We start from the raw sequence: 54,736 nt of genomic DNA, 5'->3' as shown, positions 1-54,736 counted from the left end.
ACGCCAGCTTTTTTGTTGGAATCGACATCAGGGTTCGATCACCCCGAACAGATCATGTTCGTCGGCGTCCTCGACGGTGACATCGACGATATCGCCGGCCTTCAGCGTCGCGGCGACGTCGCGGAGGTAGACATGGCCGTCGATTTCGGGGGCGTCGGCCTGGCTGCGGCCGGTGGCGCCGATGCTGCCATCCTCATCCGCCTCGCCGACCTCGTCGATGATGACGGGGAGGGTGCGGCCGATCTTGGCTTGCAGCTTGGCGGCGCTGATCGCGGCGGTCTTGTCCATGATCCGCTGATAGCGCTCTTCCTTGACCGCTTCGGGGACCGGATCGGGCAGGGCGTTCGCCTGCGCGCCCGCGACGGGTTCAAAGCGGAAGGCGCCGACGCGGTCGAGCTGCGCTTCGTCGAGCCAGTCGAGGAGATATTGGAAATCCGCTTCGGTCTCGCCGGGGAAGCCGACGACGAAGCTCGATCGGATCGCGATGTCGGGGGCGATGGCGCGCCAGCTCTTCAGCCGTTCGAGCACCTTGGCTTCGTTCGCGGGGCGCTTCATGCGCTTGAGGACGCTGGGGCTCGCGTGCTGGAAGGGGATGTCCAGATAAGGCGTCAGCAGCCCCTCGGCCATCAGCGGGATCACCGCATCGACGTGTGGATAGGGGTAGACATAGTGGAGGCGCACCCACGGCGCGCGGCCTTCGCTGGTCTTGAGCTGGCCGAGTTCGCGCGCGAGGTCGGTCATGTGCGCACGCACCTCGCGGTCTTTCCATGTCCGCGGGTCGTGGCGGATATCGACGCCATAAGCCGAGGTATCCTGGCTGATAACGAGCAGTTCCTTGGTCCCCGCCGCGACGAGCTTTTCGGCCTCGCGCAGCACCGCGTCGATGCGGCGGCTGACCAGTTTGCCGCGCAGGTCGGGGATGATGCAGAAGGAACAGCTATGGTTGCAGCCTTCGGAAATCTTCAGATAGCTGTAGTGGCGCGGGGTGAGCTTCAGTCCGCCTTCTGGCACGAGATCGACGAACGGCCCTTGGGTCGGCGGCGCGGCGTCGTGGACCGCATCGACGACCTGCTCATATTGATGCGCGCCGGTGACCGCGAGGACGCCGGGGAAGCGCGCGCGGATGACCTCGGCCTCATTGCCCATGCAGCCGGTGACGATGACGCGGCCGTTCTCGGCGATCGCTTCGCCGATCGCCTCGAGGCTCTCTTCCTTCGCCGAATCGAGGAAGCCGCAGGTGTTGACGAGGACGACGTCGGCGCCGGCATAGTCGGGCGACAGCCCATAGCCGTCGGCGCGCAGCTTGGTGAGAATCCGTTCGCTGTCGACGAGCGCCTTTGGGCAGCCGAGCGACACCATGCCGACTTTCGGCTGGGCGGGGAGGGTTTTAACTGTCATGATTGGCGGCGCCCATAGTCGATTTTGCAGGCCTTGTCACGCGCGGCGCGCTGGCCCATGCAGCGCGGCGATCGGGCAAGGAAGGAAGATATGATGATGATCGGGGTGCTGGCGGCGATTTCGGCGGCGATTGCGGTCGCGGCGGGGGCGTTCGGCGCGCATGGCGCGGCGGGGCCGCAGCAGGCCGACTGGCTGCGGACGGGCGGCCTCTACCAACTCATCCACGCGGTCGCGGCGCTTGCGATCATGGGGAGCGCGCGCGGGCCGGCGATCCTGTTGCTCGCGGGGTCGGCGCTGTTCGCGGTCACCCTCTATGCGATGGCGCTCGGCGCGCCGAAATGGCTCGGCGCGTTGACGCCGATCGGCGGCAGCCTGCTGATTATCGGCTGGTTGTGGGCCGGGTGGATTTACTGGCGGGGCTAGAGCACCGCGCGTTAAATCGGCAGCACCCCAATTCCGTTCGTGTCGAGCGAAGTCGAGACACCCAACGGTGTAGCACAAGGCCGATGGGTGTCTCGACTTCGCTCGACACGAACGGAACGATGGGTCAGATTAAGGGCTCGCGGGGCTAGGCTCCGCCTCATATGTCTCGCAACTGATGACTTCGACGATCATGTCGCCCGATTCGAGCCGCTGCGCCTCGGGCTCCCAGAAGCCATAGGGCTTGCCGTCGCGATAGACGCGCAGGCCGCGGCCGCCGCTCGCGAGCTGGTCGAGGCCGCGGCCGATTTCTTCGGCGCTGATCGGCCGTTCGCGAAGCTGTACCCGGCCGCCGACCGCCGCGAGGTCGGCCAGATAATCGGCGACATGCTCGCCCTGCGCCGAACCCGCCAGCAGCAGGCCGGTAAAGCTGACCGGGTTGATGACGTTGTTCGCGCCTGCCTGCCGCGCGAGCAGCTCGTTATCCTGGGTACGGATGACGACGCTGATCGGGACATCGGGCGCGAGGTGGCGCACGGTCAGGACGATCAGGATCGAGGTGTCGTCGCGCCCCGCCGACACCAGCACCGACTGCGCCGCGGCGATCCGCACGTCGAGCAAGGTCTCGTCGCTCGACGCATCGCCCTCCAGCACGTTGCAGCCCACCGCCTCGGCGGCATTCACGCGGCCGCGCGCCGCGTCGATCACGACGACGCACGCGGGGTCGGTGCCGCGCGCGATCAGTTCGCGCACCGCCTCGGCGCCGCTGACGCCATAGCCGAGCACGACGATATGATTGGTGAGCTTTGCCTGGATGCGGGCCATACGCCATTTATCCCATGTGCGCTTGATGACGAAACTGTAGGCGGTGCCGACGAAGATCAACAGCACCGCGATGCGGATCGGCGTGACGATCACCGCCTCGATCAGGCGCGAGCGGTCGGAGACCGGGGCAATGTCGCCAAAGCCCGTCGTCGTGACCGAGATCATCGTGAAATAGACGACGTCGAGAAAGCTGATTTTCCCATCGTGGCTGTCGTACAGCCCGGCGCGGTCGATCCAGTGGACGAGAATGACGATCGCGATGAGCAGGAAGGCCAGGCCGAGTCGCGCCGAGATGTCGGCCCAGATCGGCCATTTCGCGGCGCGGCGCAGCGTGTGCAAACCCTGTTGCAGTTTCAGCTTCGGATTGGGCCGCCGGCTCATCGCCGTCCTTTTGCCAAAGGCGAGAGGGGATGGCTAGCCCGCCATTCGTCATCCCGGCGAAGACCGGGATCTCGCCGGTGCGTCAGGACGAGAGGTCGAGATCCCGGCCTTCGCCGGGATGACGGCTTAGGATGAATAAGCTCCGCGCAGCGCCGCGAGCGAGGCGTCGTGGGTCAGGTCGAGCTGGAGCGGGGTGACCGAGATATGATGGTCGTCGATCGCTTCGAGGTCGCTGTCGTGACCCTGCGAATGCACGATGCCGTGGAGGCCGAACCAGTAATAGCGATAGCCGCGCGGGTCGGTGCCCTCGACGATCGAGCCGCGGCCATAGTCGTGGAACCCCTGCCGCGTGATGCGGATGCCCTTGACCTCGGCGGCGGGAATTGCCGGGAAATTGACGTTGATCAGCGTGCGCGGCGGCATCTCCCTGTCGATCAGCGGGCGCAGCACCTTGGCCCCCCACGCTTCGGCAGCCTCGAACGGCACGCCGTCGCCCATGCCTTCGCGGGCATAGACCTGGCTCAGCGCGATCGAGCGGATTCCCGCGAGCGCGCCCTCGATCGCCGCCGAAACCGTGCCCGAATAAGTGATATCGTCGCCCAGATTGGCGCCGCGGTTGACCCCCGACAGGATCAGATCGGGCTTTTCGGGCATCAGCTTGCCGATCGCCATCATCACCGAATCGGTCGGGGTGCCGCTGCACGACCAGCGGCGTGTCCCATGCCGGTGGACGCGGACCGGGCGCGAGAGGGTCAGCGAGTGGCCGGCGCCTGATTGCTCCTCGGCGGGCGCGCAGACCCAGATATCGTCCGAAAGCTGGCGCGCGATCGCTTCGAGGACCGCCATGCCGGGGGCATGATAGCCGTCGTCGTTGGTGAGGAGGATGCGCATAGCCTGTCTTTCTCAAACTCCGTTTGCCCTGAGCTTGTCGAAGGGCCGTTCTTCTCTTTGGCGCTGCAAGGAGAAGGACGGTGCTTCGACAAGCGCAGCACGAACGGATCAAGGGGTAAGTCTGGTAATCCCGCCCATATAGGGCAGCAGCGCCGCCGGAATGTCGACGCTGCCGTCGGCCTGCTGGTAATTTTCGAGGATCGCGACGAGCGTGCGCCCGACCGCGAGGCCCGAGCCGTTGAGCGTATGGACGAAGGCATGGCTCTTGACGCTCTCGCGGCGGAACCGCGTGTTCATGCGGCGCGCCTGGAAGTCGCCGCAGTTCGAGCAGCTCGAAATCTCGCGATAGGCGTTCTGGCCGGGCAACCAGACTTCGAGATCATAGGTCTTGCGCGCCGAAAAGCCCATGTCGCCGCTGCACAGCAGCATCTTGCGATAGGGAAGGTCGAGCGCTTCCAATATGTTTTCGGCCGCCCTTGTCTTGCGTTCGAGTTCGGCGTCGCTGTCCTCGGGCCGCACGATCGAGACGAGTTCGACCTTCCAGAACTGATGCTGGCGGATATAGCCGCGCGTATCGCGTCCCGCCGAACCCGCTTCGGAGCGGAAGCAGGGGGTGAGCGCGGTCATGCGGATCGGCAGCTCGGCCTCGGGCAAAATCTCCTCGCGCACCGCGTTGGTCAGACTCATCTCGGAGGTCGAGATCAGCCAGCGGCCGTCGGTGGTCTGGAACAGATCCTCGCGGAACTTGGGAAGCTGGGTCGTCCCGAACGCCGCTTCGTCGCGCACCATCAGCGGGGTCGCGCATTCGACATAGCCGGGCTCGCCGGTCTGCCTGTCGAGCATGAACTGGCCGATCGCGCGTTCGAGCCGCGCCATCTGGCCGCGCAGGAAGGCGAAGCGCGCGCCCGACATCTTCGCCGCGGTCTCGAAATCGAGCCCGAGCGCTGGAGCGAAATCGGCGTGCTCTTGAGGGGTGAAATCGAACGTCCGCGGCGTGCCCCAGCGCGCGATCTCGACATTGCCGTCTTCGTCTTCGCCATCGGGGACGTCGGCGGCGGGAAGGTTGGGCAGCGCGGCAAGCAGGTCGTGGAGCGCGGCCAGTCGTTCGCGCTCGGCCTCTTCCTTTGCGGGGAGCGTCGCCTTGAGGTCGGCGACCTCGGCCTTCAGCGCCTCGGCCTTGTCCTTGTCGCCCGTCGCCATCGCCTGGCCGATCGCCTTCGACGCTTCGTTGCGGCGCGCGAGCGCGGCCTGGATTTCGGTCTGCAAGGCGCGCAGCGAGGCGTCGAGGCCCAGGATTTCAGCGGACAGGGGCTCGAGGCCGCGGCGCGCGAGGCCGGCGTCGAAGGCTTGCGGGTTATCCCGGATCAGGCGGATATCGTGCATCGCCGCGCTATGGCGGCGCGGCGCTAGTGGTGCAAGTCCGGTTTAGCGTTCGATAAGCGCCGCAAGCTGGCCGATCGCGGTGCCCCAGCCTTCCTGGAAGCCCATCTCATCATGCTTGGCGCTGTCCTCGGGGTTCTTGTGGAGGACGCGGGCCGAGTAGAGCGTGCCGCCGTCGCGGGCCTCGAAGGTCAGGATCGCGGTCACCGCGAGCCAGGGGTCGGCGGGCTGCCAGCCTTCGGTGAGCACGGTGGTGAAGACGAGCCTCTGTTCGGGCACCGCTTCGAGGAAGCAGCCGTCGATGTGCGGTTGCCAGTCGCCGTCGCCTTCGCGCATCCGGGTGACGAAACCGCCGCCGGGGCGCAGGTCGAGCGTGTCGACGCGGCAGGCGATCGGCGCCGGGATCCACCATTTTTCGAGATTCGCGGGAATGCTCCACGCCTCCCACACCGCCGATGGCGGCGCGGCGATCAGGCGCGAGATGGTCAGTTCGGTGTCGGTCGTCACGGATTTTTCTCCTCGGCGGTTTGCGATTCGACGAAAGCGGCGAGCCGGTCGGTGCGGCTCTGCCAGATAGCGCGCTGCTCGCCGAGCCAGCCCTCGGCCGCGGCGAGCCGGTCGGCATCGATATGGCAGGTGCGGACGCGGCCCTGCTTCTCCGACCGGATCAGCCCCGATGTTTCGAGCACCGCAAGATGCTTGAGGAAGGCGGGAAGCCCCATGTCGAACGGCGCGGCGAGGCGCGTCACCGGCGCCGCGCCTTTCAGCAGTCGGCTGATCACCGCGCGCCGAGTCGGGTCGGCGAGCGCATGAAAGAGGGTGTTGAGGGCGGCCTGTTGGTTCACCATATGGTAAAGCATAGCTAATGGTTCGCCGATTGGCAAACCATATGGAGCCGCGCATGAAAAGAGGGCCACCCGGTGGGGCGGCCCTCAGTCAGGTGGCGCGGGTCAGGCCCGCAACCGCCAGTGGATGCTAGGCCGCGTCGGCCGTGTCGGTGCTTTCGTCGTTGCGGTTTGCGGCGCGGCGGCGCGCGACGAGCGCGGCGGCGGCGGCGCCGAACAACAGCATCATCGGCGGCGCCGGGACGGGGGTCGGCGTGCCCGACGAGCCGCTGCTGGTGCTGCCGCCCGAGCTGGACGAAGAAGACGAGGATGAACTGCTGCTCGATGAGGAGGAGGACGAGCTGCCGGTGCTGCCGAAGCTACTGCTGCCGCCGGTCGCGCCCGACGAGGTGGCGCCGCTCGACGAACTGCTCGACGAGGACGAACTGCTGCTCGACGACGAGGACGAACTGCCCCCCGAGCTGCCCGAACTGCCGCCGTGCGACGAGCTGCCCCAACCTGAACTGCCATGGCCGTGCGAGCTGCCGCCGCCCGACGACGAGGAACTCGACGACGAAGAGGAGGATGACGAACTCGACGACGAACTGCTGCTCGACGACGAGGTGCTGACGCCGCCGGTCGAGGTCGAAACATTACCCGATGAGGTGCTGACGTTGCCCGAGGAGGTCGAGACATTGCCCGACGACGTGCTGACGTTGCCCGAGGAGGTCGAGACATTACCCGACGAAGTGCTCACGCCGCCGGTCGAGGTCGAAACCCCGCCGGTCGAGGTGCTGACACCCCCCGTCGAGGTCGATACGCCGCCCGATGTTGAACTGGTCGAGGTCGATACGCCGCCGGTGGTCGTCGAGGTGACGACGATGCTGCCGCTGCTGCCGCCGCCCGAACTGCCGCCGAAGAAACCGCCGAAAAAGCCGCCGCCGAAGCCGCCGCCAAAACCGCCGCCGACCACCGTGACGCCGCCGCCGCCTCCGCCACCTTCCCAGCTCCGCTGCGGGAAGGGGGCATAGGGAATCGGGGGCAGGGGGATCGTCTGCGTCACCACCTGCTGCTGCGGGGTGACGGTGCGGATGATCCGCTTCGTCGTCACGACGCGGCGGATGCGCTTGACATGCTTCCGCGCGGCGTGCCGCTTGCGCACGACCTTGCGGGGGGTGCAGGGCGTGCACGACGCCTTGCGGACCGATGCCGCCGCCGGAACGTCGGCGATCTGCATCGCGCCGCCCCCGATGAGCGCGCCGCCGCAGGTGCAGGCACAAAGCTTGGCGAGGGCCATTCGGACAGACATAATCTCGTTCTCTCTTTTCCCGTTGCGGCGCGACAGGATGTCCTGTTGCACCTCCCGCTAAAGTCAAAAGGACAAAGCTTCGTGAATGCGTCCACGCTGTTAACTGCGTTTACCTGTCCGAGAGCGGGAAACCGACCCCGGAATCAAGGAAAATACGCATAACTGTCCCATATCAGAACGAAAATCCCTTCGATTCGGCCCAATCGGTTCATCCGGCGGGGGTGAGGAGGGGCCGAGAGAGGGGCCGACAGGGGCCTTGGTTCAGCCCGGCTTCACCGCTTCGCCGCTAGTTGCGGCTTCGGCGCTTGTGTCGTCCCTTGGGGGTGGTTATAGGCGCGGCGCATTCCCCTGGTCGTCCGTCCCGGGCGATTGAGGAGACAGGAAAGGACGCGAGAAGCCCTTTATGCCAACCCAGATCGCCGATGTTGGCGCCGGTGCGCTCCTGGCAGCCAAGTCCAATCTCGATTCGGACTATGTCCCCAGCGACGACGAAGAGTTTATGAACGAGCGGCAGCAGGATTATTTCCGCAATCTGTTGCTCGCATGGAAGAAATCGATCCTGACCGAAGCCGAATCGACACTGGCGCACCTGCAGGATGGTCCGCTCCGCGAGCCCGACCTTGCCGACCGCGCGTCGAGCGAGACCGACTGGGCGATCGAGCTTCGCACCCGCGACCGCCAGCGCAAGCTGATCGCGAAGATCGATGCGGCGATGCGCCGGATCGACGAGGGCGAATATGGCTATTGCGCGGTGACCGGCGAACCCATCTCGCTCGCCCGGCTCCAGGCCCGTCCGATCGCGACGATGACGCTGGAAGCGCAGGAGCGCCACGAGCGCAACGAGCGCATCTCGCGCGAAGATTGATCCGCCGCGGGACAAATCGCGCTTTCTTTACGTTTCCGCAATCGCTGCAATCTAGAGTCGCCGCCTGACATGCAGCGCGGGGAAACAGGTCGCAATGGAATCGCGGGAATCGCTATCGGTCGATGAAGAAGTGGCGGCGCTGTCGCGCAGCGCCGATCGGGACAGCCTGTTCATGCAGGCCAATCTCCTTTTGCCAGGTCAGCCGACACCGCTCGTCGTGCGCGTGCGCAATCTGTCGGCGGGTGGCATGCTGGCCGAGGCGGTGGTGCGCGGCGTCGTGGAAGGCGCCGCGGTCGAGGTCGAATTGCGCAATGTCGGCTTTGTGCCGGGGCGCGTCGTCTGGGTCGGCGAGGGCAAGTTCGGCATCGCCTTCGACCATGTCGTCGATCCGCAGGCGGTGCGCCGTCAGGTGGTTCAAAAGATGGAAGTGCCGCCGCATATCTCGGCGCTCGATCGACCTTCCTACCGCCGACGCTGAGGCGTTCCGTAAGGGAAGGCGTCAGCGGGGCGGTAGCGGTCAGGCGACGGTCAGGCGGTCGCGGCCATTTCTTCCTTCAGCCTCAGCTTCTGTTTCTTCATCTGCGCCAATAATGCCGTATCGGGGCTTGGTCGGCGCTCTTCATTCGCAATTTTCGCGTCGAGGTCCGCATGACGGGACTTCAGGGCGGAAAGGTGCGACAAGCTCATGGGCCATTCTCCTTTTCGACTCGTGTTGGCGGGGCCGAGTAGATCACGAATCGCCTCCCATGTCGTCGCGATTCGCCCAGTCGGTCCCCGTCCCGGACAGCCCGTTGCAGACCGCAGCCGATCGTGGCAGGAGGCGGGGCGTGAACCCCGAGGAAATCACCCAGCGCCTGGAACTGCTTCGCCTTGAGCATCGCGACCTCGACGCCGCGATCATCGCGCTTGGCGAAACGGCGGTCCCCGACCAGCTCCAGCTCGCGCGTCTGAAGAAGCGCAAGCTTCGCCTGCGCGACGAGATAAGCTGGTGCGAGGATCAACTCCTTCCCGATATCATCGCCTGATTCAAAACGGGACGGCTGCAAATTTCATGGTTACCGGCCATTGCGGGGATCGCGGGCGCCGTGCCATCCCTTCGGCCATGGTGATGGGACGGACAGATGCAGGCTGGGCCAGCCTCCCGGTGCAGCGCGCGCAGGTCGAAAATCTCTATGTCGATGCGATGCTGCTCGCCGATGAAGCGCACGCCGCCTTTGCCGCGCAGCGCGACCTCGGCGGCATCGCGGGCGACAGCCTGCTGCGAATCGGACTCGCCTGCGAATCGCTCAAGACGACGACGCGGCTGATGCACGTCATCGCCTGGCTGCTCCACCGCCGCGCGATGATCGCGGGCGATCCCTGCGCCGGGCCGAACGACAGCGCGGCGCGCATCGGCGCGCCGGTGATCGCCGACTGGGACGTCTGCGCGCGCTTCGACGATCCGCTCCGCCGCATCGTCACGGCGAGCGAGCGATTGTTCGAGCGTATCGCGGCGATCGAGGCCGGCTGGGACGCGCCCCGCGCGGCGACGCCGGTGCAGGCGATGCTGGCGGACCTGTCCGCGCGGCTGTGACTCGCCAAATTCGCTTGCCCTAAAAGGAGTATATGAAATACTCTTTTCTCGAAGGGAGAGCGGAAGATGGATCGTGCCGAAAAGCTCGCGCTGCTCGACGACAGCCTGACGCGCGCGGCGGAGGCGCTCGGCGACGTCACGCCGCATGCGATGGCGCTCTATTATGCGCGGCATCCCGGCGCTGCGGCGAGTTTCGAGCATCATGGCCTCGGCAAGACCGCGGCGCTCGAAGCCGAGATGGTCGAAAACAGCCTCTATTGCCTGATGCACTGCCTCGACCGCCCGGCCGAGATCGAGATATTGCTCGAAAATTCGGTGCCGCACCATCATTTCACGCTCGAGGTTCCGCTCGGCTGGTATCAGGGTCTGCTCGATGCGACGATCGACGTGATCGCGGACACGGTGCCCGCGGATGCGGCCGGCGAGCAACAAGTATGGGCGGAAATTCGCGAGCGGCTGGGCGCGATCTTCACCGGATGCCGGGATTTGTTGCCCCAGGATGCTGCGGTCGGGGTCGGGATATAGTCTGATTTCTTTCGTCATCCCGGCGAAGACCGGGATCTCGACGGTGCAATACAACGCGACGGCGAGACCCCGGCCTTCGCCGGGGTGACGATCAGGCGGTCATCCACTCCACCCACGCCCCATGCGGATGCGAGCGGGCGAGGGTCTGGCCCGCTTCGCCGCCCGGCCAGTGGCGCACGACCAGTTCGTGATGATGCGCAGTACGGTTCGCCTCGAGCGCGATCCAGGCGAGCGGCCGGTCGGGGGTGGCTTCGGCGCCGGCTTCCTCCATCGCGGTGGTGACGCGCATCTGCTGGTCCTCGGGGACATATTGCCAGACGATCGAGTGCATCAGGACGCGCGTCGTGCCCGCGGCCTGCGGCTTTTTCAGCTCGGCCTCGACGAAGTCGGCGGCGGTGGCGCGGACCAGATTCGGTTTTTCCTCGCGCGCCGCGGCGATCGCGGCCTCCATCCGCGCAAAGCGGATATGGTGTTCGGGCCAGATATAGGCCTTGAGGCGCAGCGCCTGCGCGGGATCGGTCAGGTCGACCGGCGCGACGTCGCAGCCCTTGAGCCCCGCGATCGCGATCGGATGCTGCGGCGGATGGACCCCGCGCCATTCGGGGGTGAAGGCGATGGCGCCCGGCTGCGGCCCGACCTGCACCCCGCCAAGGTCGTAGTGATAGCGATCGAGCATCAGGTTGATCCCGGCGCTCGACCCGATCTCGATACAGTCGAAGCGCGGCGGCAGCCCCCCACCTGCGTCGCTGTCGGCGAGCCACAGCATCGCCGCGACGAAATTCGACGAGCGCCCCGCTTCGTTGGTCTGCGGCGGGCCGTCGAGCCAGGGGAGCAGCGCCGCCTCCTGCCGGGTGACGACTCCGGCGACGATCGCGGCGTCGTTGATATCCTCGGCATCGGCATAGATGGGCGCAAGCTCGGGCGCGGCCCGCGCGAGGTGCAGCGCATGCAGCCCGCCCGCGGCGCGCAGCGGCAGCGCGTCGGCGAGCGGCGCGCCTTCCCATTCCGCCATGCGACGGGCAAATTCGGTCGTCGGCTTGTCGAGCAGCGTCGCCAGCGCGGCGACGATCCGCGCGGTGACCGGCGCGTCGGCTGCGCGGCAATAGGCGACCTGGTTGGCAAAGGCGGTGCGCACCGCACCGGCGCCGGTCGCCTTCATGTCGATATACTCGTAACGCTCGCTCATTGCCCTTTCTCCCGTCGCCGCTTAAAGGCACGGCGCTTATGCCCGAACCGATCATCTTTGCCATCCCCAAGGGACGCATCCTCGACGAGGCGCTGCCGCTGCTCGCGGCCGTCGGTATCGAGCCCGCGGCAGATTTCTTCGACAAGAAGAGCCGCGCGCTGGTGTTCGGGACGAACCATCCGCATATTTCGCTGATCCGCGTCCGCGCCTTCGACGTCGCGACCTTCGTCGCGCACGGCGCGGCGCAGCTCGGCATCGTCGGGTCGGACGTCGTCGATGAGTTCGACTATTCGGAGCTTTATGCCCCCGTCGACCTTGGCATCGGTCATTGCCGCCTGTCGCTCGCGGGGCCTGAAGGCAGCGCGCCGCCGGGAATCGGCTCCAGCCATATCCGCGTCGCGACCAAATATCCCGCGACGACGCGCCGCTGGTTCGCGGAGCAGGGAATCCAGGCCGAGTGCATCAAGCTGAATGGCGCGATGGAGATTGCGCCGAAGCTGGGGCTGGCCTCGCACATCGTCGATCTTGTCTCGACCGGGCGGACGCTGGTCGAAAATGCGCTCGCCGAGCAGACGGTGATCAGCGAGGTGTCGGCGCGGCTGATCGTCAACCGCGCCGCGTTCAAGCTGCGCTCGGCCGAAGTGCCGGCGCTGGTCGAGCGGTTCCGTCAGGCCGTAGGGCAGGGCGATGCGGCGGCTTGACGCCTCCGATCCCGGTTTTGCGGCGGCGTTCGACGCGCTGGTGAACGATCGGCGCGAGAGCGCGTCCGACGTCTCGGCCGATGTCGCCGCGATCATCGCGCGGGTGAAGGCGAAGGGCGACGCCGCGCTGGCCGACTATACCGCGAGGTTCGACCGCTTCGACCTCGACGCGCGCGGCTGGAGCATCTCGAAAGCGGAATGCGCCGCGGCCTATGACGGACTCGCGCCCGAGCTGCGCGATGCGCTGAACCTCGCGGCGGAGCGTATCCGGGCCTATCACGCCGCGCAGCGCCCCGAGGATCGCGACTATCGCGACGGCACCGGCGCGCGGCTCGGCGCGCGCTGGGGCGCGGTCGATGCGGCGGGGGTCTATGTTCCCGGCGGGCGCGCGGCCTACCCCTCGTCGGTTTTGATGAACATCATCCCCGCCAAGGTTGCCGGGGTCGAACGGATCGTGATGGTCACCCCGACCCCCGACGGCGCGACGAACCCGGTCGTGATGGCGGCGGCGCATATCGGCGGAGTCGATGAAATCTGGCGCGTCGGCGGCGCGCAGGCGGTCGCGGCGCTTGCCTTTGGCACCAAGCGCATTGCGCCGGTCGATGTCGTCACCGGCCCCGGCAACGCCTGGGTCGCCGAGGCCAAGCGCCAGCTTTACGGGGTCGTCGGGATCGACATGGTCGCGGGGCCGAGCGAGATCGTCGTCGTCGCGGACGGCAGGAATGAACCGCATGTCATCGCCGCCGATCTGCTCAGCCAGGCCGAGCATGACCCGACCAGCCAGTCGATCCTGTTCACCGACGATAGCGATTTCGCCGATGCGGTTGCCGTCGCGGTCGCTGCGGTGATCCCGACGCTCGCCACCGCCTCGACGATGCAGGAAAGCTGGGCTGCCAATGGCGCGGTGATCGTCGTTCCGACGCTGGCCGACGCGATTCCCCTGTGCGACCGGCTCGCGCCCGAACATCTCGAACTTGCTGTCGACGCGGCGGAGGCCGATGCGCTCTTCGCGAAGGTGCGCCACGCGGGGTCGGTCTTCCTCGGCCGCCACACGCCCGAGGCGATCGGCGACTATGTCGCGGGTCCCAACCATGTCCTGCCCACCGGACGCCGCGCGCGCTTTTCGAGCGGGCTGTCGGTCACCGACTTCATGAAGCGCACCAGCTTCCTCGCGCTCGACGAGGGTGCGCTCGCGGCGATCGGCCCCGCGGCGATTGCGCTCGCAAAGGCCGAAGGGCTGCCCGCCCATGCGCTCAGCGTCCAGAACAGATTGAAATAAAGCCATGAACAAACGCGCTCAATCCCGCTCCGCCGCCCGCCTCGCCGCCGTGCAGGCGCTCTATCAGCACGAGATGGAGGGCACTCCGGTCGCGCATCTCATCCATGAATTCCACCAGCATCGCATCGGCGCGACGATCGAGGATGCCGAATATGCCGACGCCGACGTCGCTTTTTTCGACGATATCGTGAAAGGCGCGCTGGCGCGTTCGGAGGAGATCGACGCCGCGATCATCGAACGCCTCGCGAGCGGCTGGACGATGGAACGGCTCGACCGCACGATGAAGGCGATATTGCGCGCCGGTGCCTATGAACTGATCGCGCGCGGCGACGTGCCGGTGGGCGCGGTGGTCAGCGAATATGTCGATGTCGCCAAGGCATTCTTCGACGGTCGCGAGGCAGGCTTCGCCAACGGCCTGCTCGACGCGATCGGCAAGGATGTGCGAGCGAAATAGGGCGTCCGCCAATGGGGGCGTCCCCGCGAAGGCGGGGACCCATCTCCGGCCGGTTCAAGATGGCGCCCGCAGGAGATGGACCCCCGCCTTCGCGGGGGAACAGTTCTTGCGGACATACAGTTCGGTCCATCGGGTGATGCGTGCAAGCTAGCAATTGTCCAATCGGGATGAATGCCGCTAAACCACTCCCTATGAACGAAGCCGATTTCATCGCCCGCCTGCGCGCGATCGCCACCGATCCCGCGGCGCGCGGGCTTGCCGACGATGCGGCAGTGTTCGAAGGTCTTGTGCTCACCCATGACATGATCGTCGAAGGGGTGCATTTCCTTCCCGACGAACGCCCGCAGGACGTTGCGTGGAAGCTCGTCGCGGTGAATCTCTCTGACCTTGCGGCAAAAGGCGCGGTGCCGGTCGGGGTGCTGCTCGGCTACAGCCTGGCCGGTGACGACGCATGGGACGCCGCCTTTGCCGACGGGCTCGACATCGTGCTGCGCCGCTATGGCCTGCCGCTGCTCGGCGGCGACACCGTCGGCGTGCCGGCGGGCGCGCCGCGCAGCCTTGGCCTTACCGCGATCGGCCGGGCGCCGCGCGAAGGCGCGCCGGCGCGCGGCGGGGTGCGCCCCGGCGACCAGCTTTGGGTCAGCGGGACGATCGGCAATGCCGGGGTCGGCCTGGCGATGCGGCTGGGTGAGGTCGAGGCGAACGAGACCTGCCTGGCCGCCTACAGCCGCCCGCAGCCGCAGCTTACGCTCGGCCAGGCGCTGGTGCCGCATGTCCATGCGATGATGGACGTTTCCGACGGGCTGTTGATCGACGCCGAGCGCATGGCGGCGGCAAGCGGCTGCGAGATCACGCTGATGATCGAGACCGTGCCGCTGTCGGCCGCCTTGCTCGCGGTGCGCCCCGATGTCCTCGACACCCGCCTCGCGGCGGCGAGCGCGGGCGACGATTACCAGCTCCTGTTCGCCGCCGATCCGGACCAGGCGGCGGCGATCCGCGAGATCGCGGCGGGGCTCGGCGTCGCGGTGGCGCCGGTCGGCCATGCCGGGGTGGGCGAGGGGATCGCGCTGGTCCACCGGGCGCAGCGGGTGGCGCGCCCCGAACGGCTGGGCTTCATGCACTGAAGCGAGTCCGCGCATTATTGCCGAAAGAGCGGGCTTGCCCTCGGCTTTCTTTCTTTCCATAACCCGCCCGTCCAAATTTGGGGCGGTCGCATCAGGGGAAAGAGCGAGCCGGCATCAACAAGTCGGACGTTCGATTGCTATCTTTGCGTTCGCCCTTCTCGATGGGGAAGGAATAGTCACGCATGAATCCGGTTTTGATCGCGATAGCGTGCGGCCTGTTGGCCGTGCTCTATGGGTTCATTACCTCGCGGCAGGTGCTCGGAGCATCCGCGGGGAATGAGAAGATGCAGGAAATCGCCGCCGCCATTCAGGAAGGCGCCAAGGCCTATCTCGGCCGCCAATATCGCACCATCGCCATGGTCGGCGTCGTCGTCGCCATCCTGGTCTGGTGGTTCCTGGGCGAGGTTTCGGCGACGGGCTTCCTGATCGGGGCCATCCTGTCGGGTGTCGCCGGCTTCGTCGGCATGAACATCTCGGTAAAGGCGAACGTCCGCACCGCGGCCGCGGCCCAAAAGGGGTTGCAGGCCGGTCTGACGATGGCGTTCCGCGCCGGCGCGATCACCGGCATGCTGGTGGCGGGCCTCGCGCTGCTCGCGATCTCGGTCTTCTTCTGGTATCTGACCGGCCCCGGCGGCTACACCGTCGGCGGCGATGACCGCACCGTCGTCGATGCGCTCGTCGCGCTGGCGTTCGGCGCTTCGCTGATCTCGATCTTCGCGCGTCTCGGTGGCGGCATCTTCACCAAGGCCGCCGACGTCGGCGCCGACCTCGTCGGCAAGGTCGAGGCCGGAATTCCCGAAGACGATCCGCGCAACCCCGCGGTGATCGCCGATAATGTCGGCGACAATGTCGGCGACTGCGCCGGCATGGCCGCCGATCTGTTCGAAACCTATGTCGTTACCGTCGGCGCCACCATGGTGCTGATCGCGCTGCTCCTGAAGGGCACGGGCGACATGCTGTTGCCGCTGATGACGCTGCCGCTCCTGATGGGCGGCGTCTGCATCATCACCTCGATCATCGGCACCTATTTCGTCCGTCTCGGCAGCGGGACGAACGTCATGGGCGCGATGTATAAGGGCTTCCTCGTCACCGCGGTCCTCTCGATCCCGGCGATCTGGTTCGCGACGCAATATGCGCTTGGCGACATGACCACGACCATTGCGGAATTGAGCGGCAAGGCTTTCAACGGCACCGATCTTTTCTATTGCTCGTTGCTCGGCCTCGTCATCACCGGGCTGATCATCTGGATCACCGAATATTACACCGGCACCAATTATCGCCCGGTGCGCTCGATCGCCAAGGCTTCGGAAACCGGCCACGGCACCAACGTCATCCAGGGCCTGGCGATCAGCCTGGAATCGACGGCGCTGCCGACGCTCGTCATCTGTGCGGGCATCATCATCGCCTATCAGTTGGCGGGTATCGTCGGGATCGCGTTCGGCGCCACCGCGATGCTGGCGCTCGCCGGCATGGTCGTTGCGCTCGATGCCTATGGTCCGGTCACCGACAACGCCGGCGGCATCGCCGAAATGGCGGGCCTCGATGACAGCGTTCGCGAAAAGACCGACCTGCTCGACGCCGTGGGCAACACGACCAAGGCGGTGACGAAGGGCTATGCGATCGGTTCGGCGGGCCTTGCGGCACTGGTGCTGTTCGGCACCTATACCGCCGACATCACCGAATATTCGGCCAAGCTCGGTCTGACCGAGCCGCTGACTTTCTCGCTGTCGTCGCCCTATGTCATCGTCGGGCTGCTGCTCGGCGCGCTCCTGCCCTACCTTTTCGGTGCGTTCGGCATGACCGCCGTGGGCCGCGCGGCGGGCGAGGTCGTCAAGGATGTTCGCGACCAGTTCAAGAATAACCCGGGCATCATGACCTACGAGAGCAAGCCCGACTATGCCCGCACGGTCGATCTCGTCACCAAGGCGGCGATCAAGGAAATGATCATCCCGTCGCTGCTCCCGGTGCTGGCGCCGATCGTCGTCTTCTTCGTGATCCGTGCGGTGGCGGGTCCGGCCGCGGCATTGGAAGCACTCGGCGCACTCCTGCTCGGCGTCATCGTCGGCGGGCTGTTCGTCGCCATCTCGATGACCTCGGGCGGCGGCGCATGGGACAATGCGAAGAAATATATCGAAGACGGCAACCACGGCGGCAAGGGCAGCGAGGCTCACAAGGCCGCGGTGACCGGCGACACCGTCGGCGATCCGTACAAGGATACCGCGGGTCCGGCGGTGAACCCGATGATCAAGATCACCAACATCGTGGCGATCCTGCTCCTCGCGGCACTGGCGCACGGCGCGGCCTAAGCTGCGCTGCCCGCGGGCAAAGATAAGGCCCCGCCGGAGCGATCCGGCGGGGCTTTTTTTTCTTTGTCTGCCTTGGAGTGGGAAGCTGCCCTCCAAAGCTCGTCATGCTGAACTTGTTTCAGCATCCACGGCCTGAGGTCTCGTCTACCGCTGCGCCGAAGGAAACGACAGGCCATGGACCCTGAAACAAGTTCAGGGTGACGAGAATGGAGATGTCGCTTTCCGGTCGCCAGCCGCTGCTCAGGCCGTGCCGGTAGCCCCCATCTGTGCCGCATAGCCCGCCTGGACCATCGCGCTCATCCGGTCGAACAGCGCGTCGGGGTCGCTGCGGCGGAGCGGGGGAATCGCGGCTTCGGCGCCTTCGGCGACGACCAGCTCGCGCGTTCCGGCTTCGACGGCGTCCAGTATCTGCGTGGCGGCAAGGTCGGGCGACAGGCCATTGTCGATCGCCTTGTCGCTCGTCCCGCGGACGCTGCCGTCGGCGTTGAGCGCGTTGCGGCTGACATTGGTCTGCACCGATCCCGGCGCGACGACGAGGACTTTCAATCCGAGATGCTCATTCTCGGCGCGCACGCTGTCGTGATAGCCGATCAGCCCGTGCTTCGCGGCGCAATAGGCGCTGCGCAGCGGTACGCCCGCGATCCCCGCGACGCTGGAAATCGCGACGATCTGCCCGCCGCCCGCCTCGACCATCCGCGGCAAAAGCTGCTGGGTCAGCGCGATCGGCGCGAGCAGGTCGACCGCGACGATCTGCTGATAGACCGAAAAATCGGTATCGATCGCCAGGCTGCGCTGCGAGATGCCGGCATTGTTGACGAGGCCGTCGATCCGCCCGCACCAGTCCCACGCCTTTTGCGCCAACGCCGGGAGTGCGGCATAGTCGGTCGCCTCGAAGGGCAGGATCATCGTCCCGGCGCCGCATTGCCCGGCGACCTGCTCAAGCGCCGCGACATTGCGTCCCGACAGGATCAACCGCGCGCCGCGGCCTGCGAGTCCCCGCGCCAGCGCGGCGCCGATGCCCGACGACGCGCCGGTGACCCACCAGATTTGATCCTTCATATCCGCATCCCCATCTTCGTTCCTCTCTTCGTCCTTGTGCCAGCCTGAAACGGGCGCCGAGCGGCGTCAAGCGTCCAACCCCACGGTTTTCCGTGCGGGGGGTGGCAATTTTGTTGCGACTCTGTTATAATAAATATCAACGCGTCGATGGTTCGCCTCCCGCCCGCCGGGCGCCAGGAGACCGACGGCGTCCTTATGGAGCCATATCCCTTGCCGCTCTGACTGGCTAGCGCCGCCCGAAATCGCCGATCCCCCTTTCGACAAGGGCAGGATGCAACCGGCTTTTTGCGCTTCCCAGCCCACCGGCAAGGCCAGGAAAGGAACTTGCATGTCCGTCAATACGCTTTTGTTCGAAGTCGGGGATTATGTCGTTTATCCGAAGCATGGCGTGGGGCGCGTCATCGAATTGCAGAAATCCGAAATCGCCGGGATGCAGCTTGAACTTTATGTGCTGCGTTTCGAAAAGGAAAAGATGACGCTTCGCGTGCCGACGAACAAGGCCGAAGGCGTCGGGATGCGCAAGCTGTCGTCGGACAAGACGCTGAAGGAAGCGCTTCAGGTTCTGACCACCAAGCCGAAGGTCAAGCGCACCATGTGGTCGCGCCGCGCGCAGGAATATGAAGCCAAGATCAATTCGGGCGACCTCGTATCGATCGCCGAAGTGACCCGCGATCTGTTCCGCGCCGACGACCAGCCCGAACAGAGCTATTCGGAGCGCCAGATCTTCGAAGCGGCGTCGAGCCGCCTCGCGCGCGAACTGGGCGCGATGGAAGAAAGCGACGAAAAGACCGCGCAGGCGAAGATCCTCCAGATCCTCAACGAACATGCGCCGCTATATTATGTCGAAAAAGTGTAAGCGCGCTGCATAACGACAAAGGGAAGGGGCGGTCCGAAAGGGCCGCCCTTTTTCATTCGCCGTCATGGCGAGCGGAGCTATGGGTATCGCGCGCTCACGAAATACAGCCCGTCGGGCGGCGCATTCAGGCCCAGCGCGCTGCGATCCGCGGCGGTAAGCGCGGCTTTTAAATCGCGCGCTGACCATTTGCCCGTCCCGACCAGACTGAGGCAGCCGACCATCGATCGCACCTGGTGGTGCAGGAAACTGCGCGCCGCGGTCTCGATGACGATCTCGTCGCCGTGGCGACTGACGCTGATCCGGTCGAGCGTCTTGACGGCGCTTTCGGCCTGGCAATGCACCGATCGAAAGGTGGTGAAGTCGTGGTGGCCGACGAGCGCCTGCGCCGCGCCGTGCATCGCCTCGGCATCGAGCGGCTTCGCTAACTGCCACGACAGGCCCTTGTCCCAGGTCAGCGGCGCACGGCGGTTGACGATGCGATATTCATAAGCGCGCCCGACGCACGAAAAGCGCGCGTGCCAGTCGCCCGCGACCTCTTCGCAGGCCAACACCGCGACGGGGGCGGGGCGAAGCTGCGCGTTGAGCGCTTCCATCAGGCGAAAGGGCGCGATCGCCTTGTCGATGTCGACATGCGCGCGCATCGCGATCGCATGGACCCCGGCGTCGGTGCGCCCCGCGCCATGCACCGCGGCCGCCCCGCCGGTGATGCGCGCGACCGCGTCCTCGATTGCCTGCTGGACGCTGGGGCCGTGCGATTGGCGCTGCCAGCCCATGAACGGGCGACCGTCGAACTCGATGGTAAGGGCAAAGCGGGTCATGACCGGCCTCGCTCTTCATTCCCGTCACCGCGGACCTGATCCGGGGTCCCACTTGCCGCCGTTGCTGAGCGGGACCCCGGATCAGGTCCGCGGTGACGAAGAGGGAGAGAAGAGAGCGTCATGCCAGCCGCGTCCCCTTCGGCACCGCCCGCCCGCGCAGCAATTCGGCGGCGTCCATCGCGGGCTTGCCCGCGCGCTGCACGCGCGTGGCGCGGATCGCGCCGGGGTTGCAGGCGATCGTCAGCGCATCGTCGAGCGTCACGCCGGGCGCGGCGCCCGCGACGGTCTCGGCAGGATGCACGACCTCGGCGGCGAGAATCTTGCAGCGCTCGCCATCGCGTTCGAAAAAGGCGCCGGGCATCGGATTGAAGGCGCGCACCTGTCGTTCGACCTGCACCGCGCTCACCAGGAAATCGAGCCGCGCTTCGCTCTTGTCGATCTTCGCGGCGTAGGTGACGCCCGCGTCGGGCTGCGCTGCGGGCGCGAAGGCGGCAAGGTCGCTCAGCACACTCCCCATCAGCGCCGCCCCCATTTCGGCAAGCTCGTCGGTGAGCATGCCCGCGGTCTTGCCCGCGACCGGGGTGCGCCCGACCAGCCGCATCGCGCCGGTGTCGAGCCCGGCGTCCATCTGCATGATCGTCACGCCGGTTTCGGCGTCGCCCGCCAGGATCGCGCGCTGCACCGGCGCCGCGCCGCGCCAGCGCGGCAGGATCGAGCCATGGACGTTGAGGCATCCCTCGCGCGGCGCATCGAGCACCGCCTGCGGCAGGATCAGCCCGTAGGCCGCGACGACCGCGACATCGAGGTCGATCGCGGCGAAGGCGGCCTGTTCCTCGGCGCCTTTCAGGCTTTTCGGCGTGCGGACGGGCAGGTCATGCGCCTCGGCCCAGTCGTGCACCGCGCTCTGCTGCAATTTCTTGCCGCGCTGCGCCGGGCGCGGCGGCTGGGTGTAGACCGCGACGATGTGATGCCCCGCGGCGTGCAGCGCGGCGAGCGTCGGCACCGCAAAGGGCGGCGTTCCCATGAAGGCGATGCGCATGAGGAGGCGCTTTGGCGGAGGTTGCGGGGTTGTGCAAGATCAACGCCCCCCACTTTCGTCACCCCGGATCAAGTCCGGGGTGACGAAGGGGAGGGAGGGAAGGGATATTGCACCCACCCCCGCGCGTCACTACCACCGCATCCATGGCCTCCACCGAAATCGAAGCCCTCGTCCAGCAACTCGCTCGCCTGCCGGGGCTCGGCCCGCGGTCGGCGCGGCGCGCGGTGCTGCACCTGATGAAGAAGCGCGAGAGCAGCTTTGCGCCGCTGCTCGCCGCACTCCAGACGGTGTCCGAACGGCTCGTCACCTGCACCATCTGCGGCAATGTCGACACGCGCGACCCCTGCGCGATCTGCACCGATCCGCGCCGCGATGCGCGGTCCTTGTGCGTCGTCGAGGAAGTATCCGATCTCTGGGCGCTCGACAAATCGCGGCTGTTCCCGGGCAAATATCATGTGCTGGGCGGGCGGCTGTCGGCGCTGGAAGGTGTGCGACCGCAGGACCTCAGCATCGACGCCCTCGTCGCCCGCGTCGCCGCGGGCGGGATCGACGAGGTCGTGCTGGCGATGAACGCGACCCTGGAAGGACAGACCACCGCCCATTATCTGGCCGAGCGGCTCGAGGGCCATCCGGTGCGGCTGACGCAGCTCGCGCATGGTCTGCCGGTCGGCGGCGAACTCGACTATCTGGATGAGGGCACGCTGGCGCAGGCTTTGCGGGCGCGGCGGCCGGTGGGTTGATGAGGGGAGAACCAATATGCTCTGGGCCATTTACCTTTTGGGCGCTTTGTCCGGCTTGATTGGCAGCAGGGCCTTGACAGTAATGGCGCGCGGAGGTGTCGAGCAGCGCAACCTAGTCGCCATCATTCTTGCGGGCTTCGGAATGCTATCGACGTTCGCCATTTTGATTGCCGGTTTTTGGGTGTTCTCTTGGTACATGCCCGTCGCGACATTCATTTTGCTGAGTGTCATAACGGCTTTCACAGTCACTCAACGGTCACTGGCGCCGCTGTTTGTGATGAAGCCGGTATTTGATATAATCGCGATCGGGTGTGCGACCGCGTTCATTTATCTGGCCATTCTTCAAGGATAGCCAGATCGAAATAGCACCCCCTTGACCCCAAGCCTTCGCGATCATACCTCGCACCCATGGCCCTGTTACCCATCATAGAGACCCCCGATCCGCGGCTGCGCGTCATTTCGAAGCCCGTCGAGACGTTCGACGCCGAATTGAAGACGCTGGTCGCCGACATGTTCGAGACGATGTACGACGCGCCCGGCATCGGGTTGGCGGCGATTCAGGTTGGCGTTGCCAAGCGTATTTTGGTGATCGACCTGCAGGAACCCGATCCCGAGGATGAGGAGGGGGAAAAGCTGATCCGCACCCCGCGCGTCTTCATCAACCCCGTCTTTTCCGACGAGAGCGAGGAGCATAGCGTCTATCAGGAGGGCTGCCTGTCGGTCCCTGAGCAATATGCCGAGGTGACGCGCCCCGCCGAGGTCACCGTCGACTGGCAGGACGCCGACGGCAAGCATCACCGGGAACGCATGACCGGGTTGATGGCGACGTGCATCCAGCACGAGCACGACCATCTGGAAGGCATTCTTTTCATCGACCATCTGTCGCGGCTCAAGCGCGAGATGGTGCTGAAGAAGCTCGCGAAGCTGCGCAAGGCGGCGTGACGCCTACACTGCCATAGCGTGTGTCCCCGCGAAGGCGGGGACCCATCTTCTGACGGCGCAAATCTGAAACGGCCGGTGATGGACCAGTATCGGGTTGACCATGCCCCGCATGGTCAAGGATCGTCCGGGGGACGATCCGACCCGATGCTCCTTCGCGGGGGAACACGCCACTATTAGGTGCGGGCTTACTCCGCCCTTTTTGCCACCCCGACCATCGCGGGGCGCAGCAGGCGGTCCTTCATCATATAGCCCGCCTGCATTTCCTGCACGATCGTGCCGGCTTCCTTGTCGCTCGGAATTTCGAGCATCGCCTGGTGCTGATTCGGGTCGAGCGGCAGGCCGATCGCGGCGATGCGGGTGATGCCGTGGCGCTCGAACACGCTCAGCAGCTCGCGTTCGGTCGCCTCGAGCCCGGTGAGCAGCGGCTTGATCGCCGCATCCTCGCGCTGTTCGTCGCTCAGCGACGCGAGCGCGCGGCCCAGATTGTCGGCGACCGACAAGATATCGCGCGCGAATTTGGTCGACGCATAGGCGTGCGCGTCGGCGATCTCCTTTTCCTTGCGGCGGCCGAGATTCTGCGTCTCGGCGCGCGCATAGAGCAGATCCTGCTGGAGCGTCGCAATCTGCTCGGCGAGCTTTGCCGTTTCGTCCTGCGTTTCGGTCGCCGGAGCTTCGGTTGCGGTATCGGGGGCCTGGCCGTCGTCGACGGGGGTGTCATTTTCGATGTTCGTCATAAACCTATCGTATCAGTCTGGAGAGAGATTGGGCGGTGAAATCCACCATGGGAACGATCCGCGCATAGTTCAAGCGCGTCGGGCCGATCACGCCCACCACGCCGACGACGCGCCCGTCGCTGCCGTGATAGGGGGCGGCGATAACCGACGATCCCGACAGCGAAAAGAGCTTGTTTTCGGACCCGATGAAAATGCGCGTCGCGCTGCCCTCGCGCGCGCTGTCGAGCAGCCCGGCGATTTCCTGCTTGGTTTCGAGTTCGTCGAGCAATTGCCGCACCCGGTCGAGATCGCCGAGCGCGCTTTCGTCGAGCAGATTCGCCTGGCCGCGCACGATCAGCACCGGGCGGTCGGTTCCGTCCGACGACCAGATGGCGAGCCCGCGCGATACAAGGTCGGTGGCGGCGCGGTCGATCGCGATGCGCTCGGCCTCGATCTCGTGCCGCACCCGCGCCATCGCCTCGGACAGCGTCAGCCCCGCGAGCATCGCGCTGATATAATTGCCCGCCTCGACCAGCGCCGAGGGATTGAGCCCCGCCGGAACCTCGATGACGCGATTTTCGACCGTGCCGTCGCCTGCGACGAGAACGACGAGCGCCTGCGTTCCAGACATCGGCACGAAGGCGATCTGTTTCAGCACTCGCTCATGCTTGGGAACGAGGACGAGGCCGGCGCAGGCCGACAGTCCCGACAAGGCGGCGGTCGCCTGCGCGAGCGCGCTTTCGATCGGCCCGCCGTCGGCGAGGCTCGCCTCGATCTGCGCGCGGTCCTCGGCCGAAGGTTCGGCGACCTGCATCATCCCGTCGACGAACAGGCGCAGCCCCTGTTCGGTCGGCAGCCGCCCGGCGCTGGTGTGCGGACTGGCAAGCAGGCCGAACTCCTCGAGATCCTGCATCACGTTGCGGATCGACGCCGGCGACAGGTTGAGCGCCGCAAGCTTCGACAAGGTGCGCGACCCAACCGGCTGGCCGGTTTCGAGATAGGCGTCGACGACCATCCGGAACACATCGCGCGCGCGCGTCGTCAGTTCGGTGATCGGCAGATTGGTCATAGGGGAGGATGTAGGGGTGGGGCGTTCGGCTTTCCACCCATTTCATCGCCCCCGCGAAGGCGGAGGCAACGGTCATGGCCCCCCGCGTCCACTCGGCGGCGGCGACCCGTGCGACGAAATCCCCGATTTCTTCGCTATGCGCTTGAGCGGGTGCGGGCGGCGGCCTAAGGGCGGCGGCAATCATCAATCGAAAGGATCACCCATGCGACCCTCCGGCCGCGCGCCCGACCAGATGCGCCCCATCGCCATCGAAACCGAATTCACCATCCATGCCGAGGGCAGCGTCCTCGTCAGCTTCGGCAACACCAAGGTGCTGGTGACCGCCAGCGTCGAGGAAAAAGTGCCGCCGTTCCTTCGCGGTAAGGGGCAGGGCTGGGTCACCGCCGAATATGGCATGCTGCCCCGCGCCACCCATACCCGCGGCAGCCGCGAAGCGGCGAAAGGCAAGCAGTCGGGACGGACGCAGGAAATTCAGCGGCTTATCGGGCGAAGCTTGCGCGCGGTCGTCGATATGAAAAAGCTCGGCGAGCGGCAGATCGTCATCGACTGCGACGTTATCCAGGCCGATGGCGGCACGCGCACCGCGTCGATTTCGGGCGCGTGGGTCGCGCTGCGCCTTGCGGTCGACAAGCTGATCGCGAGCAAGGCGCTGACCGCCGACCCGATCGAGGATCAGGTCGCGGCGATCTCGTGCGGCATCTTCAAGGGCACGCCGGTGCTCGACCTCGACTATGACGAGGATTCGAACGCCGAGGCCGACGGCAATTTCGTCCTCACCGGCCGCGGCCAGATCGTCGAGGTGCAGGCCAGCGCCGAGGGCGCGACCTATGACGAGGAAGGCCTGCTGCGCCTGCTGCGTCTCGCGCGCATCGGCTGCACCGACATCTTCGCCGCGCAGGCGAAGGCGGTGGGACGGTAATCTCTTTTCGTCATGCCGGACCCGATCCGGGGTGACGAAAATAGGGAGAGGGCACAGCATGACCCATCGCAAACTCACCCCCGGCAAGCTCGTCATCGCGAGCCATAATGCGGGCAAGGTGCGTGAAATCCGCGCGCTGCTGCTGCCCTTTGGGGTCGACCCGGTGTCGGCGGGCGACCTGGGCCTGCCCGAGCCTGCGGAGACCGGGACGACTTTCGTTGAAAATGCGCTGCTCAAGGCGCATGCCAGCGCATCGGCGGCGGGCCTCCCCGCGCTCGCCGACGACAGCGGGCTCGAAGTCGCGGCGCTCGGCGGGCGGCCCGGCGTCTACACCGCCGACTGGGCCGAACGGCAATGGTTCGAGGGCGAAGAAGGCCGCGACTGGTATATGGCGATGGGCAAGGTCGAAGGGCTGCTCGCCGAACAGGGGCCGGACGTCGACCGCAGCGCCGCCTTCATCTGCACCCTCGCGCTCGCCTGGCCCGACGGCCATGCCGAGGTGTTCGAGGGCCGCGCGCAGGGCAGCCTGACCTGGCCGCCACGCGGGTTGCTGGGTTTCGGTTATGATCCGGTGTTCGTTCCGGTTAGCAAGTCACTGACTTATGCGGAAATTGACCCGGCGGAGAAGCATGCGATCAGCCACCGCGCCGATGCTTTCGCGAAGCTGGTGGTGGGCGTGTTCTGACCTGATCGTCGCCCCCCGCGAAGGCGGGGGCCGCTGTCGATTTACGCCGCAACGATGGAGTCAGGTATTCAGCGGCACCCCGCCTGCGCGGGGGCGACGTGAACCTAAGTTGAGTCTATAGCGCCCGCAATGCCCGAACCGCTTGCCCTTTATGTCCATTGGCCGTTTTGCGTGTCGAAATGCCCCTATTGCGACTTCAACAGCCATGTGCGCGAGGCTGTCGATCAGGCGGCGTGGCGCGCGGCGCTGCTCACCGATCTACGGCACGAGGCGGCGCTGCTGCCCGACCGCCCGGTCTCGTCGATCTTTTTCGGCGGCGGCACGCCCAGCCTGATGCCGCCCGAAACCGTCGCGGCGGTGATCGCGGCGGCCGATGCGGCATGGGGGCTCGCGGATGATTGCGAGATCACGCTCGAGGCGAACCCCAATTCGGTCGAGGTCGCCAATTTCGCCGATCTTGCCGCCGCCGGGGTCAATCGCGTGTCGATCGGCGTTCAAAGCTTCGATCCGCAAGTGCTTGAATTTCTGGGGCGTGCACACAGCGGCGACGAGGCGCGGCGGGCGATCGCGGCGGCGCAGGCGCATTTTGCGCGGGTCAGCTTCGACCTCATCTATGCCCGCCCCGGACAGTCGCTTGCGGCGTGGGAGGCCGAACTTGGTGCCGCGCTGGCGTTCGGCACCGGCCATCTGTCGCTTTACCAACTCACCATCGAACCCGGCACGCGCTTCGCGACGCTCGCGGCGAAGGGCGATCTCGTCATTCCCGACGGCGATGCCGCCGCCGATCTGTTCGACGCGACGCAGGCGATCACGCGCGCCGCCGGGCTGCCGCGCTACGAAGTATCGAACCACGCACGGCCGGGCGAGGAGAGCCGCCACAATCTGACCTATTGGCGCTATGGCGACTATGCCGGCGTCGGTCCCGGCGCGCATGGCCGCCGTCTGGGCCAGGCGACCGAGCGGCACAGGAAGCCCGAGAATTTCATCGCGGCGGTGGGGCGTAACGGCCACGGGCTCAAGGTCGAGACCGACCTGCCAGGACGCGAACGCGCGACCGAGGCCATGTTGATGGGCCTGCGCCTGACCGAGGGTATCGACCTCGCGCGCGTCGAGGGGCGCAGCGGGCTGGAACGCGCGGCGTTCGTCGATGCCGATGCGGTGGCGCGGCTCGCGGGGCAGGGGTTGCTGGTGCAGGACGGCGACCGGCTGGCGGTAACCGAGGACGGGATATTGCTGCTCGACTCGATCCTTGCCGAGGTGGTGCGGACGGCGCAAGCAGGCTGAGCATCTGAAAGCAGCGCGTGTCCCCGCGACGGCGGGAACCCATCTCCCGCCGGTTCAACATCGCACCGACCGGTGATGGGTTTCCGCCGTCGCGGGAGCACGGAGGCTTTTATTCGGCGCCGATCCTGCTTTACTATCGGCTTGTGGTTTCGATGAACGGGTTTTGAGTGAGCGTAGACATCATCCGCGACTGGGACGCCCATCTGGCGCACGAAAAGCGCCGGTCGGAGCATACGCGCCGCGCCTATATCGCGACCGCCGAGCGTTTCTGCGCCTTCCTGTCGTACCATCGCGGCGGCGCGGTCGATGCGCCGATGCTCCAATCGCTGACGCCGAACGATCTGCGCGCCTATCTCGCCGACCGCCGCGCCGAGGGGCTGGGCAATGCGTCGGCGGCGCGCGAGCTTTCGGCCTTGCGCGGCTTCCTGCGCTTTGTCGGCGGCTCGAACGCCAGCGTGCCGCAGCTTCGCGGGCCGCGCGTCAAAAAGGGGCTGCCGCGCCCCGTCGCGCCCGACGAAGCGCTTGGGCTTGCGCATGACGTCGAGGCCAATGCCCGTGAGGGCTGGGTCGGCGCGCGCGATTTCGCGCTGCTGCTTTTGCTGTATGGCGCCGGGCTGCGGATCGGCGAAGCGCTGAGCCTCACCGGCGCCGCGCTGCCGCTCGGCGAGACGCTGGGCGTCACCGGCAAGCGGAACAAGACGCGCATCGTCCCGATTCTGCCCGCGGTCGCGGCGGCGGTGGCGCGCTATGCCGAGGCCTGCCCGTGGCCGATCGGCAAGGAGACGGCGCTGTTCCTCGGCGCGCGTGGCGGCCCGCTGGCGCCGGGGGTGATCCGCGCGAGCGTGCGCACGGCGCGGCGGGCGTTGGGCCTTCCCGAACGCACGACGCCGCACGCGCTGCGCCACAGCTTCGCGACGCATCTGCTGGCGGGCGGCGCCGATTTGCGCAGCCTCCAGGAATTGCTCGGCCATGCCAGCCTCGCCTCGACACAGGTCTACACCGCGGTCGATGCCGCGCATCTGCTCGATATTTACCGGCACGCGCATCCGCGGGCCTAGGTGACGTTCCTTTTAACGGTCGTCATCCCGGTGCGGTCGCCAGGTGATGACCCGCCACAGATAGATCAGCACCAGCGATCCGATCGCGACCAGCGCGACCGGCCCGACAAAGGCGTCGAGATTCGCGAAGCGGCTGCCGAACCAATGGCCTGCCCCGGCGAGCGCGCTGATCCAGATCGTCGATCCCGCTGCGGTCCAGAGCAGGAATTTCGCCTGATTCATCCGCACCATGCCCGCGGGCAGCGACACCATCGTCCGCGCCACCGGCATGAAGCGCGCCGCAAAGACGATCGCGGGGCCATATTTCAGGAAAAAACCATGCAGGCGTTCGACCTCCGCCCAGTCGAGGGTCAGCCAGCGCCCATGCCGGTCGACGAAGGGTTTGAGCCGCTCGTAACCGATCCAGCGCCCGATCGCATACCAGACCCAGTTTCCCGCCGTCGTCCCCGCGACCGCGACCGCGATCAACGTCCAGAAATCGAAGCGCCCCTGCGCGACCGCGATGCCGCCAAGGCCCATGATCACTTCGGACGGGATCGGCGGAAAGACATTTTCGAGGACCATCAGCACGAAGATGCCGAAATAGCCCCACCCCTGGATGAGATCGAGAATGAAGCCGGTCATGCAAAGGAGGGAACGCGCGAGCGCGTCAGCCGATCCGCCGTTCGATCGCGTCCCAGATCATCGCCGCCGTGTCGGTGCCGTCGAAGCCGTCGATCGCGACGATTCCGGTGGGCGACGTGACGTTGATTTCGGTCAGCCACTCGCCGCCGATCACGTCGATGCCGACGAACAGCAGCCCGCGTTCCTTGAGTCGCGGGCCTAGGACGTCGCAAATCTCGCGCTCGCGCGGGGTCAATCCGGCGGCTTCGGCATAGCCGCCGACCGCCAGGTTCGACCGGAATTCGCCTTCGCCGGGCTTGCGGTTGATCGCGCCCGCGAATTCGCCGTCGATCAGGACGATGCGCTTGTCGCCCTTGCTGACGCTCGGCAGGAACTGCTGGACCATGAACGGCTCGGGCCAGACCTGTCCGAACAGCTCGACCAGCGCGCCGAGGTTCGCACCGTCGGCGTCGACACGAAACACCGCCTTCCCCCCATTTCCGTGCAGCGGCTTGATCACGACCGCGCCGTAACGCGCCTGGAAATCCTTCACCGCGTCGAGGTCGCGCGTGACCATCGTCGGCGGCATATATTCGGGGAAGTCGAGCACGAACACCTTTTCGGGCGCGTTGCGCACCGACACCGGGTCGTTGACGACCAGCGTCTCGTTCGCGATCCGCTCGAGCAGCCAGGTGCCGGTCAGATAGCCGAGGTCGAAGGGTGGATCCTGCCGCATCAGCACGACATCGACGTCGCGGCCGAGGTCGAGCGTCACCGGCTCGCCGAACGTGTAATGATCGCCCGGCACGCGCTTCGCTTCGACGACGCGGTGCGCCTTGGTGGTCAGCCGCCCCGCCTCCCACGTCAGGTCGCGCACGTCATAATGATAGATGGCATAGCCGCGCTCGAGCGCCTTCAGCATCAAGTAAAAGCTGCTGTCGCCCTGGATGTTGATCGCGTCCATCGGGTCCATTTGCACGGCTGCGCGCAGGGTCATTCGTCTATCCTTCTCAAGCCCCTCCCTGACGGGGAGGGGGTCATCTGTTCAACGCCGTCACGGCTGCCAGACGTGGACCAGATGGCGAGGCCAACGCTTCGGCGCAAGGAGCATCACGTCGATGCGGATGTCGTCGGCTGGCCTCGCAAGGCGCGGCGCCAGCATCGCGGCCGCCGCGGCAACGCGCCGCAGCCGCCGTTCGTCGATCGCGAGGTCGAGGTCTTCGGGCCGCTCGCGCCACTTGACCTCGATGAACGCCAGCGTCCGCCCGCGCCGCGCGACGAGATCGACTTCGCCGACCGCCACGCGCAGCCGTTCGCCGACGATCCGCCAGCCGTGGAGGCGCAGCCACCAGGCCGCGCGGCGCTCGGCCTTGCGCCCGCGCGCCTCGGCGGCGGCACGGTTCATGGCCGTTCCTTCAGCGTCAGCGCGCGCGCATAGATTGCGTGTCGGTCGAGGCCATATTGCTTGGCGACCGCCTTTGCCGCCTGCGCGACGGGCTTGTCGGCCATCGCGGCGCGCAGCGCCGCATCGATCGTTGCGTCGTCGGCTGTCTCGGCGATCGCCTCGCCCGGCGGGCCGACGACGATCACGATCTCGCCCTTTGGCGGCGCATCGGCATAGCGTGCGGCGAGGTCGGTGAGCGTGCCGGTGACGCATTGCTCGAAAAGCTTGCTGATCTCACGCGCGACCGCCGCCTCGCGGTTGCCGAGCCCGGCGGCCAGCGCGCCGAGCGCCGCCGCCAGTCGCGGCCCGCTTTCATAAAAGACCAGCGTCGAGCGCAGCGCCGCGAATTCGGCAATCGTGTCGGCGCGTGCCTTCGCCTTGTTGGGCAGGAATCCTGCAAACAGAAAGCGGTCGCTCGGCAGGCCGGATAAAGTGATCGCGGCGATCGCGGCGCAGGCGCCGGGCAGGGTGGTCACATGCCGCCCCGCCGCGCGCGCATCGCGGACGAGCTTGTAGCCGGGGTCCGAAATCAGCGGCGTCCCCGCATCCGACACCAGGACGACGACTTCTGCCGCCATCCGCGCAACCAAGGCGGCGCGGACGCGTTCGTCGCTATGATCATGATAGGGGGTCATCGGCACACGCAAACCCAGATGGGACAGCAGCTTTGCGGTCACGCGCGTGTCTTCGGCGGCGATCAGGTCGGCGGAGGCGAGCGTCGCGGCCGCGCGGGCGCTGATGTCGCCAAGGTTGCCGATGGGCGTCGCAACGATATAGAGACCGGGCAAGGGAGATTTTGAGATGGTCGAATCCGGCATGGAGCCGAAAATGGCAGAAACTGCTGCCGAGCGCCAAGCATATGCGTCACCGCGTCGGCAATTGCTGCGCGGGCTTGGCGTCATGGCGATGGCGGGTTTTCTCGCCGCGTGCCAGATGGTGCCCAAGGCCAGCGGTCCCGCGACCCCGCCACCACCGCAAAATGGCGGCGACAATGTGGGCCCCGGCCTGCCGACCGACACCGATCGCCACCGCGTCGCGCTGCTCGTTCCGGAGAGTGGTACCAATGCCGATGTCGGCACCGCGATCGCCAATGCGACGACGATGGCCCTGCTCGATTCGCGCACCGAAAAGGTCCGCATCACCACCTATGACACCGCGCTCGGCGCCGCTGCCGCGGCGCGCCAGGCGATCGCCGACGGCAACCGGCTGATCCTCGGCCCCCTGCTCAGCGAGGATGTCGCCGCGGTGGCGCCGATCGCGCGCGCGGCGAAAGTGCCGGTGCTCAGCTTCTCGAACGACAGCAGCGTCGCGGGCAACGGCGTCTTCATCATGGGCTTCGTCCCCGGCCAATCGGTCGAGCGCGTCGTCGCTTATGCGCGGAGCAAGGGGCAGCAGCGCTTTGGCGCGCTTGTCCCCAAGACGGTTTATGGCGAGCGCTCGACCGCGGCGTTTCGCGCCGCGGTGACGGCGGCCGGCGGGACGCTGGTCGCGATCGAGAGCTATGACCGCAGCGCGACCGCGCTGACCGGCGCGGCGCGGCGGCTCGCCAATGCGGGCGCCATCGACGCGGTGCTGATCGCCGATTCGGGCGGCAACGCGATCCGCGCCGTTCCGGTGGTGAAAAGCAGCGGCGACAAGCAGATCCTGGGCACCGAGCTGTGGAACACCGACGCCGCGCTCGGCGGCAGTGCGGCGATGCGCGGATCGTGGTTCGCCAGCGTGTCGGATGGCCTCTACGGCCAGCTCGCCGCCAAATACCGTACCCGTTACGGCAAGACGCCGTACCGGCTCGCCAGCCTCGGCTATGATTCGGTGCTGCTGACGGTGCGTATCGCGCGCGACTGGAAGCCGGGGACGAGCTTTCCTGTATCGCGCCTGCTCGCCGCGGATGGGTTCGGCGGCATCGACGGCATCTTCCGCTTCAACAATCGCGGCATCGCGGTGCGCGCGCTCGAAGTGAGCGAGGTGGGGGCGGGCGGCTTTCGCGTGATCGACCCGGCGCCGACGAAATGGTGATGCGTCGCGGCGTGGCTTAGCCGCCACAGTCGGATGAAAAGCGTCATCCTTGTGCCACGGGTGGCCTTTACGGCGCGCCCAGCATCACTATATGAGCGTGGCGTGCGTCGATCGCGTCGATTCCGCACGCCTGCCTTAAACGACCAGGAGATACAGCTATACCACCGCCGATGACTCGCCGCTCGATGGCGCCGATGCCGCCCAAAAACGGCCCGCGATACAATGAATTCATCGCTTCGCCCAAGGTCCGTGTGATCGATGAGGAAGGCGAGAATCTGGGCGTGATGCTGACGGCCGAAGCGATCGAGCAGGCCGCCTCCGTCGGGTTGGATCTGGTCGAGGTTTCCCCCAATGCCGATCCGCCGGTGTGCAAGTTCCTCGACGTGGGCAAGTTCAAATACGAAGCCCAGAAAAAGGCGAACCTGGCACGCAAGAGCCAAAAGACGCAGGAAATCAAAGAGATCAAGATGCGTCCGAACATCGACGATCATGATTTCGACGTGAAGATGAAGAAGGTCTTCGACTTCCTGGGCGAAGGCGACAAGGTCAAGATGACCATGCGCTTCCGCGGCCGCGAGATGAGCCACACCCAGCTTGGCCTGAACGTGCTCCAGCGCGTCGCCGAGCTGACCTCGGAAATCGCGAAGGTCGAGGCGCACCCGCGCACCGAAGGCCGCCAGATGCTGATGGTCATCGCGCCGAAATAATCTTTCCGTCGCCCCCGCGAAGGCGGGGGCCGCTATCTATCCTGTGCTATATCTCCAGCGGTCCCCGCCTTCGCGGGGACGACGGATGAATTTCAGCCGAGACGAAATTGCAGGGCGGTCGTTCCAGCGGGACGGCCGCCCGCTTCGTATCGGCGCTCGATCATGCGCACGCTTCCATTGGCAGCGATGGCGACAAGCGTCGAAGCGCGCGTGCCGTAAACATCGCCAAGCAGGAACAACGCCGGATCGCTCTCGGCGGTCAGCGTATCGAGCAGGCCTTCGGGAGCGGTTCCGGCCTCGACCACCGCCGCCAGCGCCGCGCGCAGCCGCTCGGCGCGCGGGCAAGGCTGGTCGACCGGCTCGTTGGCGAGCGCATGGACGCCAGGTTCCAGAGATGTAACCAGCCGCTGCGGGCGGTTGGTGAACCGCCGTGCACCGCCATCGACCGCGAACAGGTTGAACGCATTGAACCGGTCGAGATCGGCCTCGCCCGGATCGGCAAAGCGCCCGGTCCCGCGCAGCAGGTCGACGACGAGTTGTCCCCGCGATTCCTTTGCCGGATCGGGCATCGCGCCGCGAACATTGGTGACCACCACGACGCGCCCGCTCGGTCGATGCACGCCAAGCCATGTCCCGCCCGCCTGGAGGTCGCGCCCCGCGACGATGCCGCTGCCGTCGTCCCATTCGGCCAACGGCGCGGCGGGCCGTGCGTGGAATTCGTCGCGGTTTCCGATCAAAATCAGCGGCCAGTCGGGATGGACGCGGTGGGCGAGGGCGACGACGCACATGCGTGCGCCTATCGCGCTTTGCTGGTGCTTTGCCAAGCGAAGCATGATAGTTTCCGGCGATCTTTCTGGGGGAGACGGACATGACCGAAAACAGGCAGGCGCCGTGGCATATCTGGGTGGTCGGCATCGTATCACTGCTCTGGAACGCGATCGGCGCGTTCGACTACACGATGACCAAGCTCGGGAACGCCGATTATCTGGCGTCCTTTACCGCCGATCAGCAGGCCTATTTTCAGGGCTTTCCGGTCTGGGCGAATATCGGTTGGGCGTTCGGGGTCTGGGCTTCGGTCCTCGGCTCGCTGCTACTTCTGATCCGCAACCGCCATGCGGCGACCGCCTTCGCGGTCTCGCTCGCGGGGTTGGCGGTGAGCAGCCTCTATCAGTTCGGCCTGCATTATGGCGATTTGCAGCGTCTGTTTGGCAGTTTTCCGATGGTTTTCACCGCGATCATCTGGGTCGTGCTGATCGCGCTGTTCGTCTATGCGCGGCGGCAGGCCGCCGCCGGGGTGCTGCGTTAGAGGAGGCGGGCGATCGCATAAGCCGTCGCCCCCGCGCATGCGGGGAGCGACGGGGATGGTTGATCGGTTTCCACCCGCCTACCGCGCCCGAATAAACGCCCGGACATCCTCGGCCAATTTGTGCCGGTCCTCGCCGCGCAGGTACATCATGTGGCCCGCGCCATAATATTTATATTCGATGCGGTCCTGTGGGATGCCGGTGCGCGACAGCGCATATTCGGCGGCGAAAAAGGGCGTCGCGAAATCATAATAGCCCTGGCCGACGAACACCCGCAGGCCTGAATTTTCGCGTAGCGCCTGCCCGATATAGGGCGCGACGTTCAGATAGGCGTTGGTGTCGCGCCCGCCGATCCGCCAGTCCCATGGGCCGACATTGCCGATCGACTGATATTCGCGATCCGTCTTGAACCCCAGCGTGTCGCGCGCCCAACTGTTGATCGCGGCGGTATAGCCCGCATCGATGCCATAGAAGCTCGGGTCGTTGTCGGGCTCTTCGCCCGCATTGTCATAATCCTTGCCGGTGTAGCGGCTGTCGAGCCGCCCGATCGTCAGCCCGCGATCGCGGAGCAGTTCCTTGTAGAAGCGGCTGGGCGTCACCCGCAGGTCGGCGCGTTCGAGATAATCCTCCGACAGGCCGGTGAAGCGCGCCAGTTCGCGGCGGACCGCCGCGCGTTCCTCGCCCTGCAATTTCTGCCCCTTCAGCAGCGCGGCGGCATAGGGGCCGATCGCCCATTGCCGCGCTTCCTCGGCGAATTGCTCGACCGACGGCGCGCTCGCCTTGCCATGATAGAGCGCGGTCGTCGCCATCGAAGGCAGGTTGGTGATATAGCTGAGTTCGTTACCCGGCGTGTCGGCCCCCGCCGCGAAGTCGAGCACCGTCGAGATCAGGATGATGCCGTTCAGCCCCACATCGTTGAAGGTTTCGTTCATCAACTGGTTGGCGACCGCCGCCGAGCGCGTCGTGCCATAGCTTTCGCCGCCGAGGAATTTGGGGCTGTTCCAGCGGCCATTGTCGTTGAGCCACAGGCGGATCACCTCGGCGACCGCCTTGGCGTCCTGCGTCACGCCATAATAATTCTTGGGGTCGGCCTTGCCGATCAGGTGCGAAAAGCCCGTGCCCGGTGGATCGATGAAGACGACGTCGGTGACATCGAGCAGCGCGTCGGGATTGTCGACGATCGGGTAAGGCGGGGCGCCGTCGTCGCGCGCGTCGCCGGGGATCGCGACGCGCTTGGGGCCAAAGGCGCCCATCATCAGCCAGACGGTGCCCGATCCGGGGCCGCCGTTGAACAGGAAAGTCACCGGACGGCTGGGGTCGCGCGGTTCCTTGATATAGGCGGTGGTGACGATCGCGGCTTCGGGCACCTCGTCCTTGTTCTTGAGGATCGTCTCGCCGATCGTCGCGGCATAGGCGATCCGCTGGCCGCCAAAGGTGCCGGAGAGCTTGGTCGTGTGGGTCTGGGGCGTATAATCGACCGGCTTTTCGGTCTTCGCCTTGTCGGCCGCCTTCTCGGTCGGCGCGTCCTGTGCGAAAAGAATCGAAGGCGCAGCGACGGCGAGCGCCAGCGCGATGATCGACAGACCCGTTTTCATGATTTTCTCCCCGTTTGAGGCGCGAAGCCTAAGCGGGACGGGGAGGAGCGGCAAGGTTGCTGGTCTGTGTGCAATGGCGCTTGGTCGAAGCGATCGTCACCGCCCCCACTTCGTCTTGCTCTGCTTCCCGAACCGGCCTTTGCGCGTTCCCGGCTTGCCCTCGTTGCTGCGCCCGACGCGCGGTACGACCTGCTCGCCCGTTGGCAACCCCAACTCGTCGGCTTCCAGCTTGCGGATTTCGTCGCGCAGGCGGCCGGCTTCCTCGAATTCCAGGTCGGCGGCGGCGTCGCGCATCTTCTTTTCGAGGTCGGCGATATAGGCGCGCAGATTGTGGCCGACCATATGGTCGGGCTTGTCGTCGCCCAGGTCGATGGTGACCTGATCCTTCGACGCGACATGGGCGATGATGTCGCCGATATTGCGCTTGATCGTCGTCGGCGTGATGCCATGCTCGATATTATAGGCGTTCTGCTTCTCGCGGCGGCGATCGGTCTCACGCATCGCGCGTTCCATGCTGCCGGTGATGCGGTCGGCATAGAGGATGACGCGGCCGTCGACGTTGCGCGCCGCGCGGCCGATCGTCTGGACGAGGCTGGTCTCGCTGCGCAGAAACCCTTCCTTGTCGGCGTCGAGGATGGCGACGAGCCCGCATTCGGGGATGTCGAGCCCCTCGCGCAGCAGGTTGATGCCGACGAGGACGTCGAACACCCCAAGGCGCAGGTCGCGGATGATCTCGATGCGTTCGAGCGTCTCGACGTCGCTGTGCATATAGCGGACCTTCAGCCCCGCCTCGTGGAGGAATTCGGTCAGATCCTCGGCCATCCGCTTGGTGAGGGTGGTGACCAGCGTGCGGTATCCCGCCGCCGCGGTTTTCTTCGCCTCGGCGATCAGATCGTCAACCTGCTCCTCGACCGGCTTGATCTCGACCGGCGGGTCGATCAGGCCGGTGGGGCGGATCACCTGTTCGGCGAAGACGCCCTGGGTGCGGTCCATCTCCCACGTCCCCGGCGTCGCCGACACGCTGACCGTCTGCGGCCGCATCATGTCCCATTCGGCAAAGCGTAAGGGCCGGTTGTCGATGCACGAGGGCAGGCGGAATCCATATTCGGCCAGCGTGATCTTGCGGCGATGGTCGCCCTTCGACATCGCGCCGATCTGCGGGATCGTCTGGTGGCTTTCGTCGACGAAGAGCAGAGCATTGTCGGGGAGATATTCGAACAGGGTCGGCGGCGGTTCGCCGGGCAGGCGGCCGGTGAGGAAGCGGCTGTAATTCTCGATCCCCGCGCAGCTTCCGGTCGCGGCGATCATCTCAAGGTCGAAATGGGTGCGCTGTTCGAGGCGCTGCGCTTCGAGCAACCGGCCCTCGGCCTCAAGCTCCTTCAGCCGCTCGGCGAGTTCGTGGCGGATCGCTTCGCTCGCCTGCTTGAGCGTTGGACCGGGGGTCACATAGTGCGAGTTGGCGAAGACGCGGACATAGTTGAGGGTCGCGATCTTCTTGCCGGTCAGCGGGTCGAATTCGGTGATTTCCTCGATCTCGTCGCCGAAGAAGCTGACGCGCCACGCCATATCCTCATAGTGCGACGGGAAGATTTCGAGGCTGTCGCCGCGGACGCGGAAATTGCCGCGCGCGAACGCTTGATCGTTGCGTTTATATTGCAGCGCGACGAGCTTGCGGATGATCTCGCGATTGTCGGCGACCTGGCCTTTCTTGAGGTCGAAGATCATCGCGGAGTAGGTCTCGACCGACCCGATGCCATAGAGGCACGACACCGACGCGACGATGATCACGTCGTCGCGTTCGAGCAGCGCGCGCGTCGCCGAATGGCGCATGCGGTCGATCGCCTCGTTCACGCTCGACTCTTTTTCGATGTAAGTGTCCGACCGCGGCACATAGGCTTCGGGCTGGTAATAGTCGTAATAGCTGACGAAATATTCGACCGCATTGTTCGGGAAAAAGCTCTTGAACTCGCCATAGAGCTGCGCCGCGAGGATCTTGTTCGGCGCGAGGATCAGCGCCGGGCGCTGCAATTCGTCGATCACCTTCGCCATGGTGAAGGTCTTGCCCGACCCCGTGACGCCGAGCAGCACCTGGTCGCGCTCGCCGCCCTGCGCGGTGGATACCAGTTCGCGGATCGCGGTCGGCTGGTCGCCGGCGGGCTCATAGTCGCTAACCAGCTCGAATCGCTTGCCGCCCTCGACCTTTTCGGGGCGTGCGGGGCGATGCGGGACATAGGCCTCGCCGGTGTCGATTTCGTCGAGCGATGTGCGAATCTGGATTGCCATTAGCGCCAATATGGTATCGATGGTGCGCAACCACAAACAATATGGTGGGCAACCGAAACGGTCGCGACCGAGTTTCCGATCTGCTCAACAGGAGGATGAAATCCATGAAGAAATTTCTGACGATCGCGACCCTTGGGGTTGCGCTGGCGGTCACCGGCTGCGGCAAGAGCGAGAGTAATGCCGGCGGCACGGTGAAGCGCGAGGCCGGCAATTGGAAGACCGACGTCAAGCTGGTGAAATTCGAAGTCCCCGGCATGCCGCCCGAAATGAAGGACGGCATGGCGAAGATGATGGAAGGCGCCAGCGGCATGGACCAGTGCTTCACCCAGGAACAGGTCGACAAGGAGGACATCGCGTCCGAACTCGCCAAGGGCCCTGGCAGCGGCGGCGAGTGCAAATGGGCGAAGAAGGAGGTCGCCGGCGGCAAGATCGACGTCGCGGGCACCTGCACCGCCAACGGCCAGACGGTCGACATGGCGATGAACGGCACGATGGAAGCCAAGAAGACCGACGTGACGATCACGACCAAGGGCAAGGTGCCGAACGGGCAGGGCGATATGGAAATGGTGCTGCAGATGACGAGCACCCACACCGGCCCGTGCAAGGACGGCGCGGCGACGACCAAGAGCTGAGGGCTCTCGTCGTACAGGAAAACCCGAAGGGCGCCGGTGTGAATCGGCGCCCTTCTTCTTTGCGGAGGAGGAATGCGATGCTGGGCTATGTCACCATGGGAACGAACGACCTCGAACGCGCCCGTGCCTTCTATTCGGGCCTGCTCGGGACGATCGGTGCGAGCGAGCTGATGCGGATGTCCGACACCGAAGCGAATGGCTTCACGCTCTATGGCACCGGCTGGGGCCAGCCGGGGATCGCGGTGACGCGCCCCTATGACGGCGCGCCGGCCGAGCGTGGGAACGGCCATATGGCCGCGATCGTCGTCGACGAGCGGGCCAAGGTCGATTTGCTTCACGCGAAGGCTCTCGCGCTTGGCGGCACCTGCGAAGGCGCGCCCGGGGTTCGCGGCGAGGAGGGCGAGCAGGCTTTTTACGCCGGCTATTTCCGCGATCCAGACGGCAACAAGCTCTGCGCGTTCAGGATCGGGCCTGCCTGATCGGCAGGCCGGAAAAGGAGGGGCTGGGAAATGAGGGGGCGCGGAACGATGGACTTGCCGGGAGGGATGCAGGTGGGGCTGCATGCCCGCCCGGCGAAGTCGCTGTTCAATGGAGCCCCAAGACGTATCGAAAGGCGCCAGGGACCAGCTCGCGCCCTTCGGTCTTGCGACCCCATTCGCCCGGATCGAGCACCAGGCCCGGTCCGAACCACGACAGCCGATGGCGTGTCGCGACCGTTGAACGATCTCATGCCCCGGGGGGAGATGGCAGTTACAATGGGTCACGTCGCGGCGTGTAGCCGGATGGCAATATTTTCTTTACCATTGAGCCCCAATTTCCGGGCCATTTGGAGCGGGGTCGTGATTTTGTTATAAGGCCGGGATAGGCTGTTACCGTTACATCATTGGGAAATCGGTGGCCGCCCCCGTCGAATGGCGTATCTACCGCGCGCCACGACGAGGGCATTAGAGGGTTGCATGGACCGCACGACAACGAACCAGCTTCCGGGGCGCGACGATGACGACCGGATTGTCGCGGCCGAATATGAGCGGCTGCGCACGTCGCCGCTGTTCACGCGGTCGCCGGTCCTGTCGCGGTTGCTCCAGTTCCTGGTCGAGCATCGCCTGCAAGGCGGGCGCAGCGCGCCCAAGGCTTATGCCATCGCGACCGAAGCGCTGGGCCGCAACGCCGATTTCGACCCCGCCGTCGATAGCTATCCGCGCGTCATGGTGGGGCGGCTCAGGACGTTGCTCGACCGCTATTATGCCGAAACGGCGTGGGTGCATCGGCTGCGGGTGCCGCAGGGAAGCTATGAGATCGTCGTTCAGCGCCGCGCTTCGCCTCCGGTGCGGCCGACGGCCGGGGAGGATGACGCACCAGCGGCCGACGCGTCCGGTAAGGCCGCGTCGCCGTCACGCCCCGATGGCCGGACGGCTTCGGCGCGCCGCTCGTTCGGACTCCGCTGGCGCTGGATAGCGCTGATCGTTGCGCTTGCGCTCGCCGCCGGATGGTGGGCATCGACTCATTGGGCGCGCTTGTCGCATTCGGCCGCACAGCCCGTGCCGCTGCTCGAGATTTCGATGCCCCAATCGGGCGACACACCGATATCGCGCGCGCTAGCCCGCGCGCTCGAAAGCCGACTTCGCGACGGGCTGCGCCGGTTTGATCTGGTCGATCTGCGCAGCGCCGGACCGGCTGCCGTGGCGGCGCCTGCCGATTACCGGCTCGACGCCTCGATCGTCCGCACGATCGACGGACCGGCCGACATCACGCTGGTGCTCAATCGCACCGCCGACCAGCGCACCATCTGGTCGCAGCAATTCCACCTGGCCGAGAGCGAAATGCCCGGATTCGCCGCGATCGATCCCGCGATCGCCCAGATCGCGGGCGATTATGGCGTCATCGTGCGCGACCAGGTTCAGCGGCGCCCCGACGATTTCGCCCCCGGCTATCCCTGCCTCGCGCAATTCAACCGGATGCGGCAGATGCGCAGTCCGCAGGGCGCGCGACAGGTCGATGCCTGCCTGCGCGCGACGCTCGACCGCAAGGCGAACGACCCGGTCGCGCTGAACGCGCTGTCGCTGCTTCGCTTCAGCGACTGGCAGGCGCGGCGCGACACGCCCGAGGGGGCCAAGGCGTTCGCCGAGGCGCGGGCGCTGGCGTTCCGCGCCTATGAAAATGGCGCCGGCACGGCGGCGGGGCAGTTCGCGATGGCGCGCGCGAATTTCTATGGCCGCAATTGCGCGGGCGGGCTGGCGATGGGCAATGGCGCGTTGCGGCTCAACCCCTATGACGCCGACCTTTCCGGGTTCATGGGGCTGTTCAAGCTGGCCTGCGGTCAGAGCGAAGAGGGGGGGCTGCTGTTGCAGCGCTCGCTCGACCTCGATTCCTCCTATCCGGGGGTTCCGGCGGTGACGCTGGCGTTCGTCCGGTCGCAGGCGGGCGATCAGGAAGGGGCGATGGCGATTCTCGCTCGCGTCCCGTCGCCCAGCAAGCTGGAACCGCAATATCTGCTCATCCGGTCGATCGTGCTGGCACGTCAGGGACATTTACCCGAAGCGCGCGTCGGCTGGCGTCGCCTGCTCGACTATACGAAGCAGCCCGCGGATGCGGCGCCCGAAACGGTGCTGCGACAGTTCATGATCACGCCCGCGGTGATCGAGCGCGCGGCGGCGGCGGTGCGCGAATCGGGTATCCCGTCGACGGCGCCGAGGCCCTGACGCGAAGGCGCGGCCGCCCGTTTGCGCGACTTGCAGGCGAGGAGCGGCCCCCCTATCTTCGCCGCAGGGGCCGGCGGGCGGGAAGGGAAATGGATCGGGGGCGGCGCGATGCCAGCCCTCTTGCCAGCCCGGACGCTGGGCACTAGGGAAAAATCCAACATTCACGACATAGTCAGAAAAAAGGAACTGTGCATGAGCGATTCGGCCGAAAAGGTTAAGAAGATCGTCGTCGAACATCTGGGCGTCGAAGCCGACAAGGTTACCGAAGAGGCGAGCTTCATCGACGACCTGGGCGCCGACAGCCTCGACATCGTCGAACTGGTGATGGCGTTCGAGGAAGAATTCGGCGTCGAAATCCCCGACGATGCGGCGGAAAAGATCGCCACCGTCAAGGATGCGATCGACTATATCGAAGCGAACAAGGGCTAACATGGCTCTGTCCGGCGTAGCCGGACGCGGCGGCGACGCCGCCCACGCGTTTCCGGCTTCCCGGTCCCGAGCGTTCGCGCGCAGTGGCCGGGAAGCCTTTTTTATGGACGCGCGTCCAACGAGTTGATGCGGCCTCCCGCGGGAGGCAGGGGCCGACGAAAGGAATGTCTATGCGCCGGGTTGTCGTGACAGGTTTGGGTTTGGTGACGCCGCTGGGCGCCGATGTCGAAACCACCTGGAAAAATCTGATCGCCGGTAAATCGGGCGCGGGGACCATTACCCATTTCGACGCGTCGGACCAGAAATGCACGATCGCGTGCGAGGTGAAGGGCCCCGATCACGAATATGGCTTCGATCCTAGCAAGCGCGTCGATCACAAGGTGCAGCGCCAGGTCGATCCGTTCATCATCTTCGGCATCGACGCGGCGGGCCAGGCGCTCGAGGACGCGGGCCTGACCGACCTTACCGAAGAACAGAAGGTTCGCGCCGGCTGCTCGATCGGCTCGGGCATCGGCGGCCTGCCGGGGATCGAGAGCGAAAGCCTGCTGCTCGCCGAAAAAGGTCCGAGCCGCGTTTCGCCGCACTTCGTCCACGGCCGCCTGATCAACCTGATTTCGGGCCAGGTCAGCATCAAATATGGACTGAAGGGCCCGAACCACGCCGTCGTCACCGCTTGCTCGACCGGCGCGCATTCGATCGGCGACGCGGCGCGGATGATTCGCGACGACGATGCCGACGTCATGCTCGCGGGCGGCGCCGAGGCGACGATCTGTCCGATCGGCATCGCCGGTTTCGCGCAGGCGCGCGCGCTCAACATGAGCTACAACGACCGCCCCGAACAGGCGAGCCGCCCCTATGACAAGGACCGCGATGGTTTCGTGATGGGCGAGGGCGCGGGCGTCGTCGTGCTCGAGGAATATGAGCATGCCAAGGCGCGCGGCGCGAAAATCTATGCCGAGGTCGTCGGTTACGGCCTGTCGGGCGACGCCTATCACGTCACCGCGCCCGACCCCGAAATGGACGGGGCCTTCCGCTCGATGCAGGCGGCGCTCAAGAAGGCGGGAATGACCCCCGACGACATCGACTATATCAACGCCCACGGCACCTCGACGATGGCCGACACGATCGAGCTTGGCGCGGTGAAGCGGCTGTTTGGCGACGCGATGGCGAATGTCTCGATGAGCTCGACCAAGTCCGCGATCGGCCATCTGCTCGGCGGCGCCGGTGCGGTCGAAACGATCTTCTGCATCCTCGCGATCCGCGACCAGATCGTCCCGCCGACGCTCAATCTCGATAATCCCGACGAGGGCACCGAAGGCGCCGACCTCGTCCCGCACGTCGCGAAAAAACGCAAGGTCCGCGCCGCGCTCAACAACAGTTTCGGCTTCGGCGGCACCAACGCCAGCCTGATCGTCAAAGCGGTCGAGGACTGATCGCCTTCGTCATTGCGAGCGCAGCGAAGCGATCTCCAGCCAGAGCCCGTCCTGACGCTAGCTGGAGATTGCTTCGTCGCTTCGCTCCTCGCAATGACGATGCGGATCGCAAATCCCTCTTTCCTACAGGGCGCGGCCATGCTCTAGCAGCGATGAGGCCGCTCGGGTTCGGCTTAAAGCCACAAAGGACACAAAAAAGCCCTGCACATGCGGGTCTTTTGTGTCCTTAAGCCATCGGGCGATGACCGACGGGAGAAGTGCGTGCGTCCGTTCCGCTGGTTGACGATGGCGATGATGGCCTTGCTGCTCGCCGCCTGCTCGGGCGGCGCGCCGCGCGATGCCGAGGTGGTCATTCCGCCCGGCGCAAGCATCGCCAGGGCAGGCGAGATCCTCGAACAGGCGGGTGCGGTTTCGGCGGCGAGCTTTCGCAACCATGCGCGCCTCTTCGGCGGCGGCGATCCGATCAAGCCCGGCGAGTATAGAATCAAAAAAGGCATGGATGCGGGCGATATCCTGAGTCTTCTCCAGTCGGGCAAGACGATCCAGCGCCTCGTCATGATTCCCGAAGGCATGCCCTCGATCATGGTCCGCGACCGGCTGATGGCCGAACCGCGCCTGAAGGGCGACATCCCCGTGCCCGCCGAGGGCAGTATCCTTCCCGACAGCTATGCCTTCACCACCGGCGAAACCCGCGCCGCGGTCGTGGCGCGGATGCAGGCCGCGATGGACAAGGCGTTCGCCGAACTCTGGGCAAAGCGCACCCCGCGCACCGCGGCGAAAGACCGGGGTGAAGCGCTGACGCTTGCCTCGATCGTCGAGAAGGAAACCTCTGTCCCCTCCGAACGCCGCACCGTCGCGGGCGTTTATACCAACCGTCTCGCGGTGGGCATGAAACTCCAGGCCGACCCGACGATCATCTACCCGATCACCAAGGGCAAGCCGCTTGGCCGCCGCATCCTGCGCTCCGAAATCCTCGCGGTGAACGATTACAACACCTACAGCATGATCGGCCTGCCCAAGGGGCCGATCGCCAACCCCGGCAAGGCGTCGATCGCCGCGGTGCTCGACCCCGAGGCGAACGACTATCTCTATTTCGTCGCCAAGGGCGACGGCGGCCATATCTTCGCGCGCACGCTCGCCGAGCATAATGCCAATGTCCAGAAATGGTATGCGCTACGGCGCGAGCGCGGGGAAATGGAGTAAGGATTCCCAATCGATCGTCATCCCGGCCCTTCGACTGCCTTGGCAGGCGCTCAGGATAAACTTCAGCCAAAGGCTGAAGGCCGGGATCTCGACATTGCGGATCAACCCACGGTGAGATCCCGGCTTTCGCCGGGATAACGAAAAGAGGGACGACGATGACCGCAAAGCTCTTCCTTCACGGCGTCCCCGACAGCCCCGCCATCTGGCGCCCGCTGCTCGCCGCGCTCGACCTCGGCGACACGCCCGTCGCGGTTCCCGCGCTCCCCGGCTTCATCGGCCCGCTGCCTACGGGCTTTGCCGCGACCAAGGAAGCCTATGCCGATTGGGCGGTGGCCGAGGCCGAGGCACTGGCCGCCGCGCACGGCCCGATCGACATCGTCGGCCACGACTGGGGCGCGCTGATCGCGCAGCGCGCCGCGATGCTGCGGCCCGATTTGTTCCGAAGCTGGGCGGTATCGAACGCGGTGATCGACCCCGACTATCGCGGGCACCGGATCGCGCGAATCTGGAACACGCCGATTCTCGGCGAAATCTTCATGGCGCTGAGCGCGCCGGCCAAGCTCGCCCAGGGCCTTGCGGCGCAGGGGATGCCGGCGGACATCGCCGCGGAAGAAGCCGGGCAATGGGCGAACAAGGACAAAAGGCGCGCGATCCTGAAGCTCTATCGATCGGCGAAGGGGCTCAGCTTCGCGCATGACTGGGCGCGAGACATCGGCAAACTGCCCGCGAACGGCGCGCTAATCTGGGGCGAGGGCGATCCCTATGTCGAACTGTCGGTGGCGCGGCGATTCGCGGCGAATACCGGCGTGCCACTGACCATCATCGAAGGGGCGGGGCATTGGGCGATCGCCGAGCGTCCGGCCGAGGTCGCGGCGGCGTTGCGCGACTATTGGAACGGTCTGTAAAGCGGGCGCTTTTCCACGCTATCGGCGGGGTCGATCATTGTGACCATATTAATCGATTAGATCGCGCGGCGGCTTTGCGTCATTGGCGCGGTCACGAGAAAGGGCGTCCCATGGACGACGGCATATCCTCCCCCCGATCGCTGCGTCCCTCCCGTCTCGAGCCAACCGACCCGGGCTTTCCCCTCCCTTTCCGGGTCTCTGGCGCCGCGTCCATCATTGCAACCGCAGTGATGGACGCGGCCGATCAGCCCCATTTCGACCGATGGCGCACAGTCCATTTTCCGGCCGCCCGCAATATTCGCGGCGTGCGCACATGATATTGACCGGCGCCAACAGCCTGCTTATAGGCGCGGCTCGCCCGTCGCGGCGGCCTTTCGGGGCGGAGTAGCTCAGCAGGTTAGAGCAGCGGAATCATAATCCGCGTGTCGGGGGTTCGAGTCCCTCCTCCGCTACCAGATATAAATCAGCATCAAACCTCGCATTTTTCGGCAGTTTTCTGCCGAGTTTAGGTGATGGGATGATGGTGCGCCGATTCAATTTGGCTGGGGCCGACCGGACCCTTCAGGACACTCCGAGACACAATCGGACACACGTTGTGTTAACGTGCGTGTCATTGTTTCATCGCCTCGAACGCATCGAGGCAATCCATGAAAAACTACCTGAAATTAAGCCCTTCCGCCTTGGACAGGCTTGCCGAAGGCAAATATTTCGACCCCGAGATCGTCGGGCTCTTTATCCTTGTCGATCAGGCCGGCCGGAAGGGCTGGATTTATCGCCGCAGGGTGATCGGCACGGACACCGTCGTCAGGCTCAAACTCGGAAATTTCCCGGCCTTTTCCATCGCTGCGGCGCGCGAATGGGCGATGGAACTCAACCAGGACGCCGAACGCGGCAAGGACCCCCGAGCCCGCATCCGGTCGAAGAAGGCGCGAGGGCTGACGGTCGAGCAAGCGCACCTCCTTTACATGGAGGTGATGCACCGCGGCGACCGCAAGATTCTGAAGCCCCGGACGCTCTACGACAAGCAGGTGATCTTCGATCGCGACATCCGGCCGCAGATCGGCCGCAAGCGGCTGGTGCTGCTGACCGAAGACGAATGCTGGGATGTGGTCTATGCCAAGTCGAAAGCCTCGAAGGTTCGCGCCAACAAGCTTGCGGGCGAACTCAGTTGCTTCCTTCGCTGGTGCTCAGGGCGCGAAGGGCATATCGCCGGAATCGGACTGAAAGCGCATCCCGCCCCGACGCTCAATTCCAACTGGTTCGCCACCGGCCCGATCCGCAACAAGCGCTATCTGAGCGTCGAGGAGATCGGCTGGTTCTTTCGGGCACTGGTCGAGGAACCCCATCTCTATCGCCGCGCCTTGTGCCTGCTCTTGCTCACCGCCGCGCGGCGGACTGAACTCTTCGAGCTGCCGGCATCCGAAATCGTCGATGGCCTCTGGACGCTTCCGGCCGAGAGGTCGAAGAATGGCGAGCCGAATTATGTCGCATTGGCGCCGTGGGGCCAGCGCCTCTCCCAGACCAACCACGAGTGGGTTTTCCCGTCGCCGAGGGTCGACGGCCCGCAGCGCAACGGCTGGTTCAAGTCGCGCGACCGCGTTCACGCCCGGATGGAGAAATTCGCCGGCGAGCGGCTGGCGCGGTGGCACTTCCACGATCTGCGCCGCACCTTCCGCTCGCACGCGCGCCGCGTCGGGATCGAACGCGACATCGCGGAGATGATGCTCAACCACAAGAAGAAGGGGCTGGAGGCAATCTACGACCAGAATGACGAACTCGAACTGCGCGCCGACGGCTTCGCCCGCTGGGAGCGGTCGCTGGTCGAGATCGCCGAAGAAATGAAAGTCGCCGGCTTTCTCGGCGTGCCCTATCCCTATCCGGCGGCCCCCGACGCCGAAGAGCAGGCTCCCGTCAGCCCTCCGCCCGTCGCTCCTCCACCCCGGCCGCCGTTGCGGCAAAGCCCCCAGTTGCAATTCGCCTTCTAGGGAGGGCCTCATGCAACGCACTGGATTGCTGTCACAAATTGCCGCCGTCCTCGCGCATATCTGCGCCGTCTTGACATCGCCCCATTTCCGCACACCCTCGCGCGGGGGAGGATTCGGGCGCGCGATGGACGATCTCGATCATTGGTTTGCGGAGCAGATTTTGCCGTATGAGGGCGCGCTGACCGCCTATCTACGGCGCGTGTGGCCCGATGCGTCGGAGGTCGCCGACCTGCGGCAAGAAGTCTATGTCCGCGTCTATCAGGGCGCGGCCAAGCGGCGCCCGCCGGTCGCGCGCTTCTTTCTCTTCGCCATCGCCCGCAACCTGCTGATCGACCGGCTGCGGAAAAGCCGCGTCGTCCCGATCGACCTGATGGAGGATTTGGACGCGGCGAACGTATTATCGGATGACATAACGGCCGACCGCATCATAAGCGGTCGTCAGGAGCTGGCGCGGCTCGAAGCCGCGCTAGGCGACCTGCCGGAGCGATGTCGCGAGACGTTCGTGCTGCGCAAGATCGACGAATTATCGCAGCGCGAGACGGCGGAGAAGATGGGCGTGTCGGAAGCGACGGTCGAGAAGCAGATGGTGAAAGCGATGCGGATATTGACGGATCGCTTCTGGAACGCCGCTTCCCGGTCGGGGAAGCGCCCGGATGATGGAAAGGCGGACGGCGATGAAAAGCGCCGCTGACATCGAAGAGACCGCGGCCGAATGGCTCGTGCGCCGCGAAGGCGCTGCCTGGTCCGACGCCGATCAGACAGCCTTCGACCAATGGGTCGCCGAGGAAACCGCGCACCGCATCGCCGTGATCCGGCTTGAAACCGTGTGGCGCAAGGCCGGGCGCCTGCGCGCGTCGGCGCTGGGCAATGGTGAGGCGGTGGCCCCGCCGTCCGCCGCGGTGGATGACGATCTCCCCGTGCCGCGTCGCCGCCGCTGGCTGTGGCCCGCTGCGATTGCGGCCTCGCTCGCGCTGGTCAGCGTCCCGATCTACCAGAGCTTCAACGGCGCCGAGAGCTATGCCACCGCTGTCGGCGGCTTTCAGCGTCTGCCGCTGGCCGATGGATCACGCGTCGATCTCAACACCAATTCCCGGCTCGACGTCGCTTACTCGAAGGCCGTTCGCCGCCTCGACCTCGAACAGGGCGAAGCCTTCTTCAAGGTCGCGAAGAACGCCAAGCGCCCGTTCGTCGTCCATGCGGGCGCGTGGCGCGTCACCGCGGTCGGCACCGCCTTCACCGTCAGGATGCGCGGCGGCGATATCGATGTCGTCGTGACCGAAGGCCGCGTCCGCATCGACCCGCCCGCCGCGAGCGGCGTGGCAGCGCGGCCCGTCTTCGCGTCCGCGGGACAGGTCGCCACCGCAACGGGTGCCACTCCGGTCGTCCGTCCGCTCGACGCGGCGGCGATCGACATGGCGATGAGCTGGCGCGACGGCCTGCTGATCTTCGAGCGCAAACCGCTGGGCGAGGTCGCGGCGGAGTTCAATCGCTACAACCAGGTCAAGCTCGTCGTCGATCCGTCCGCAACGGGCGTGATCGTCGACGGATCGTTCCGCGCCACCAATGTCGCGGGCTTCCTGCGTTTGCTCAAACAGGGATTCGGCGTCGAGAGCCTGCCGGACGGCCGGACAGAGCTGGTCCTCAAAAAAATCTGATTGTCGGCGCGACGCGCGTACCGGAAAAGAAAAGCAGCTTCGTATTCCTCAATAACAGCCGCATTTTTCAGCGGCGAACATGGGGGAGGACATATGCGGATCAGGAAAATTGCGCTCGCGGTATTGCTCGGCTCGACGAGCGTGCTTTCGGCCATGTCAGCCGCGCAGGCGCAGGAAACTTCATCGCGGCAGGCCGAGTTCAAGATCCCGGCGGGCGATCTGGTTGCGGGGCTGCGCGCCTTCTCACGTCAGTCGCATATCGAGGTGATGTTCAACGCCGCCGAACTGCGCGGCCGTCGCACGGCGGGCGTGCAGGGCATCCTCGCCGCCGACGAGGCGCTGCGGCGATTGCTCGACGGCGCCAATGCAGAGATGGTCCGCGACCCTTCGGGCGCCTATCTCGTGCGTCCGGTGGGAAACGGCGCGGAGGCCGCTGACGCGGGTTATGCTGCCAACGAAATTGTAGTCACCGCGCAAAAGCGGGTTGAGTCCATACAGGACGTGCCGATCGCGATGACCGCGCTGTCGCAGAAAAATCTGGAAGAGCAGAAGATCGAGAGCGGCGCGGACATCATGCGTGCGGTGCCGAACCTGACGTTCAGCAAATCGAACTTCACCGGCTATAATATTTCCATTCGCGGCATCGGCACCAAGGCGATTTCCGCTACCAGCGATCCCGGCGTGGCGGTGAGCTACAACAACGTCGGCATGATCAAGAACCGCTTCTTCGAGCAGGAATTCTTCGACATGGAGCGGATGGAGGTTCTGCGCGGACCGCAGGGCACTCTCTATGGCCGCAACGCGACCGGCGGCGTGATCAATCTGATCACCGCCAAGCCGAAGCTTGGGGAATTCGAGGGCAGCATAAAGGGCGAAGTCGGCAACTACGACAGCCGTCGTATGACCGGAATGCTCAACATCCCGATTGTTCCCGATCAATTTGGCCTTCGCATCGCCGGGTCGATGACCGATCGCGACGGTTACGATTATAATTCGGTGACCAAGAATCGGGTCAACGGCCGCGATCTTTACTCGCTTCGTGCAACTCTCGGCTTTGAGAACGACTGGCTACGCGGCAATTTCGTCTGGGAGCGGTTTCGCGAGAAAGACAACCGTTCGCGAACCGGGAAACAGCTCTGTCATCGCGATGATGGGCCCGAAATGATCGGAACGACGCCGGTGCGTGCCGCATCTCCGGATCGCTCGGACGAACTGCGCGTGGCGCTGTTCAGCACGGGCTGCAAGGCGGGCAGCCTGTATGACGATGGGGCGTTCGATACGCCAAATGGCCTTGCAACCGGCTATGTATTCGGCCTCGCTGCAACGAACATCATTTTCGTTCAGGGCTATGATCCTGCCATCAAAGCTAATGGCACTTTGCTGAACCTCACCGATCCCTACGGCGGCATGGGACAATCACGTAATTTGCGTGAAATCGCGTCGTTCCGAGACCCGATCTATCGAGCAAGTTCGGATGTGCTCGAACTGAATTTGGACGCCGATCTCGCCGAAGGCCTTACTCTGTCTTCGCAAACAGCGTGGAATTGGGACGATGTCTATAGTTTTCAGGACTATAACCGTTTCAACACTTTGCCGATTTTCAATGATACGTCGGGCTGGTTCGAGAATAGCCGCTTGTTGGCGCCGAGCTCGATGCGAGGCCTCGCCCCAGGCGGGATTTTTTGCGACCCGCAGATCGGTTGTTCCAAAACCCTCGGCGTTTTCGATATTTCGTCGGCCTATTCAAAGCAGTTTGCGCAGGAAGTTCGTCTTCAGTCGGATTTTGAGGGCCCGTTCAATTTCAGCTTGGGAGGGAATTACACCAAATTCAGGACTCAGGACGATTATTATGTCATGAGCAATATGTTTACCGCTATCGCGAGCATGTATCCATTTAGCGGCGGCAGCGACGGGTGTGTCTTGCAGCCTGTTGGTTTCGGATTGGGGGTTTCTCCGCCAGTTGAAGGAGCAGAATACTGTCCTTATATAGACTCTAATCCTGTTAAAGATATCGATGGGCAGGGACACAACTATTTTCGATCGTCGAATCCCTATAAGTTGAAAAGCTATGCCGCGTTTGGAGAGATATATTACAATATTAATCCAAATCTTAAATTTACTGGCGGACTGCGCTTCACTCGCGATGAGAAGACTTTTACGCCGGTTCCCAGCCAACTGCTTCTGGCGCCGACCATTTATGCCGGCGGCCTGGTAGGCAGGGGCTATCCCGCAGGGGACGACATCAAGCTGAGCTGGGGAGAATTTACGGGCCGCGCAGGATTCGACTGGAAGCCGAATCTGAGTTTTACCGATGATACGCTCATCTATGCCTTCTATAGTCGTGGATATAAGGCTGGTGGAATGAATCCACCTTCACCTGGATTTCCTACCAATCAACAATTGGTCGATGCCGGGATATTTCCTGAATCGACACGAGATTATTTGGAAGCTTTTAAGTTCGCTCCCGTCCTCCAGCTAACCGGGGTGAACTATGGCGCGACCTTCAAACCGGAATTCGTCAACGCCTTCGAGATCGGCACCAAGAATGTGCTGATGGGCGGACGCCTGACGCTCAACGCCAGCGCCTTCTATTATGATTATTCCAACTATCAGGTGTCGCAGATCCGCGACCGGACGGCGGTGAACGAGAATTTCGACGCCAAAGTGTGGGGCGCCGAATTGTCCGCGCAGTTCGAGCCGGTGGATCGCCTGCGCTTCAACGCCAATGTTGGCTGGCTCGGATCGCGGATCGGCAAGGGCGAACAGTCGATCGATCCGATGAACCGTACGCTCGGCAATCCCGATTATGTCGTGACCAAGCCTTGGCCTCAACTCCCTTCAAATTGTGTCATACCGATTCACATGGCGGAATCCTGGCTCAATTCGTTTAAGACAGGCATTGGGCAATATTGGAAGATGTGCGGCGGATGGAGCGGCGGTCTTCTTGCTCTGACCGGATTAAGGCTTCGCGACCCAAAGACGGGTCAGCCCTATGACCCGGCGAACTATCCGGAGCTGAATGGCGGTGCTGGCTTCTACACCGACCTTTCGGGCAAGGAACTTCCCAACTCCCCGCATTGGACGGTGAACGTCGGCGCGGAATATACGATCCCGTTCGATGGCGACTGGAGCGCGACCATTCGTGGCGACGGTTACTGGCAGGCGAAATCATGGGCGCGGGTCTACAACCTCAACCCCTATGACCGGCTGCGCGACTGGACGAACTTCAACATCTCGCTGCGCGTCGATGGTCCCGACGACCTGTCGATCGAGGCCTATGTGAAGAACGTCTTCAACTCGACGCCGATCACCGATGCGTTCCTCAATTCGGATGACTCGGGCCTGACCACCAACGTCTTCACCTTCGACCCGCGCATCATCGGGTTCAGCATCGCGAAGAAATTCTAGGTCCTCTCTCCACTGGGGGAACAACCTCGGGTCGATGCCAAGCTTGCTCCCGGGTGCAAGCATCGGCCCGGTTTTTTGGATCAGGACAAGATGCGTTCTCTCGCGCTCCCTCCCCTGAGGGAAGACCTGGCTGCCGCCTGCATCCAGCCGGTTGCAGACGGCGGCCCCATTTGTCCGGCAGCGAAGGAACCCAACATGACGCTTCAGACCAAATATCCGGCAGGCCCGGTCATCGAGAAGCGCAACTGGAAATTCGGTCGCGGGATGACCGCGCGCCGCTGGTGGCACGGTGGCGACGCCGCTCCCCTGCGGGCCAACCCCGACCAGCGCGACGTGAAGAACCCTGACCGATGGAAGGCTGGAGGTGAAGGGATGCAAGGCGGCTATCTTCTGCCGAACGAAAGTGTGGGCGCGCGTTCGCTGATCTTCGCGGCCGCCGTGCGTAGCGGCCTTGCGGTGCTGCACCGCAGCGTCGTGATTGCGCCCCGCGCGCATGATGGATGGGCGCGCTAGGGGCGATCCCGAACCGATCGGCTGAGCCACCGGCCCGCTTCATTCTGTGGAATATATTCATCATCGGTCGATATGATCGAGACGATCGCGGACCTCTGCCATGCCGCTCAATCGGCTGATCCGGGATCACGAACGGCAGGTGCGCGCCGCGCGCAGCGCCGCCGAAATCTTCGACCATACGCTCGCGGCCGCAGGCGAGCTCGGCTTCAACCGGCTGGCGATCGTCCACGCCTCCTGGTTCATCCGCCCTGGTCGCCGCCTGATCTTCCATCACAATTTTGACGAATGGGGCGACATCTTCGTCGCGCGCAAATATTATCGCCACGATCCCGCGCTGCTCACGTCACAGCGGACCAATCGGCCCTTCACCTGGAACGAAATGCGCCGAACTTTGCAGCCCGATCCGAAGCAGACCCGGATTTTGGATGAAGCCGTTCGGCACGGCCTTCGTATCGGGTTCACGGTCCCTGTCTCGGTTCCGGGCGAACCCGCCGGATGCTGCACCTTCGCAACGGACGCAAGCGAACTGCCTTCAGCGGAATTGTGTCGGGCGGCCGCGTGGATTGCCGACGAGGCTTTTGCCGAAGCACGGCGGCTGCACGGCTATCCGGTCGCGATCGAGGCGACTGAGGTTCCCCACGTAAGCGCACGCCGTCTCGAATGCCTGCGCTGGGCCGTCATCGGTCGCACCGACGCGCAGATCGCACTCATCATGGACCTCAGGCTCTCGACAGTCCGATCCTATATGGCTGACCTTCGGCAAATGTTCGGCGTATGCAGTCGCACCGAACTGGCGTGCGCGGCGCTGCGCGTCGGTCTGATCGGTCTCGACGATATCATGTCATGACGGGGCGGCGACGAGCTCATTTCGCCGCCCCGAGTCGGTTGTCCAGGCAGACGGTGGAGGGCGGAAAGAGTCGGGAAAGCGGGGTTTGGAACGGCTGGGGAGAGAAAGCTCGTCATGGCAAGATAAAAGCAAAATCTCGCGATTTTATAAGCTGTTGTCTGCACATCCTTTTTTCACGAGTTTCACGAGACTCCGGTTTTCGGTGCGAGACATGCTCGCCAAGAACGGCAGATTTTCAGGGGGTTATCATCTAAATCGCGAGACGCCTTGCAGACGTGCGCGGGATCGCCAATCTCCGTGCCGGGGAGCGTCATTCCAGACCGGAAGGACGCCATATGCACGACGACAGGATTGCATCGAGCCGTTCGCGACTGGGCGTTTCTCGGGATGTTGAGACGTTGGACACGCGCTTCATCACCGCGGATGAATTCGCCCGCCTGGCACGGATATCG

At 65.2% G+C, this 54,736-nt stretch carries 57 protein-coding genes and 1 tRNA gene (1 of these 58 cut by a window edge); 38 read left to right on the top strand and 20 right to left on the bottom strand.

Annotation, left to right across the window (positions count from 1 at the left end):
* Window positions 1-27: 27 nt before the first annotated feature.
* Entirely contained in the window at window positions 28-1,398 is a 1,371-nt protein-coding gene (gene rimO / locus CVO77_RS04475; protein ID WP_105998081.1) for a 30S ribosomal protein S12 methylthiotransferase RimO, read from the bottom strand.
* 96 nt (window positions 1,399-1,494) lie between these two features.
* Here rimO and CVO77_RS04470 point away from each other — a divergent pair, with 96 nt between their 5' ends.
* Window positions 1,495-1,821 carry a DUF423 domain-containing protein gene (locus tag CVO77_RS04470; protein ID WP_106000630.1) on the top strand — a complete coding sequence of 109 codons (327 nt, stop codon included), beginning with the start codon at window positions 1,495-1,497 and terminating at the stop codon, window positions 1,819-1,821.
* Window positions 1,822-1,950: 129 nt separating this feature from the next.
* On the opposite strand, the gene CVO77_RS04465 is transcribed toward CVO77_RS04470, so the two are convergent.
* The 5 genes from CVO77_RS04465 to CVO77_RS04445 form a co-directional block, all read right to left on the bottom strand.
* A complete protein-coding gene (locus tag CVO77_RS04465; RefSeq protein WP_105998080.1) occupies window positions 1,951-3,024 on the bottom strand; it encodes a potassium channel family protein in 1,074 nt (357 codons plus the stop codon).
* Between the two features lie 126 nt (window positions 3,025-3,150).
* Window positions 3,151-3,915: a 5'/3'-nucleotidase SurE gene (gene surE / locus CVO77_RS04460; protein ID WP_105998079.1), complete on the bottom strand. Its 765-nt coding sequence runs from the start codon at window positions 3,913-3,915 to the stop codon at window positions 3,151-3,153.
* 108 nt (window positions 3,916-4,023) lie between these two features.
* Window positions 4,024-5,298 (bottom strand): serine--tRNA ligase, encoded by a 1,275-nt coding sequence (gene serS / locus CVO77_RS04455; RefSeq protein WP_105998078.1) that lies wholly within the window; start codon window positions 5,296-5,298, stop codon window positions 4,024-4,026.
* A gap of 42 nt (window positions 5,299-5,340) precedes the next feature.
* Window positions 5,341-5,802, bottom strand: coding sequence for an SRPBCC family protein (locus CVO77_RS04450; protein ID WP_105998077.1), 462 nt, complete (start codon window positions 5,800-5,802; stop codon window positions 5,341-5,343).
* Window positions 5,799-6,143, bottom strand: a complete 345-nt coding sequence (locus tag CVO77_RS04445; protein ID WP_106000629.1) for an ArsR/SmtB family transcription factor — start codon at window positions 6,141-6,143, stop codon at window positions 5,799-5,801. Before CVO77_RS04445 ends, CVO77_RS04450 begins: the two co-directional genes overlap by 4 nt.
* 143 nt (window positions 6,144-6,286) lie before the next feature.
* On the opposite strand from CVO77_RS04445, the gene CVO77_RS21565 reads away from it, so the two are divergent.
* The 3 genes from CVO77_RS21565 to CVO77_RS04425 all read left to right on the top strand — a co-directional run bounded on the left by CVO77_RS21565 (window position 6,287) and on the right by CVO77_RS04425 (window position 8,771).
* Window positions 6,287-7,150, top strand: coding sequence for a hypothetical protein (locus CVO77_RS21565; RefSeq protein ID WP_242446092.1), 864 nt, complete (start codon window positions 6,287-6,289; stop codon window positions 7,148-7,150).
* A 681-nt stretch (window positions 7,151-7,831) separates the two neighbouring features.
* Window positions 7,832-8,293: an RNA polymerase-binding protein DksA gene (dksA, locus tag CVO77_RS04430; protein ID WP_105998075.1), complete on the top strand. Its 462-nt coding sequence runs from the start codon at window positions 7,832-7,834 to the stop codon at window positions 8,291-8,293.
* Between the two features lie 94 nt (window positions 8,294-8,387).
* Complete coding sequence (locus CVO77_RS04425) at window positions 8,388-8,771, top strand: PilZ domain-containing protein (protein WP_105998074.1); 384 nt, start codon at window positions 8,388-8,390, stop codon at window positions 8,769-8,771.
* Between the two features lie 50 nt (window positions 8,772-8,821).
* Here the strand turns inward: CVO77_RS04425 and CVO77_RS04420 are convergent, their stop codons facing one another.
* Window positions 8,822-8,980: a YdcH family protein gene (locus CVO77_RS04420; protein WP_105998073.1), complete on the bottom strand. Its 159-nt coding sequence runs from the start codon at window positions 8,978-8,980 to the stop codon at window positions 8,822-8,824.
* A 140-nt stretch (window positions 8,981-9,120) separates the two neighbouring features.
* Between CVO77_RS04420 and CVO77_RS04415 the strand changes: the two genes are divergently transcribed.
* The 3 genes from CVO77_RS04415 to CVO77_RS04405 all read left to right on the top strand — a co-directional run bounded on the left by CVO77_RS04415 (window position 9,121) and on the right by CVO77_RS04405 (window position 10,391).
* Window positions 9,121-9,318, top strand: coding sequence for a YdcH family protein (locus CVO77_RS04415; protein WP_106000627.1), 198 nt, complete (start codon window positions 9,121-9,123; stop codon window positions 9,316-9,318).
* A gap of 77 nt (window positions 9,319-9,395) precedes the next feature.
* Window positions 9,396-9,866, top strand: a complete 471-nt coding sequence (locus tag CVO77_RS04410; protein ID WP_242446091.1) for a DUF1465 family protein — start codon at window positions 9,396-9,398, stop codon at window positions 9,864-9,866.
* 66 nt (window positions 9,867-9,932) lie between these two features.
* On the top strand, window positions 9,933-10,391 hold the full coding sequence (locus tag CVO77_RS04405) for a hypothetical protein (RefSeq protein ID WP_105998072.1): 459 nt from the start codon (window positions 9,933-9,935) through the stop codon (window positions 10,389-10,391).
* A gap of 91 nt (window positions 10,392-10,482) precedes the next feature.
* On the opposite strand, the gene CVO77_RS04400 is transcribed toward CVO77_RS04405, so the two are convergent.
* Window positions 10,483-11,577 (bottom strand): DUF2332 domain-containing protein, encoded by a 1,095-nt coding sequence (locus CVO77_RS04400; protein WP_105998071.1) that lies wholly within the window; start codon window positions 11,575-11,577, stop codon window positions 10,483-10,485.
* Window positions 11,578-11,615: 38 nt separating this feature from the next.
* On the opposite strand from CVO77_RS04400, the gene hisG reads away from it, so the two are divergent.
* The 5 genes from hisG (at window position 11,616) to CVO77_RS04375 (ending at window position 17,441) form a co-directional block, all read left to right on the top strand.
* Entirely contained in the window at window positions 11,616-12,278 is a 663-nt protein-coding gene (hisG, locus tag CVO77_RS04395) for an ATP phosphoribosyltransferase (protein WP_106000625.1), read from the top strand.
* On the top strand, window positions 12,265-13,557 hold the full coding sequence (gene hisD, locus CVO77_RS04390; RefSeq protein ID WP_105998070.1) for a histidinol dehydrogenase: 1,293 nt from the start codon (window positions 12,265-12,267) through the stop codon (window positions 13,555-13,557). The genes hisG and hisD overlap by 14 nt, the downstream gene beginning before the upstream one ends.
* A 4-nt stretch (window positions 13,558-13,561) precedes the next feature.
* Window positions 13,562-14,011: a transcription antitermination factor NusB gene (gene nusB / locus CVO77_RS04385; RefSeq protein ID WP_105998069.1), complete on the top strand. Its 450-nt coding sequence runs from the start codon at window positions 13,562-13,564 to the stop codon at window positions 14,009-14,011.
* 191 nt (window positions 14,012-14,202) lie between these two features.
* Window positions 14,203-15,135, top strand: coding sequence for a thiamine-phosphate kinase (thiL, locus tag CVO77_RS04380; protein WP_105998068.1), 933 nt, complete (start codon window positions 14,203-14,205; stop codon window positions 15,133-15,135).
* A 182-nt stretch (window positions 15,136-15,317) separates the two neighbouring features.
* Window positions 15,318-17,441: a sodium-translocating pyrophosphatase gene (locus tag CVO77_RS04375; protein ID WP_105998067.1), complete on the top strand. Its 2,124-nt coding sequence runs from the start codon at window positions 15,318-15,320 to the stop codon at window positions 17,439-17,441.
* A 240-nt stretch (window positions 17,442-17,681) separates the two neighbouring features.
* On the opposite strand, the gene CVO77_RS04370 is transcribed toward CVO77_RS04375, so the two are convergent.
* Window positions 17,682-18,500: an SDR family NAD(P)-dependent oxidoreductase gene (locus tag CVO77_RS04370; protein WP_105998066.1), complete on the bottom strand. Its 819-nt coding sequence runs from the start codon at window positions 18,498-18,500 to the stop codon at window positions 17,682-17,684.
* Between the two features lie 328 nt (window positions 18,501-18,828).
* Here CVO77_RS04370 and CVO77_RS04365 point away from each other — a divergent pair, with 328 nt between their 5' ends.
* A complete protein-coding gene (locus tag CVO77_RS04365) occupies window positions 18,829-19,356 on the top strand; it encodes a CarD family transcriptional regulator (protein WP_105998065.1) in 528 nt (175 codons plus the stop codon).
* Window positions 19,357-19,433: 77 nt separating this feature from the next.
* Here CVO77_RS04365 and truA read toward each other — a convergent pair whose 3' ends face one another.
* Both truA and fmt read right to left on the bottom strand, forming a co-directional pair.
* The gene (gene truA / locus CVO77_RS04360) at window positions 19,434-20,174 is read right to left on the bottom strand and encodes a tRNA pseudouridine(38-40) synthase TruA (RefSeq protein WP_105998064.1); all 741 of its coding nucleotides are present in this window, start codon (window positions 20,172-20,174) and stop codon (window positions 19,434-19,436) included.
* A gap of 118 nt (window positions 20,175-20,292) precedes the next feature.
* Complete coding sequence (fmt, locus tag CVO77_RS04355) at window positions 20,293-21,213, bottom strand: methionyl-tRNA formyltransferase (RefSeq protein ID WP_105998063.1); 921 nt, start codon at window positions 21,211-21,213, stop codon at window positions 20,293-20,295.
* Window positions 21,214-21,356: 143 nt separating this feature from the next.
* Between fmt and recR the strand changes: the two genes are divergently transcribed.
* The 3 genes from recR to def are packed head-to-tail and all read left to right on the top strand — an operon-like array spanning window position 21,357 to window position 22,895.
* The gene (recR, locus tag CVO77_RS04350; protein WP_105998062.1) at window positions 21,357-21,953 is read left to right on the top strand and encodes a recombination mediator RecR; all 597 of its coding nucleotides are present in this window, start codon (window positions 21,357-21,359) and stop codon (window positions 21,951-21,953) included.
* Between the two features lie 16 nt (window positions 21,954-21,969).
* A complete protein-coding gene (locus CVO77_RS04345; RefSeq protein ID WP_105998061.1) occupies window positions 21,970-22,305 on the top strand; it encodes a hypothetical protein in 336 nt (111 codons plus the stop codon).
* Window positions 22,306-22,361: 56 nt separating this feature from the next.
* A complete protein-coding gene (def, locus tag CVO77_RS04340) occupies window positions 22,362-22,895 on the top strand; it encodes a peptide deformylase (protein WP_105998060.1) in 534 nt (177 codons plus the stop codon).
* A gap of 185 nt (window positions 22,896-23,080) precedes the next feature.
* Here def and CVO77_RS04335 read toward each other — a convergent pair whose 3' ends face one another.
* Window positions 23,081-23,629 (bottom strand): nucleotide exchange factor GrpE, encoded by a 549-nt coding sequence (locus CVO77_RS04335; RefSeq protein ID WP_105998059.1) that lies wholly within the window; start codon window positions 23,627-23,629, stop codon window positions 23,081-23,083.
* A gap of 4 nt (window positions 23,630-23,633) precedes the next feature.
* The gene (hrcA, locus tag CVO77_RS04330; RefSeq protein WP_105998058.1) at window positions 23,634-24,677 is read right to left on the bottom strand and encodes a heat-inducible transcriptional repressor HrcA; all 1,044 of its coding nucleotides are present in this window, start codon (window positions 24,675-24,677) and stop codon (window positions 23,634-23,636) included.
* 202 nt (window positions 24,678-24,879) lie between these two features.
* On the opposite strand from hrcA, the gene rph reads away from it, so the two are divergent.
* From rph to CVO77_RS04310, 4 genes are all read left to right on the top strand, one after another.
* Window positions 24,880-25,596, top strand: coding sequence for a ribonuclease PH (gene rph / locus CVO77_RS04325; protein ID WP_105998057.1), 717 nt, complete (start codon window positions 24,880-24,882; stop codon window positions 25,594-25,596).
* Between the two features lie 58 nt (window positions 25,597-25,654).
* Window positions 25,655-26,281 carry an RdgB/HAM1 family non-canonical purine NTP pyrophosphatase gene (rdgB, locus tag CVO77_RS04320; RefSeq protein WP_105998056.1) on the top strand — a complete coding sequence of 209 codons (627 nt, stop codon included), beginning with the start codon at window positions 25,655-25,657 and terminating at the stop codon, window positions 26,279-26,281.
* 129 nt (window positions 26,282-26,410) lie between these two features.
* Window positions 26,411-27,565 (top strand): radical SAM family heme chaperone HemW, encoded by a 1,155-nt coding sequence (gene hemW / locus CVO77_RS04315; protein WP_105998055.1) that lies wholly within the window; start codon window positions 26,411-26,413, stop codon window positions 27,563-27,565.
* Window positions 27,566-27,732: 167 nt separating this feature from the next.
* Window positions 27,733-28,623, top strand: coding sequence for a tyrosine-type recombinase/integrase (locus tag CVO77_RS04310; RefSeq protein ID WP_105998054.1), 891 nt, complete (start codon window positions 27,733-27,735; stop codon window positions 28,621-28,623).
* A gap of 12 nt (window positions 28,624-28,635) precedes the next feature.
* Here CVO77_RS04310 and CVO77_RS04305 read toward each other — a convergent pair whose 3' ends face one another.
* The 4 genes from CVO77_RS04305 to rsmI are packed head-to-tail and all read right to left on the bottom strand — an operon-like array spanning window position 28,636 to window position 31,488.
* On the bottom strand, window positions 28,636-29,247 hold the full coding sequence (locus CVO77_RS04305) for a DedA family protein (protein WP_105998053.1): 612 nt from the start codon (window positions 29,245-29,247) through the stop codon (window positions 28,636-28,638).
* 25 nt (window positions 29,248-29,272) lie between these two features.
* Entirely contained in the window at window positions 29,273-30,223 is a 951-nt protein-coding gene (gene gshB / locus CVO77_RS04300) for a glutathione synthase (protein ID WP_105998052.1), read from the bottom strand.
* Window positions 30,224-30,280: 57 nt separating this feature from the next.
* Window positions 30,281-30,631, bottom strand: a complete 351-nt coding sequence (locus CVO77_RS04295; RefSeq protein ID WP_105998051.1) for a YraN family protein — start codon at window positions 30,629-30,631, stop codon at window positions 30,281-30,283.
* Window positions 30,628-31,488 (bottom strand): 16S rRNA (cytidine(1402)-2'-O)-methyltransferase, encoded by an 861-nt coding sequence (rsmI, locus tag CVO77_RS04290; protein WP_105998050.1) that lies wholly within the window; start codon window positions 31,486-31,488, stop codon window positions 30,628-30,630. The genes CVO77_RS04295 and rsmI overlap by 4 nt, the downstream gene beginning before the upstream one ends.
* A 10-nt stretch (window positions 31,489-31,498) precedes the next feature.
* Here rsmI and CVO77_RS04285 point away from each other — a divergent pair, with 10 nt between their 5' ends.
* Both CVO77_RS04285 and infC read left to right on the top strand, forming a co-directional pair.
* On the top strand, window positions 31,499-32,686 hold the full coding sequence (locus CVO77_RS04285) for a penicillin-binding protein activator (RefSeq protein ID WP_106000624.1): 1,188 nt from the start codon (window positions 31,499-31,501) through the stop codon (window positions 32,684-32,686).
* A gap of 170 nt (window positions 32,687-32,856) precedes the next feature.
* Window positions 32,857-33,393: a translation initiation factor IF-3 gene (gene infC / locus CVO77_RS04280; RefSeq protein ID WP_105998049.1), complete on the top strand. Its 537-nt coding sequence runs from the start codon at window positions 32,857-32,859 to the stop codon at window positions 33,391-33,393.
* A 92-nt stretch (window positions 33,394-33,485) separates the two neighbouring features.
* On the opposite strand, the gene CVO77_RS04275 is transcribed toward infC, so the two are convergent.
* A complete protein-coding gene (locus CVO77_RS04275; protein ID WP_105998048.1) occupies window positions 33,486-34,181 on the bottom strand; it encodes an NRDE family protein in 696 nt (231 codons plus the stop codon).
* Between the two features lie 80 nt (window positions 34,182-34,261).
* Between CVO77_RS04275 and CVO77_RS04270 the strand changes: the two genes are divergently transcribed.
* On the top strand, window positions 34,262-34,699 hold the full coding sequence (locus CVO77_RS04270) for a hypothetical protein (RefSeq protein ID WP_105998047.1): 438 nt from the start codon (window positions 34,262-34,264) through the stop codon (window positions 34,697-34,699).
* Between the two features lie 78 nt (window positions 34,700-34,777).
* Here the strand turns inward: CVO77_RS04270 and CVO77_RS04265 are convergent, their stop codons facing one another.
* Both CVO77_RS04265 and uvrB read right to left on the bottom strand, forming a co-directional pair.
* A complete protein-coding gene (locus CVO77_RS04265) occupies window positions 34,778-36,292 on the bottom strand; it encodes a S10 family peptidase (RefSeq protein ID WP_105998046.1) in 1,515 nt (504 codons plus the stop codon).
* 96 nt (window positions 36,293-36,388) lie between these two features.
* A complete protein-coding gene (gene uvrB, locus CVO77_RS04260) occupies window positions 36,389-38,575 on the bottom strand; it encodes an excinuclease ABC subunit UvrB (protein WP_105998045.1) in 2,187 nt (728 codons plus the stop codon).
* Window positions 38,576-38,679: 104 nt separating this feature from the next.
* On the opposite strand from uvrB, the gene CVO77_RS04255 reads away from it, so the two are divergent.
* From CVO77_RS04255 to CVO77_RS04185, 15 genes are all read left to right on the top strand, one after another.
* On the top strand, window positions 38,680-39,207 hold the full coding sequence (locus CVO77_RS04255) for a DUF3617 domain-containing protein (RefSeq protein ID WP_158258002.1): 528 nt from the start codon (window positions 38,680-38,682) through the stop codon (window positions 39,205-39,207).
* Window positions 39,208-39,284: 77 nt separating this feature from the next.
* Entirely contained in the window at window positions 39,285-39,686 is a 402-nt protein-coding gene (locus CVO77_RS04250; RefSeq protein ID WP_105998044.1) for a VOC family protein, read from the top strand.
* A 477-nt stretch (window positions 39,687-40,163) separates the two neighbouring features.
* Window positions 40,164-41,906, top strand: a complete 1,743-nt coding sequence (locus tag CVO77_RS04245; RefSeq protein WP_105998043.1) for a tetratricopeptide repeat protein — start codon at window positions 40,164-40,166, stop codon at window positions 41,904-41,906.
* Window positions 41,907-42,098: 192 nt separating this feature from the next.
* On the top strand, window positions 42,099-42,335 hold the full coding sequence (locus CVO77_RS04240) for an acyl carrier protein (RefSeq protein ID WP_003039428.1): 237 nt from the start codon (window positions 42,099-42,101) through the stop codon (window positions 42,333-42,335).
* A gap of 170 nt (window positions 42,336-42,505) precedes the next feature.
* Complete coding sequence (gene fabF, locus CVO77_RS04235) at window positions 42,506-43,768, top strand: beta-ketoacyl-ACP synthase II (protein WP_105998042.1); 1,263 nt, start codon at window positions 42,506-42,508, stop codon at window positions 43,766-43,768.
* Between the two features lie 285 nt (window positions 43,769-44,053).
* A complete protein-coding gene (gene mltG / locus CVO77_RS04230; protein ID WP_105998041.1) occupies window positions 44,054-44,971 on the top strand; it encodes an endolytic transglycosylase MltG in 918 nt (305 codons plus the stop codon).
* A 155-nt stretch (window positions 44,972-45,126) separates the two neighbouring features.
* Complete coding sequence (locus tag CVO77_RS04225; RefSeq protein ID WP_105998040.1) at window positions 45,127-45,876, top strand: alpha/beta fold hydrolase; 750 nt, start codon at window positions 45,127-45,129, stop codon at window positions 45,874-45,876.
* 378 nt (window positions 45,877-46,254) lie between these two features.
* Window positions 46,255-46,331, top strand: a tRNA-Met gene (locus CVO77_RS04220).
* Window positions 46,332-46,556: 225 nt separating this feature from the next.
* The gene (locus CVO77_RS04215; protein ID WP_158258001.1) at window positions 46,557-47,861 is read left to right on the top strand and encodes a tyrosine-type recombinase/integrase; all 1,305 of its coding nucleotides are present in this window, start codon (window positions 46,557-46,559) and stop codon (window positions 47,859-47,861) included.
* A gap of 124 nt (window positions 47,862-47,985) precedes the next feature.
* On the top strand, window positions 47,986-48,552 hold the full coding sequence (locus tag CVO77_RS04210) for an RNA polymerase sigma factor (protein ID WP_158258000.1): 567 nt from the start codon (window positions 47,986-47,988) through the stop codon (window positions 48,550-48,552).
* Entirely contained in the window at window positions 48,536-49,516 is a 981-nt protein-coding gene (locus CVO77_RS04205) for a FecR family protein (RefSeq protein ID WP_158257999.1), read from the top strand. The genes CVO77_RS04210 and CVO77_RS04205 overlap by 17 nt, the downstream gene beginning before the upstream one ends.
* A gap of 93 nt (window positions 49,517-49,609) precedes the next feature.
* Entirely contained in the window at window positions 49,610-52,924 is a 3,315-nt protein-coding gene (locus CVO77_RS04200) for a TonB-dependent receptor (RefSeq protein ID WP_242446090.1), read from the top strand.
* A gap of 75 nt (window positions 52,925-52,999) precedes the next feature.
* Window positions 53,000-53,437, top strand: a complete 438-nt coding sequence (locus CVO77_RS04195) for a hypothetical protein (protein WP_146130823.1) — start codon at window positions 53,000-53,002, stop codon at window positions 53,435-53,437.
* A 100-nt stretch (window positions 53,438-53,537) separates the two neighbouring features.
* Window positions 53,538-54,284, top strand: a complete 747-nt coding sequence (locus CVO77_RS04190; RefSeq protein ID WP_105998035.1) for a helix-turn-helix transcriptional regulator — start codon at window positions 53,538-53,540, stop codon at window positions 54,282-54,284.
* Window positions 54,285-54,619: 335 nt separating this feature from the next.
* Window positions 54,620-54,736: the start of a helix-turn-helix transcriptional regulator gene (locus CVO77_RS04185; protein WP_146130822.1), read on the top strand. Its footprint extends 141 nt past the window's final position; 117 of the gene's 258 nt are visible here — the first part of the coding sequence; it begins with the start codon at window positions 54,620-54,622; its stop codon lies beyond the right edge, outside the window.

The sequence above is a fragment of the Sphingopyxis lindanitolerans genome (assembly GCF_002993885.1).
Classification (GTDB): Bacteria; Pseudomonadota; Alphaproteobacteria; order Sphingomonadales; family Sphingomonadaceae; genus Sphingopyxis; species Sphingopyxis lindanitolerans.
This window is presented reverse-complemented; position numbering and strand designations above follow the sequence as displayed.

What these genes read in the sequence shown, in the direction of transcription:
- rimO (WP_105998081.1), bottom strand. Translation starts at nt 1,398, where the DNA reads ATGACAGTTAAAACCCTCCCCGCCCAGCCGAAAGTCGGCATGGTGTCG.
- CVO77_RS04470 (WP_106000630.1), top strand. Translation starts at nt 1,495, where the DNA reads ATGATCGGGGTGCTGGCGGCGATTTCGGCGGCGATTGCGGTCGCGGCG.
- CVO77_RS04465 (WP_105998080.1), bottom strand. Translation starts at nt 3,024, where the DNA reads ATGAGCCGGCGGCCCAATCCGAAGCTGAAACTGCAACAGGGTTTGCAC.
- surE (WP_105998079.1), bottom strand. Translation starts at nt 3,915, where the DNA reads ATGCGCATCCTCCTCACCAACGACGACGGCTATCATGCCCCCGGCATG.
- serS (WP_105998078.1), bottom strand. Translation starts at nt 5,298, where the DNA reads ATGCACGATATCCGCCTGATCCGGGATAACCCGCAAGCCTTCGACGCC.
- CVO77_RS04445 (WP_106000629.1), bottom strand. Translation starts at nt 6,143, where the DNA reads ATGGTGAACCAACAGGCCGCCCTCAACACCCTCTTTCATGCGCTCGCC.
- dksA (WP_105998075.1), top strand. Translation starts at nt 7,832, where the DNA reads ATGCCAACCCAGATCGCCGATGTTGGCGCCGGTGCGCTCCTGGCAGCC.
- CVO77_RS04425 (WP_105998074.1), top strand. Translation starts at nt 8,388, where the DNA reads ATGGAATCGCGGGAATCGCTATCGGTCGATGAAGAAGTGGCGGCGCTG.
- CVO77_RS04420 (WP_105998073.1), bottom strand. Translation starts at nt 8,980, where the DNA reads ATGAGCTTGTCGCACCTTTCCGCCCTGAAGTCCCGTCATGCGGACCTC.
- CVO77_RS04410 (WP_242446091.1), top strand. Translation starts at nt 9,396, where the DNA reads ATGGTGATGGGACGGACAGATGCAGGCTGGGCCAGCCTCCCGGTGCAG.
- CVO77_RS04405 (WP_105998072.1), top strand. Translation starts at nt 9,933, where the DNA reads ATGGATCGTGCCGAAAAGCTCGCGCTGCTCGACGACAGCCTGACGCGC.
- CVO77_RS04400 (WP_105998071.1), bottom strand. Translation starts at nt 11,577, where the DNA reads ATGAGCGAGCGTTACGAGTATATCGACATGAAGGCGACCGGCGCCGGT.
- hisG (WP_106000625.1), top strand. Translation starts at nt 11,616, where the DNA reads ATGCCCGAACCGATCATCTTTGCCATCCCCAAGGGACGCATCCTCGAC.
- hisD (WP_105998070.1), top strand. Translation starts at nt 12,265, where the DNA reads ATGCGGCGGCTTGACGCCTCCGATCCCGGTTTTGCGGCGGCGTTCGAC.
- nusB (WP_105998069.1), top strand. Translation starts at nt 13,562, where the DNA reads ATGAACAAACGCGCTCAATCCCGCTCCGCCGCCCGCCTCGCCGCCGTG.
- thiL (WP_105998068.1), top strand. Translation starts at nt 14,203, where the DNA reads ATGAACGAAGCCGATTTCATCGCCCGCCTGCGCGCGATCGCCACCGAT.
- CVO77_RS04375 (WP_105998067.1), top strand. Translation starts at nt 15,318, where the DNA reads ATGAATCCGGTTTTGATCGCGATAGCGTGCGGCCTGTTGGCCGTGCTC.
- CVO77_RS04370 (WP_105998066.1), bottom strand. Translation starts at nt 18,500, where the DNA reads ATGAAGGATCAAATCTGGTGGGTCACCGGCGCGTCGTCGGGCATCGGC.
- CVO77_RS04365 (WP_105998065.1), top strand. Translation starts at nt 18,829, where the DNA reads ATGTCCGTCAATACGCTTTTGTTCGAAGTCGGGGATTATGTCGTTTAT.
- truA (WP_105998064.1), bottom strand. Translation starts at nt 20,174, where the DNA reads ATGACCCGCTTTGCCCTTACCATCGAGTTCGACGGTCGCCCGTTCATG.
- fmt (WP_105998063.1), bottom strand. Translation starts at nt 21,213, where the DNA reads ATGCGCATCGCCTTCATGGGAACGCCGCCCTTTGCGGTGCCGACGCTC.
- recR (WP_105998062.1), top strand. Translation starts at nt 21,357, where the DNA reads ATGGCCTCCACCGAAATCGAAGCCCTCGTCCAGCAACTCGCTCGCCTG.
- CVO77_RS04345 (WP_105998061.1), top strand. Translation starts at nt 21,970, where the DNA reads ATGCTCTGGGCCATTTACCTTTTGGGCGCTTTGTCCGGCTTGATTGGC.
- def (WP_105998060.1), top strand. Translation starts at nt 22,362, where the DNA reads ATGGCCCTGTTACCCATCATAGAGACCCCCGATCCGCGGCTGCGCGTC.
- CVO77_RS04335 (WP_105998059.1), bottom strand. Translation starts at nt 23,629, where the DNA reads ATGACGAACATCGAAAATGACACCCCCGTCGACGACGGCCAGGCCCCC.
- hrcA (WP_105998058.1), bottom strand. Translation starts at nt 24,677, where the DNA reads ATGACCAATCTGCCGATCACCGAACTGACGACGCGCGCGCGCGATGTG.
- rph (WP_105998057.1), top strand. Translation starts at nt 24,880, where the DNA reads ATGCGACCCTCCGGCCGCGCGCCCGACCAGATGCGCCCCATCGCCATC.
- rdgB (WP_105998056.1), top strand. Translation starts at nt 25,655, where the DNA reads ATGACCCATCGCAAACTCACCCCCGGCAAGCTCGTCATCGCGAGCCAT.
- hemW (WP_105998055.1), top strand. Translation starts at nt 26,411, where the DNA reads ATGCCCGAACCGCTTGCCCTTTATGTCCATTGGCCGTTTTGCGTGTCG.
- CVO77_RS04305 (WP_105998053.1), bottom strand. Translation starts at nt 29,247, where the DNA reads ATGACCGGCTTCATTCTCGATCTCATCCAGGGGTGGGGCTATTTCGGC.
- gshB (WP_105998052.1), bottom strand. Translation starts at nt 30,223, where the DNA reads ATGACCCTGCGCGCAGCCGTGCAAATGGACCCGATGGACGCGATCAAC.
- CVO77_RS04295 (WP_105998051.1), bottom strand. Translation starts at nt 30,631, where the DNA reads ATGAACCGTGCCGCCGCCGAGGCGCGCGGGCGCAAGGCCGAGCGCCGC.
- rsmI (WP_105998050.1), bottom strand. Translation starts at nt 31,488, where the DNA reads ATGCCGGATTCGACCATCTCAAAATCTCCCTTGCCCGGTCTCTATATC.
- CVO77_RS04285 (WP_106000624.1), top strand. Translation starts at nt 31,499, where the DNA reads ATGGCAGAAACTGCTGCCGAGCGCCAAGCATATGCGTCACCGCGTCGG.
- infC (WP_105998049.1), top strand. Translation starts at nt 32,857, where the DNA reads ATGACTCGCCGCTCGATGGCGCCGATGCCGCCCAAAAACGGCCCGCGA.
- CVO77_RS04275 (WP_105998048.1), bottom strand. Translation starts at nt 34,181, where the DNA reads ATGTGCGTCGTCGCCCTCGCCCACCGCGTCCATCCCGACTGGCCGCTG.
- CVO77_RS04270 (WP_105998047.1), top strand. Translation starts at nt 34,262, where the DNA reads ATGACCGAAAACAGGCAGGCGCCGTGGCATATCTGGGTGGTCGGCATC.
- CVO77_RS04265 (WP_105998046.1), bottom strand. Translation starts at nt 36,292, where the DNA reads ATGAAAACGGGTCTGTCGATCATCGCGCTGGCGCTCGCCGTCGCTGCG.
- uvrB (WP_105998045.1), bottom strand. Translation starts at nt 38,575, where the DNA reads ATGGCAATCCAGATTCGCACATCGCTCGACGAAATCGACACCGGCGAG.
- CVO77_RS04255 (WP_158258002.1), top strand. Translation starts at nt 38,680, where the DNA reads ATGAAGAAATTTCTGACGATCGCGACCCTTGGGGTTGCGCTGGCGGTC.
- CVO77_RS04250 (WP_105998044.1), top strand. Translation starts at nt 39,285, where the DNA reads ATGCTGGGCTATGTCACCATGGGAACGAACGACCTCGAACGCGCCCGT.
- CVO77_RS04245 (WP_105998043.1), top strand. Translation starts at nt 40,164, where the DNA reads ATGGACCGCACGACAACGAACCAGCTTCCGGGGCGCGACGATGACGAC.
- CVO77_RS04240 (WP_003039428.1), top strand. Translation starts at nt 42,099, where the DNA reads ATGAGCGATTCGGCCGAAAAGGTTAAGAAGATCGTCGTCGAACATCTG.
- fabF (WP_105998042.1), top strand. Translation starts at nt 42,506, where the DNA reads ATGCGCCGGGTTGTCGTGACAGGTTTGGGTTTGGTGACGCCGCTGGGC.
- mltG (WP_105998041.1), top strand. Translation starts at nt 44,054, where the DNA reads ATGGCGATGATGGCCTTGCTGCTCGCCGCCTGCTCGGGCGGCGCGCCG.
- CVO77_RS04225 (WP_105998040.1), top strand. Translation starts at nt 45,127, where the DNA reads ATGACCGCAAAGCTCTTCCTTCACGGCGTCCCCGACAGCCCCGCCATC.
- CVO77_RS04210 (WP_158258000.1), top strand. Translation starts at nt 47,986, where the DNA reads ATGGACGATCTCGATCATTGGTTTGCGGAGCAGATTTTGCCGTATGAG.
- CVO77_RS04205 (WP_158257999.1), top strand. Translation starts at nt 48,536, where the DNA reads ATGAAAAGCGCCGCTGACATCGAAGAGACCGCGGCCGAATGGCTCGTG.
- CVO77_RS04200 (WP_242446090.1), top strand. Translation starts at nt 49,610, where the DNA reads ATGCGGATCAGGAAAATTGCGCTCGCGGTATTGCTCGGCTCGACGAGC.
- CVO77_RS04190 (WP_105998035.1), top strand. Translation starts at nt 53,538, where the DNA reads ATGCCGCTCAATCGGCTGATCCGGGATCACGAACGGCAGGTGCGCGCC.